This window comes from Streptomyces sp. NBC_00259, from assembly GCF_036181745.1.
Classification (GTDB): domain Bacteria; phylum Actinomycetota; class Actinomycetes; order Streptomycetales; family Streptomycetaceae; genus Streptomyces; species Streptomyces pratisoli.
Map to the genome: position 1 here is coordinate 1 of NZ_CP108080.1, position 57671 is coordinate 57671.

Consider the following 57671-nt stretch of genomic DNA (forward strand, 5'->3'; position numbering starts at 1 on the left):
TGTTGCGCTCCGCCCGCGGGAGCGCTGGCGGGCCGCTGCGCGGCCCGCTCACTTCCCCTGCTTCGCAGGGGAAGTGACGCTTCGTCCGCTGCGCTTCCGAAGCGATAGGACTTCGTTCTACGCTTGGGTCTTCGCTTCGCTCTGGCCCAAGCCGGCGGGTCCGCTGCGCTCCCCCGCCTCAACGGTCCTTCCGGCTGCGCCTCCAGGACCGCCTGGGCCCGCTGTCGCGGGCCTGGCTGACTGGAGGGTGGTGCCGGTCTGGGTTTGCGGGAGCTGTTTCGAAGTGATGCAGCATGTACAGTTTGCAGAAGATAGGGATACCCCTTTGGGTGCCCTGTGTGGAAGGCAGGGGATCCCTGTGGGTAATGCGAGGGCATATCCGGTCTACCGGAGCGAGGACGGGGATGTGGCGGCGGTAATCACCGTGGCCGTGTCTCTGGTCGGGTGTGGGGAGCTGTGGGAGGGGGCGAGTGTCGACCTGGATGCCGAGTTGCTTCGGGTCGAGGACGTCGTGAGGGCCCGCGAGGTGTTCCCGCAGGGCTGGTTCTCGGGAGGCGGCGAGCACTTCCGTGGGGTCGACCTTCCGGATGACGCCGCGGTGCTGGCTCATCTGCTGCCGATGATGCTCTCGGTCGAGGAGCCGGTGGAGGGTGATCTGCTGGACAGAGCGCCGGAGGTGCTGCGTCAGGCAGGGTGGGGACAGATCGCGTGGATGGCACTCAGTTGGCCGGCTGTGCCCGAACTCGGCCTCGGTCCGGAGCATGCGCGGACCGGAGTACAAGCGTGCTTCGGGACCGACGCCAACCACGAGCCGACCCCGAGCCACACCATGTACGTCCACGTCCGGCCCGGGGAGGACGAACGGGCGCAGCACCTCGCCCGTCAGATCGGACACGACGTCATAGGGCCTGGGGAGCACGGCTGGTGAAGAGCGACTGAATCAAGGAACTAGGTCTGAGCGGTAGGGCGGCCCGTCCGCAGTGTGCTGAGGGCGGGCTGGAGAGGGGTGGGTGTCGGTGACGGAGAACGCCGGGGTCTCGTACGAGGACTGCTCGATCTATGTGGATGTCACGGACAGCTCGACGGTCATCGCCTGGCTGAAGGAGCGTCTCGGCCCCGAAGAGGAGGGCCGCGGCCTGATGGTGGGGGCGCTGCGGGTGAGCGGCGTCTGCAATGACTACTCCACGGGCAGGAAGGCGCATCCTTCCGAGTTCCTCGAGTGGTCGACCGTGCTGGAATGCGAAGCGCCCGCGGGAGTGGAGTCCGGTGCGGTGGTGGCCGCGGTCACGGACGTGCTCGAGACGCTGTGGCGTGGAGGGTGGAAGGCTGTAGCGGCGTGTGACTTCGAGGACGAACTGCCGGCCCACGGGGGCAGGGATCGCTACCCCCTGCCGTCCCCCTCGGGGAGCCTGCCGCATGCAAGAACGGGCCGATGGCGAAGCCTGCTGGTGCGGGGCGGGAAGAGGAAAAGGAAATCGGTGTGATTCAGCTCCGAGAACACCAGGCTGACCAAAAGGCGGCTTTTCGTAACTGGGTCGGATTTCCTGCAAGATCCTTTGTGCCTCCGGAGGGGGCTCGTGCCATGGGGGTGTCCGCGACCGGGTCCGGTAAGACGATCACCACCGCTGCGTGCGCTCTGGAGTACTTCCCGCAGGGGCGGATCCTCGTCATGGTGCCCACGCTTGACCTGATCGTGCAGAGTGCCCAGTCCTGGCGGCGGGTCGGGCACCGGGCGCCGATGGTCGCGGTCTGCTCGGTGGACAAGGACGAGGTCCTGGAGCAGCTCGGAGTGCGCACCACCACCAACCCGATCCAGCTCGCCCTGTGGGCCGGGACCGGTCCGGTGGTCGTGTTCGCCACGTACGCCTCCCTCGTGGACCGCGAGGACCCCGCCGACGTCACTGGTCGCCGGACTGTCCCTGGGCCGTTGGAATCGGCTCTGGCGGGCGGGGAGCGGCTGTACGGGCAGCGGATGGCTCCGTTTGACCTGGCCATTCTGGACGAGGGGCACATGACCGCGGGGGACATGGGCCGGCCGTGGGCGGCGATCCACGACAACAGCCGGATCCCTGTCGACTTCCGGCTCTACCTGACCGCGACCCCGCGGATCCTGGCCGCGCCTAAGCCGCAGCGGGGCCGGGACGGGCGGGAGGTGGTGATCGCTTCCATGGAGGACGACTCCAGCACCTACGGCACCCGGATTTTCGATCTCGGTCTGGCGGAGGCTGTGGAACGCTCAATCCTCGCGGGGTTCGAGATCGACGTGCTGGAGATCCGCGACCCTGACCCGATCTTGGGCCTGTCCGAGGACGCCCTGCGTGGCCGGCGCATGGCCCTGCTCCAGGCCGCGCTGCTGGAGCACGCGGCGCAGCAGAACCTGCACACCACCATGGTGTTCCACCAGCGGGTCGAAGAAGCCGCAGCGTTCGCCGAACAGATACCGCGCACCGCCGCCGAGCTGTACACCGCCGAAGCCTCCGCGGCGGCCCTGGCCGGTGCCGAGGAACTGCCCGCGTCATCGATCGACGCAGAGCTGTACGAGCTGGAGGAGAGCCGTCACATGCCTCCGGACCGGGTATGGGCGGACTGGCTGTGCGGCGACCATCCCATCGCGCACCGGCGGAAGGTGATCCACCGGTTCGCCAACGGCATCAACGCCCAGAACCGGCGCGTACACCGGGCGTTCCTCTCCTCCGTACGCGCCCTCGGGGTCGGGGTCGACATCACCGGACTACGCGGAGTCGAGGCCGTGTGCATCGTCGGCTCGCGCAGCTCCCAGGTCGACGTCGTCCAGAACATCGGACGCGCCCTGCGACCCAACCCCGACGGCACAACCAAAACCGCCCGGATCATCATCCCCGTCTTCCTCCAGCCCGGGGAAGACCCGAAGGACATGGTCGCCTCGGCCAGCTACCAGCCCCTCGTCGACATCCTCCAAGCCCTACGCTCCCACTCGGAACGCATGGTCGACCAGCTCGCCTCCCGCGCCCTCACCCGCGGCGCCGAACGCCGCCGCACCCACGTCCGACCCGCCCCTGCGGCCGGCCCGGAGAACGAGGACATGCCCGAGGAGACCAGCGAGGCGCAGCAGGAGGTCGACCGGGTCACCTCGATCGTGGTCAACTTCGCCTCCCCCCGCGACGCCGCCGACATCGCCGCCCTCACCCGCTGCCGCGTCATCCGCCCCCAATCCCTCATCTGGCTGGAGGGATATCAGGCCCTGCTCCGCTGGCGAGCCGAGAACGAGATCACGGGCTTGTACGCCGTTCCCTATGACGTCGAGACCGAGGTCGGGACGACGAAGGCGTTTCCGCTTGGCCGATGGGTGCATCAGCAGCGGAAATCACTACGGGCCGGTGAACTCGACCCCCACCGCAAAGACCTCCTCGACGAGGCCGGGATGGTCTGGGAACCCGGCGACGAAGCCTGGGAAACCAAACTCGCCGCACTCCGCGCCTACCACCGGACCACCGGACACCTCGCACCCCGCCAAGACGCCACCTGGGGCGAAGGCGACAGCGAACAGCTGGCCATCGGACAACTCCTCGCTAACCTCCGCCGCAAAGACGGCCTCGGCAAAGACCCCGAGCGAGCGGAACAGCGCGCGCAGCAACTGGCCGCGATCGACCCCGACTGGAACTGCCCCTGGCCCCTCGACTGGCAACGCCACCACCGCGTACTCACCGACCTCGCCGCCGACGAACCCCACGGCCGCCTGCCCCACATCGCACCCGGCGTCACGTTCGACGGCGACGACATCGGACGATGGATCACGCGGCAAAGAGAGGCGAGTGCCTGGGCGCAGCTCTCCGGCGGACAGCAGGAGCGACTGACCAAACTGGGCGTACAGCCCGCTGAAGCACCCTCTCCCGCCCCGGCGGCTGCGCGGTCGACGAAGGGCCAGGGCAAGGCACAGCAGGCATTCCAACGCGGCCTCGCGGCCCTCGCACAGTGGGTCGAACGGGAAGGCCAACGGCCTGTGCCGAGGGGGCACGCCGAGGAGATCTCAATCGACGGCGAGACTGAGCCAGTGGTCGTCAAGCTCGGCGTATGGGTCTCCAACACGAAAACCCGCCGCGACAAACTCGCCCAGGAACAGCTCAATGCCCTCCGGGAGCTCGGCATGGAGTGGGCATAACCGCCGTGGATGCCGTTCAGCGAGCCGTGTTCTCGGTGCGGATCATCCGGCGCAGGCTGGTCCGGGCAGCAATCAGGTCTTCTTCGAGGGCGGTGATGCGTGCGCGGGACGCGGCGTTCTCTGAGGAAGCCTCCTGTAGCTGGCGAGTGAGGTCCTGATTCAGAGCGGTCAGTTCGTCCGCTCTGGTCGCTGCGTCGGAGGCGTGGATGACATCGAGCTGCTGACCGAGTTGGTGGCGCAGGGCTGCCTGGAGCCGGTCACGTTCGTCGCGGAGGTCTTTGATTTCTTGCCGGGCGATTTCGAGTTCGGTGCGCAGGCTAAGCGGGGAGGGCGGGCTTCCCGTGGCAGATGGTGGGGTGCTGTGGGCTTGGCGTAGTTGGGCCGCTTCGATGTGCTCGCGTACGCCGGGGGCATAGGTGAGCCAGGTGGAGACGCGGGCGGCGCGGGCGACTGCGGCGAAGGTGAGCGGCTTTCCCTGTTTCTCGAGTGTGGCAAGAACGGTGAGGACACGGGCTCGTTTGTCGAGGCTGTGACGGCGTCTGGCTTCGGCGAGGGGGGCGGGGTTGCCGCGGGGATTCATCGCGGGTCTTTCGGTCGGGCAGGAGTGAGGGGCAGGAGGGTGTGGTTGTGGCCTGCTCGTGCTTTGCGCAGCACGGTGCTGGCTTCTTCGATCTGGGCGCGTTCGGAGGCGGGGAGGGACGCCAGGTGTGTGTTCATGCGGCCGATGACGCGCTGGTAGGCGGTGATTTGTGCCGTGAGGGCGGTGGTGACGAACTCGGCTGCGCCCATGGCGAGTGCGGTTTCGCGGTCTGCTCGCAGTTCGTTGATGTGGTGCTCGATGGCTGGCAGGTAGGAGGGGTCGGGGCGGTAGAAGCCGCAGCCGGCGCATTGGAAGCGGATGAGGCAGGCCTGGCCGCCGGCTTTGACGTTTGACGGCTCGGTGCAGCCGCCGTAGGGGACGGCGACGGTGCGCATCTCGTAGGCGGTGCTCGAGCTGGGGCTGGGGTGGCCGTGCTGGTCGAGGACGTGTGTGCTGAGTTTGGCTACGGCTTCGCTCTTCCGTTTGAGGGAGACGGTGTAGTAGCGCTGGGTCATGGCGATGGATTTGTGGTCCATCAGCTCGCGTAGCACGTCGACGGGGGTGCCGGCGTCTGCGTGGCGCTGGGCGTAGGAGTGGCGGAAGGCGTAGGGGTAGACCAGGGACCGGTCGAAGAGCAGGCGTTGTCCTTTGGAGTCGGTGCCTTCGGCGTGGAGCTGGGGCAGGGCGTCTGCCCAGAGCCTGAGGGCGTCGCTGAGGTAGGTGCTGGAGATGTGGGGGGCGTCGCTCAGGGGGGTGAGGGAGGGAAAGAGGTATCGGTCTCCCTTGGCGGGGAGGTGCAGCTGGTCGCGGCAGGCTTGCCAGGTTCGGATGGCGTCGGCGGTGGAGGTTGTGATCGGCAGACGTCGGCGGTGGCGTTTTCTCTTGTGGTTGTCCCAGATCAGGGTGGGCTGGCCGTTGTGGGTTTCCAGGCAGTCACGGGTCAGGGAGACGATCTCGAGGGGGCGGCGCCCGGTGTCGCGCAGGACGATGTACATCGTGCGGTACAGCAGCTGCCGGGCGTCTGGGGCGATGTCGCGGCAGCCGTAGGTGTTTCCGGTGCCCAGGGTGTCGAGGTGGGCGTCCAGTTGCCGGATGACGGATTCGGGGATGGCCTTGCCGATGAAGTCCTCATTGGGCTCCTCCACGGAGATGACGTGCTCGACGGGCACGCGGGTGAAGGTGCCGGCCAGGTCGTCGAGGGTGCCGCAGCGGCGTCCGTATGCGATGAGCTGGAAGAACATTCCCAGCAGGCTGCGTCGGAAGGAGGAGGAGTAGGAGGTGCCGTCTTGTTTGCGTGCGGCTCGGAAAGCGTCGACGACCAAGGTGGCATCGGCGAACGTCAGGGCGGCAGGCACATCGCCGGCGTCGGCGCGCTGGGCGAGAGCCGTAGAGGCGATGGTCGTCGCGTGGAACGTGCGCTTGAAGTCTTCCGTGGTGGGTCGGGCGGTGGTCACCCAATGACGCAGCGCCTGGCGCAGCCAGGGCTGGCGGACTGTGCGGAGATCGACGCGGCCGGGAAGCTGTCGGCGCTTGCCGGAGGCGCTGTGGCGCAGCCCGAGGACGCGCAGATCGATGATGTCCTGGTCGATGAGGGTGATCCCGGAGAACTCGCTGTATCCGGCGCGGGCGGCGGACTGCAGGTTCTCCAGTGTACGGACGGCAGCCTGGTGCGGCTTGGTGAGCCGGGCCGTGTTGGTGGCGTCCAGCAGGGTGTCGGCCGTGGTGAGGTGGCTGATCACGCCGCGGATCCAGTGAGGTTCCAGGGCACGTACCCACTGGTCCATCTGCTGCACGGCGTAGAGCGCTTCCCAGCGCAGCAGCTGGGGCAATGGGGCGAGGTGGAACTGGTGCGCCAGCAGATACAGGGGCTGGTGCGGTGCCCATTGGGCGGCAGGCATGGGGGTGGTGCTGGAGCGGCATTCCGCTCTCCAGGCGCGCCAGTGGTAGTTGCACAGCCCACTGGAGTTCATCGCCCAGCCGGAGCAGTGGGTCACCATGCAGTCCGGGTTTTCGGTGAACGGTGTGGCCCTGCTGCGAAGCCACCGCTCGAGCGTGCCTCTGGACGTGTGGTACTTCCATGATCCGTGGTGGGCGGCGCACAGGCCTCCCGATACCTGAGGGCGTACGCACCGTACGCCGTCCCGGGTGAGCGTGCACGGCCCGACGACTGTCAACGGCAGGGATCTGGAACGAGCAGGGATGAAAGTGGCGGCGAACTCTTCCCGCGGCAGACCGCTCTTTCTGCGCTGGTCCGAGCAGTAGGTACAGAACGTCTCCTGAGCGCGCACGATCACGTCGCAGCGGCGGGTGCGGCACCGGGAGGACGAGGTGCGCGGATTGTCGAGGTCTCCGGTGAACAGCCATCTGGCGCTGTCCCACTCCCCCGGCCGCCACGCGGGATCGATGTGGGCACGCAGCCACGTCTCCCACGACTTCGTGGCCTTCGTCGGTGCGGAACGTGCGACGGCAGGCGCACCAGCCGTGCTCACTGGTCCTCCCTCCATGCCTGGGCCCGGTCGACAGCCGCCCGGGTTTCGGACTCATCGACGTGGCGGTAGCGGTCCATGGACAGCGGCGAGGCGTGACCCAGCAGCTTTTGCACCACGTCCCGGTCTACTCCCTCACGTAGCCAGTGGGTGGCCGCGGAGTGGCGCAGCATGTGCGGGCGAGCCGGGTGCCCGGCGCGGCGGGCCAGACGGTCGAAGACGTTCTTGGCGTTCGGGTAGGTCATGGCCCGCCCCAGCGGGGGCCGGAAGAGGTTCACGAACACCATGCCTGTCTCGGCCGCCTCGGCCACCGGATTCCGTTCATGCTGGTAGTCGGTGTAGAAGGCGACGATGTCAGGGGTGACGGGGAGGCAGCGGGAGTGTCTGGACTTGGCCAGGGCCCGGTTCGGGTTGTCGGTGCGGCGCCGCACATGAAGGTGCGGACCTTCCACGGGGCATCCCAGGGAGCGTGACGAGGCCAGGAAGTGCAGATCCTCCTGGCGCAGGCCCAGGGCCTCTCCGATCCGCAGGCCGGTCGCGGCGAGCAGCGCGATGAGGAAACGGTCCCGTGCCCGGGGCGTATCCGCGATCATGCGGCGGATCTGCTGCGGGGAGAGGTCCTCGTAGCCGGGCTCGCTGACCTGGAAACGAAAAGCCGACACCTGGACCTGGCGCCACTGGCCGCGCTCGCCAGCGTCGTAACCGGCCGGCAAGAACCGCAGGAACTTCGGCTCCGACAGCAAGCCGGCCGTCTGCGCGGGAACCCAGCCGTGGAGAGCGCCGAAGCGCAGGAAGTCCGTGACCGCCGTCATCACCGCGTTCGCCGTACCCTGCGAACGGTAGCGGGGCGCAGCCGTGGTCGGACAGCGGCGGCTGCGGGCCGGCAGCGGCGTGGTGACCAGCCACTGCTGCAGCCCGGACAGCGCCATGAAACTCGGACGCGACCACTCGATACGGCGCTGGGTGCAGTAGTTCAGATAGAGAGCGAGACGGCCCGCATAGACCCGTTCCGTGTTCGGCGAGCGGCCCTTACTACGCAACCCCGCCAAAAACGCACACGCCTCGGCATGCAGGTCATAGGTCCGTGTATCGGCCACCACCCACCGCTCCACACCAGACGACGGAGACATCGAACGCTCAGCTGCATAGGTCTGCTCCACCCACCAAACAGACCAGACCCCACCGAGGGGCGGTGTCCGTTCCAGACAGCTGCCACACGACCAGGTGGCAACCACACCGAACACACCCCACAGGCCCGCGCACCTATGGATAATCCCTGTCCTGTAGTCGACGCCCTGACACTGGCCGGGCCCCAGCGCCGAGCAGTAACAGCGCCCGCCACGGGCGGGCGCCGTGCTCTCGCCTGCAGGTAGTAGGACAAAGCATCCTTGGTTCACAGCACCGCGAGGACGAAGGTCAGCAGCGCCAGGGACAGGGTGGCACTGCCCGCAAAGGCCACGGCACCGCGCAGCAGAGCGGTGGCATAGGTGGCTCCGTCGATGCGAGCGAGCAGACCGGCCGCTGCTCCTACGAGCGTGCAGAAGAGACCGACGACGGCCAGAAGCAGGGCCAGCAGGATCAGGTGAATGGATGAGGTGTTCATGCCTTCTTCCCAGGACAAACGACGACGGGGACATCGGCGAATTTCGCGGTTCTGGTGTTCACCGGGGTTCAGGGCGAACAAAGATGAACGAAGACGGTCGCCTGGGAGACGGAGAAGCAGGACATGGGGGACGTGTACGAGGATCCGCTGGCGGAACTCGCGCTACGGCTACGCACCCTCAGGGCGCAGCGGGGTCTGCAGATGGGTGGGCTGCAGCAGCGGACCGGGCTAGGGCGGACAACGATTAGCCAGGCGCTGAACGGCCAAGTGGTGCCCTCCGAGGCCACGCTGATGGCCCTGGCGAAGGCGATGGGCACGGGTGTGGAGCCATTGCTGGCCCTTCGCGAAGCCGCTGCCCGAGTACCGCAGGTGTACCAGGGCTCTCCAAGGAGAGTCACCCGCAGGCCGGTGGGGCCCAAAGTGCAGCCCTCGTTCGAGGAGCGGTACCTCAGCTACGTGACGGAACGGCATTCCCAGCTGACCGTCGTAGGGCTGGACCTGAGCCGGCCGGAACGTGCGCGCTGGCCGCTGGACGCGGCGTACTTGAGCTTGGAACTGGCGGAGCGGGCGGAAGATTGGCCTGCAGGCAGTGAGGAATCGAACCGGCCATCCGTCGTGGTGAAGCGTGCCGAACACGCGTTGGCCGACTGCCGACGCGTGCTTCTGCGAGGGCTCGCCGGCAGCGGAAAGACAACGCTGCTGCAGTGGCTGGCTGTCGCTACGGCGCGCGATGAGCTGCCGGCAGAACTGGCGGACTGGAGGGGGCAGATTCCGTTCACCCTGCCGCTGCGGACGCTGGTGAGGCGTGGGCCCCTTCCAGAGCCGCAGGATTTCCTCTCTGCGGTCGGCACCCCCCTGGCCGCCTCACAACCTGAAGGCTGGGCCGATGCCGTACTCGCCAGGGGGGAAGCACTCGTCCTGGTCGACGGAATCGACGAGGTTCCTCAAGAGCACCGAGGCGCCACCCGGGACTGGCTCGAGCGGCTCTTGGCGGCCTACGGGGACGCACGCTTCGTGGTCACCACGCGTCCGTCCGCTGTACCCGAAGGCTGGCTGGCTTCGTCGCGCTTCACCGAACTGTCAGTACAACCTATGAGTGCCGCTGACATTGGACTCTTCGTCGGCCGGTGGCATACCGCCGCCCGGCACAGTGCAGCAATCGACGCCGAACGGTCACAGCTGCATGATCTCGAAGCAGCGCTCCAGGTGACAGTGCGTGCTCAGCGTGACCTGGCGCAGTTGTCCAGCACACCCCTGATGTGCGCGTTGATCTGCGCGCTGCACCGGGACCGCCGCGGTCACCTGCCCCACAGCCGCATGGAGTTGTATGAGGCAGCACTGTCGATGCTTCTAGTGCGCCGTGACCTTGAACGCAGTATCGATGTCCCGGAAGGCATTCAGCTCACCGAACACCAGAGCGTCCAGTTGCTGCAGCGCCTGGCCTACTGGCTAATCCGCAACCGCCAGACCGAGATGGAACGGACTACCGCGACAGCCCTGGTCGACGACGCTCTGCCAGCTATGCCGACTGTGGCCGAGCAGGGCACAGCCGACCAGGTCCTGACGCATCTGGTCGGCCGCAGCGGGCTGCTGCGCAAGCCCACCATGGACACCATCGACTTCGTCCACCGCACCTTCCAGGACTATCTCGGGGCAAAAGCCGCCATCGAGGCCCACGACTTTCCGCTGCTGGTCAACAATGCCCATGACGACCAGTGGGAGGACGTCATACGCATGGCCGTCGCCCACGCCAGGCCTGTTGAAAGCGCAGATCTGCTACGCCGCCTCATTGAACGCGGTGATGCTGAGAACGAGCACCGGCCCAGGCTGCACCTCCTGGCGGCCGCCAGCATGCACTACGCCACCGAAGTCGCCCCTGACACGCGCCATAAGGTCACGGCGCGCGCCGCAGCCCTGATGCCGCCCCGCACTATCCAGGAAGCAAACACCCTGTCCGCGCTGGGTCCCGGCATTCTGGACCTACTGCCACCCACCGCCGACGGACTGCCCGAAGACGAGATCATTGCCGTGTTCCGCACTGCCGCAGCCATGGGCGGCGACCAAGCTTATGCGTACCTGCAACATTTCGTCCCGACTGTCGCCCCCTCGGTGCCGCGCCACGAACTGATGCTGGGCTGGACCAACTTTGAGGCAGCCGATTACGCCCGCGACATCCTCCGCCTTGTCCGGGATCGCCTGCATCTCACCGTCGGGACTCGTGCGCAGTTTGACGCTCTCCCGCTGCTGACACCGATCGAACTCATCTCGTTCGAGCTGGCACTCACCCCGTCAGAGATCCTCGAGCATCTTTCCCCGGAACACACCACATCCCTATCCCTCCGGCGCATGGAGGAGCCCTCGCTGCACAGTCTGTCGTTCGTTCGGTCTCTGGCCGCGCTGCGCTCGTTGGCTCTTGGCCCCTCAACACCCGTCGACGGCCTACACCATCTCGCCGGACTGCCCCTGCAGGAGCTGAACCTGCTGGACCTGCCTGAGAGTTTCTCCTTCCAGGCGCTCAACAATCTCCCACAGCTGCGTGAACTGCTGCTCTATACCGTCCTGCCGTGGAGAACGCTGCATACCCTGCCCGCCTCGCCAACTCTCACAAGGCTTTGGCTCGGCGGCCAGATAGAGGCCTCCATCACCGGCATCACCCAGTGGGCCATGCTCGAAGACGTTGTCGTCAACCATGTCATGGACGCAGTGGAATGGGCCGAGCTCGCGGAGCTGCCTCAGCTGACCAGCCTTCAGGTCACCGACGCCGACTTCGCAAACGCCCCCCTCATGGCCACCGTCAATCGTCTCGGGCTCTCTGTGTCTCGGTCCGACATCCCCCTCGACCTGATCCCGGACCGGTTTCCGAATCTTGAGCAGCTAAGGATCAACGCTCTCGCAGACGTTGCCTACGATCTAGCCCTTCTCCAGTCCCTTATGAACGTGGAGATCCGCCTCTACAACGCCGATCGCATCTCGCTCACCGGTCTGGAGGGGTTCGCTCCGGAACGATTCACGCTCTTCCCCCGTCCACGGCCCAACCAGACGTGACCGTCAGCCGCCGCCGAACGCCACTACGCCACCGCGCAGCGGGCAGCCGCCAGTGCCGACGATCCCGTGGTCGGAGCGAACGCCCTGGCGTTCCGGACCCCTTCCACAACTTGAGAAAGGGGGGCGGCGAAGAGGAGTAGGCGAGGCTACTAGCGTCCTCCCCCGCTCACCGAGCTGCTGCCGAAGCTGCGCCCGTACCGGGAGGCCCCGGTCGGGTGGCCGGTGCACTGCGCGAGGGAGGACCGAGGAGTCCTAGCGTGGCCCTTCCCGGCAGTCAGCGCTGGGGCGTTCGCGCCCCTACGCGCTGAAGTGTCCGCCGGCCGCTGGGGTGGACTGGGCTGCGGTGGCCGAGGGTGAGGACTCGGCGGCGGGCTCCGGCTCCGGCTCATCGACCACCGGCGCGACGTCGACGGCCGTGAGTACAGCCTCCGCCTCGGCGACTACGGCCTCCTCCGTCGCGGGCGCGGCCTCGGAGGTCACGACCGTGGCCTGGGAAGCGGCGACGGCGCGGCGGTCGCGGTAGTCCTTCAAGACCTTCCACCCAGCCACCGGCACGCCGACGGCAAGGGCACCGAGAATGAAGGCTCGCCGCTGGCCTAGCCGCCGCCCGAGCTGGACGTAGGCCGCCCGTAGGGCATCAGGGCCTCCTAGCTTGCGTGCCTCCGCGCTGAGTTCCGAGTAGTCCCACACCGCGCTCCCCCTCACCTTTCGCTGCTGTCCAGTAACGGCCTGATCATCCCAGGGCCAAGCTGACTCGGGGGCGGATCAGGACAACCGGCCTACCGGACCCTGGATCTGAGGGCGGGGCGTTGTCGAAGCTGCGACCGCACTCTCACCGGCGGCCCCCGCTCCCTGGCACACGCGGGCGTAGCGCAGCGCGGCGAGGGTGTAAGGCAGGTGGTGTTCGGCGGCGTCGCGTAGCCCCACCGCCTGGTCGTCGTCGACCGGGGCCGCCGGCGACGTCGCCGCTGGGTCGGCGGCCGGAGCCGGGGCCGGGTCGGGCGCCGCCGTGGTCGGCGTGGTGCTCCAGGCGTCGGCAAGCGAGTCCGCGGGCACGGCAGCGGGCTGAGTGTCGGACGTGGGCGGCTTCTGCATCCGCACCGGGCTGGCCTGCGCGGGAAGGGCTGCGGGGTTCGGGCCGTCGGCGGCCTTCTTGCCGCTGGTGGCCCACTCGCGGGCTTCGGTCTCGGTGAAGAACAGCACGTGGGTCTCGCCGGCCGAAGGCCGCACCTGGCGCGGCTGGCACCACCACGTCACCCTCGTCACCGCCGTTCAGGCATTCCTCACCCTCAGGCGGCTCGACCCAAAAGTCCGCACACCGGCCTGACCCTCTACCAGGTCCTCGACGTTCTCCAGGACCTGCTGAGGTGCTGGACCGGTACCTGCACCACCTGCGGACGCCCCCTGCCCCGCCCCCGGAGCAGCCACAGACAGCCCACAACCTAACGAAGCACTACTAGGCTCCACGGCCCCTTGGACGGGACGTCCTTCACCTGCTCGCACCAGGTGCCGTCGGTCTCCTCGATCAGGAACTCAATCCCGGCGCCCGTCCGGCCCGGAGGCTCCAGACGGATCCTCGACGCCCGCCCCCGCAGGAGATCTGCCACCCGCAGCGCGGTCCACCAGTCCTCGTACCGGTTTCCCGCCTTATCCGCAGCCCCACCCGACAGCCCCATCCAACATCACTTCCCCAGGACACGACAGCAGGCTTCTCATCGCCAGCAAACCCCAGCAACCCGCGACGTTATCGCCGCCGACAGACACCCGCACGCGCCAGACCGCAGGTGTCAAAAGCATGACTTAACAGCAGGTCACCCCCACAACAAACATCCCTGCCACCCACACAACGTCTAGATAATCGATACCGCGGCGTGTGATGCGGTGGTGTTCGTGGATGCGCGGGGCTCGACGCCCGATGTGGTGCAGGCGGTGGGCCGGGCGCTGCGGATGCAGCCCGGGGAAGGCAAGGTCGCCTCGCTGGTGGTGCCGGTGTTCCTGGAGCCGGGTGAGGAGCCAGACGAGATGCTGGCCTCGCGGTCGTACACGCATCTGGTGAAGGTGCTGACCGCGCTGCGGGCGCACGACGCCGAGGCCGTCGAGCAGCTCGCCGTCCCCCAGTCCCCCAGTCGGCAGGCTGCCTCAGCTGCGGGCGGGACGGCGGGTGGGGTGGTCAGCGGGGCGGCGCAGGGGCTCCTGCGGTTCTCCACGGCCCGGGATCCGGTGCAGTTGGCGGCGTTCATCAGGGCGCGCGTGCTGCGGCCCGAGGGCGAGTACTGGCGGCGGGGCCTGCGGGCCGCGATCGCTTACGCCGGCGATCACGGGCACCTGCGGGTCCCCTACGGGTATACCGCTCCCGATGATTTCGCGCTGGGGGTGTGGATCGCCAAGCAGCGCGTCGCCTACCGCCAGGGCACCCTGGCCGAGGAACGGGTGAAGGAGCTGGATGCGGCCGGGATGGTGTGGTCCCATCTCGAGGTGGCCTTCTCCGAGGGTCTGGCCGCCGCGCGCGGCTGGGCAGGGGAACACGGGCACCTCCTCGCCCCCACCGAGGCAACCTGGCAGGGCTATCCCGTGGGGATCTGGCTGCGTGACCAGCGCGCCGCCGCGCGACGAGAACGAGCGGCGCAGAACAGGCCTGACGGGGGCCGGACATCGGGGAAGCCCAACAGTGCTCGGCGGTGGCGGGAACTGGAGAAGATCGATCCCGCGTGGTGCCCGGCCTGGGACATCGCCTGGCAGCGGTGCTTCCACCTCGCTCGCGCCCATGTCAACGGCGGCCGGGAACTATCCACTGTGCCTGGGGAGATCGTCGTCCAGGGCGAGGACCTCGGGCGGTGGGCCAGCGTCCAGCGCACCGCGGCCGTATGGGACGGCTTGCTGCCCGCCCAGCAGTGGCTGCTCACGCAGGTGCTGCACCTGACGCCGGACCAGGAGCAGCCTGAGGCCGGACCTGCGCCAGGCCGGCAGAGCGCCGTGGGCAGGACGCGGGCGCAGATGTGGGCCGACAACCTTGCCGCTGCCCGCCAATATCATCAGCGGGAAGGAAACTTGAACGTCTCTCGCCAGCACGTGGAAAGCGTGGGCGGCGAGGACCGTGCGCTAGGCGTGTTCATCGCCAACTGCCGGGCCCGCAAGCAACGCCTGGCCCCTGAGCGGGTGCAGGAGCTCAGTGCCGTCGGGATGAAGTGGGCTTGAGGAATCGCGTGCGGAGGCCCCCGAGGTGCGCGGCTGCGGGCCCGCACCTCCACCCGCTTGGACGGTGTCGGTGTACGAGCTCACGTACAGGCTCAAGTACAGAGGTTGGTGTGCTCCAACTGGCTTCTATGCCGGGGGTGGCGGAGCCGTCCGATAGGGAAATGCGAGGACAAGGTCCGAGTGGTCAAGAGCGCCTGCGGCGGCGCTTTTGCGGTGACGACGTCGGCGAAGACTCTGACTTCGGCTCGTCAAGGTGAACGCCCTCGAAGCCTCGGCCGGGTTTGGTCGGTGGGTGGTATCTCGTGGTGTGGGAGATGTGCGGATGGGGGCTGACCGCCGCGGGGCGCCAGCACCGTGAGCTGGTGCGAATGCAAGCGACTGAGCTGTTCGAGCAGGGCAAGCCGTTGGAGGTGGGCCGGCGCCTGCGGGTGAGCGCGAAGTCGGCTTACGACCCAGTCCGCGATTGAGGTCGAGGCGTGCTGGCCTGGCGGTTCGGCTGGTGGTTGATCAGTAGGCCGTCTGTCGGGCGAGAACCAGTTCGGTGCTCGGCTTGCGGCGGGTTGGCCGACGGGCGGAGCGGTCCGAGACCAGTGCGGCGATCGCGCGATGAGTCTCGACATAGTCCTCACGTCGGCCGGTGTAACGCTGGAGGGCCGCCACTGCCGCAGTTCGGCATGGGTGTGCTCGGCGCAGATCCGATCCGAGGACTGCCGTCGGCGCATCTCCCGCCATGCGTACTGATCGCCGAGCGGTGCGTCGTCCTTCGGCTTTCGCGGCGGGGCGCTGGCCTGGTCAGGGAATTCGTTGGCAAGACCCCGGTAGCCCTCGTCGACTTCGGCTCCCACTTCCGGGCGGAGCTGGAACTGCTCGGCGATGCCCTCGGTGCGCAGCGCGGTCTGGTCGTGCATGCGGCCAGGCCGGTCCGCCCCGGACCACAGCAGGCGGCCCTGGCCGTCGCTGACGGTAGTGGTCTTGATGGTGTTCTGCTACTTCTTGCCCGAGACGAAGGCCCGTCGTCCGGGATGGTTGGCCTTGGGCCGGCGGACTTGGGCATCGGCTCCGTCGATCCTCAGCCGGATTCCCTCGGCTTTGGCGTAGGAGAACACGTCCGCCAAGGTGCGCAGCCGCACCCCGGGGCGGTCGGGGACAGCGAAGCCGCGCGCCGCCAGGAGCGGGCGGATCTCGCCGATGGCGCGGGAGACCGTTGGGCGGGTCGTGCCGTACAGCTCGGCAAGCGCGGCGTGCGGGAGCCCCGTGCGCAGGTGGACCAGGGTGACCAGCACCCGGTCGGCGAAGGCCAGGTCGTGCTTTGGGCCAGCACCGGCCCCCGCCGCCGCGCAGCACCTCGCCGCTCACGCAGTGCCGACTCGCACCGCGCCAGCCATGGGTCTGCCAACTCCTCGATCAAATCGCCGAGATGTGCACGGGAGACACCGCAGAGGCAGGATGGGACAAGGCCGTGCGGGCCCACTTCTTGGTCACACTCGAAGAACCCGTGCGGCCGCTGTCACGTCACGGCCGTAGAAGACAACCTCGCGGACCGAGGCGGGCCCTCACACCGTTGCGGGTCAGGCTTTCGCAGGAGTGCTCGCCATCGCCCCCGGCTCGCGCATCATGAAGGCGTCGTGTGCAGTCTGGTACCCGCGTCCGAGCCTACGCCGGGACGCTGGTGCACACCTGTGGGGTCAGCCGCTCAGTCGTACGTCTGTACGAAGGCGGCTGACCGGTGCTCACGACGTCGATCGGTCCTGGGCTTCCACGACAAATCCGTGGCGCTCGTAGAGCCGACGGGCAGCACTGCCCTGTAAGACGTTCAAGCCCACGGTCATGCCCTGCGCGTCCGTTCGCTCCAGTACCGTGCACAACACAGCGGATCCGACCTCTCGGCCCTGACAGTGCGGAGCAAGGTAGAAGTGCTCCAGCCACTGCCTGCCTTCGGCGGGCCGGACCGTGACGCAACCTGCCAGTTCACCGTCGATCATGATGATCGACGTGTGCTGCGGGGAGAAGGAGTCCCGCAGCCGCTGCCGTACCCGATGCTCGTCGTAGCGCCCAAGGCGTTCCAAGTCCGCACGCATGACCGTGGCCAGCAACTCTGCGATCACCTCGATGTCCGCTGCCACCGCAGAACGCAGCACCCAGCCCGCGACGGGCGCCAACGTGGTCCGCGCAGACACCGCCATGTCCGATCGCGTACCGCTCCTCATCACCCCAGCATCCATGGCCTACATGCGCCCTCTTCGACGCCTGGCTCGCTCTTGCCCCTGCCCCGCAGGCTGGCCTTCAAGCCAAGGGTGGTTGGAGGGAAGAGAGGCAGAGGCTGCCGTGCCCGTAACGCTCGCGCGAGACCTGGAACGGCAGCACATCAATGCGACTGCGGGCCATGATGACCGCGCATTGGTTAGGCGAGTGCGGTGATCATGTCTTCGGCCATGCGGGCGCTGGAGGCGGGGTTCTGGCCGGTGAAGAGGTTGCCGTCCTGCACGTTGTACTGCTGGTAGGCCGGGCCACCGGAGTGGGCCGCGCCCAGTTCCCGCAGTCGGCTGGCGAGCAGCCAGGGCGCGCCTTCGGCGGTCCCGAACAGCTGCTCCTCCTCGTCGGTGAACGCGGCCATCTCACGACCGGCGAAGATCCACCTGCCGTCCTCGTCCACGGCGCTGAGCAGCGCGGCCGGGCCGTGGCAGACGGCTCCGATGAGCTTTCCAGCCTTGTCCGCCTCGATGAGGAGACGGCCGAGGTCGGAGTCTTCGAAGAGGTCCACGACCGGGCCGTGGCCGCCGGGCAGGACGATCGCGACGTAGTCGTCGATGTCGACCTCGTCGAGCTTGAGCAGCGGACCGAAGTCCCGCAGCGCCTTCTCGGCGTGCGCCACGTAGTGCGCGCAGTCCTCACCGGCGATCGCCGGGTCGGCGCTGTGCTGGTCGAGCGGCTGCAGCACACCTCCCGGGGAGGCGAAATCGACCGTGTAGCCGGCCTCGACGAACTTCTCGTGCGGAGCGGCCAGCTCCTCGGCCCAGTAGCCCGTCGGGTAGCGCGAACCATCGGTACGCACCCAGACATCGGCGGCCGACATGACGATCAGGATCTTGCTCATGAGCAGTTCCTCCGTGTTGTGTGGGTGGTCAGGCGGTGGCGGGGAAGTCGGTGGCGGGCGCGGACTGCGCGGTGGCGTCCAGGTTCGCCTGCAGGGCCTGCACCTTGGAGGTGGCGTAAGCGTGGGAGTCCGAGCCGAGGACCTGACGCAGCGGGCCCTCACCGACCACGACCCGGTCGATGATCGCCGCAGCACCCTTGACCGGGTCGCCGAGCTGGCTGCCCTGGAGGTTGAGGTGGTTGTCGACCATCTCGCGGATGCCCGGGTAGTGGTCCGTGGTGGCGGCCGGCAGCGCCAGGGAGTCCTGGGTGAGGAAGTCCGTGCGGAAGTAGCCGGGCTCCACGATGGTCACGTTGATCCCGAAGTCCGCCACCTCCGCGGCCAGGGCCTCGCTCAGGCCCTCCAGCGCGTACTTGCCCGCGCAGTACAGCGCCCAGCCCGGAACGGAGACCAGCCCCAGGACCGACGACACGTTCACCACATGCCCGCCGCGCTGCTCACGCAGGATCGGCAGCGTGGCACGCAGCACGTTCCACACCCCGGCGACCTGCACATCCAGCATGTCACGCACATCACGGTCGGTGGTCTCCTCCACCGCGGCCAGGAACCCGTAGCCCGCGTTGTTCACCACCACGTCCAGACCACCGAACCGCTCGGTGGTCTTCACCACGGCCTGCTTCACCTGCGCCTCATCACGCAGATCCACCGTCAGCGGCAGAAGACGCGACGTGTCCACACCCTCACCGAGCGCCCCGAGCAGCCGCTCGGACGAACGCGTCGTCGCCGCGACACTGTCCCCACGCTCCAGCAGCTGCCGGACCAGGTCCAGCCCCAGACCACGAGAGGTACCAGTCACGAACCAGATCGCAGATCGGTCAGTCGGAAAAGCCATGATTGTTTTCCTTATACGGTCGGCGGAGCGGAATGGGTGGCCTGCAGGAAATGCCTACTAGGCACGTATCCAGATTGCCCCGTGATTGGGACTGGTGGAGGCAAATACCATGCCCTGCGAAACCGTGTATCAAGGAAGCTAGTACGCATAGGGCCAGCTACGAGCGTTCAGCATCGTTGACACTGAAGGTGTGACTCTCAACAACAATGAACTCGCTGACTTCCTGAGAAGGGCCCGCGGTCAGGTCGACCCCTCACGAGCCGGCCTCCCCCCGGACGGGCGCGTTCGGCGCGTTCCCGGTCTACGCCGAGAAGAGGTCGCGCGCTTGGCTGGAGTGTCGACCGACTATTACACCCGCCTCGAGCAGGGGCGCCCCATCACCCCCTCGTCTGCCGTGGTCGAGGCCCTGGGCCGCGCTCTCGACCTCGACGCCGCAGGACGGGCCCACCTCAAGGACCTGATCGGGGTAACCGCGACGCCGGCCCGACGCCATACGCGAGGTGTTCAGCGCGTACGACCAGGCCTCTACCAGCTCATCGATGCCCTCGACGGTGAACCGGCTCTCGTCCTGGGCCGCCGCACCGACATCCTCGCCACGAACCGGATGGCGCGTTCACTGTTCGCCGACTTCGAGCAACTGCCGCCCGAGGAGCGCAACTACGCCCGCTGGATGTTCCTCGACGATCACGCCCGCGCCCTGTTCGTGGACTGGGAGGACCAGGCACGCGCCGCAGTCGAGGGCCTGCGACTCGAAATGGGCCGCAACCCCGACGACCAGGCCACCACAGCCCTCGTCGAAGAGCTACGAGAACACAGTCCAGAGTTCGACGGGTGGTGGCAACAGCACCGCGTCCACCAGCGGACCCACGGCTCCAAACGCCTCCGCCACCCCTTGGTCGGCGAACTGACCGTCGAATACGAAACCCTTGCCCTGCCCGGAGACCCCGACACCACCCTCTTCATCTACACCACCGAGCCCAATTCAGACTCAAGAGATGGTCTCGATCTGTTGGCGAGCTGGACTTTCACCGACTCTGCCGACTACCAGTCCAACTCTGAGACGTCTGATTGAGACGGCGGCGCCCAACGTCACAGGCCCGAGGTCGGCGGACTGGCAGACCAGAACCTGTCATGCCTCGCTCGTGCCCATTAACTGACGGTTTCAAAATGATCTGCAGCTGCGGTCGAGGAAGACCATGCTGTGAGAGCGCACTGAGCCTCGCAAGCGAACGGAGCCCGCATCGATGGCAAGACCCCCTGGCGCATTTCATTCGATCACGTTCGCGGCCTGGCGTGACCGTCTTCCTGGGCAGCACCGCGCCTCCGATCGGTACTACGTCACGCTGGCGGAACTCCTTGTGCGCCTCGGGAGCTTTGGGCTCGGCCTCACTTGGAAGGTGCGGATCGACGACGCTCGACTGGTCACCAGGTTTGCCGAGATTGAGAAGGCTTCCTCCGGTGCCGGGATCGGCACCCTGGAGCTACTGGCCCTGGTCGCGCCGGACCTTCAGTTTGTTGACGCGGACTTCGCGGGGTACGCAGGCAATGAGCTGAAGGTGGTGCTGCGGGAGTTCGACAGCACAAGTTGGGACCTCTGCACCGCGGATGCCTCGGTAGTCCGGGAGATCCGCCAGCACTTCCCGGACGCGGTACCGACTCCTGAGGACGTTCTCCAGGAGATCCCCTGGCCGACCAACCGGCGAGAGATCTGATCCAACGCTCTCACTGATCGTTTCTGGGCGTTGAACTGTGGGTCTTGCGCTCGGCGATCTTGGTCTGCAGGGTGTCCGGGTGCGCGCTGATCTTGTTCCGGACGACCTGTGGGAGCGGGTGGCCATGTTGCTGCCGCATTCTCCCGAACGACGCCACCGCCATCCCGGGCGACTTCGCGTTCCGGACAGGGCGGCTCTCGCCGGCATCATGTACGTGCTGCGGACCGGCGTTGCCTGGCGTGACGTTCCGGCCGAGGTCGTGGGCTGCTCCGGCGTGACGGCTTGGCGCCGGCTGCGGGACTGGACCGAAGCGGCCGAGGGCGTCTGGCCGCGCCTTCACTCCGCCCTGCTGACCGAACTACGCCGCGCGGACTCGCTAGACCTGGACGACTGCGCCGTGGACAGCTCGCGCGTCCGCGCGCTCAAAGGGGGGATCACGTCGGCCCCTCGCCCGTCGACCGTGCCCGTCCCGGCTCCAAGCACCATCTGGTCGTCGACCGCCACGGAACCCCGCTCGCTGTCACGCTCACCAGCGGCAACCGGCACGATGCTCGACGCGATCCCGTCGATTCGGGGTCTGCGGGGACGCCCCCGCCACAAGCCCCGGCGCCTGTACGCAGACCGCGGCTACGACTTCGACAAGTACCGCCGCCTGCTGCGGCAGCGCGGCATCAAGCCGTTGATCGCGCGACGCGGCGTCGCCCACGGTTCCGGACTGGGCAAGGTTCGCTGGGTGGTCGAGCGCGCGTTCGCCTGGCTGCACCAGTTCAAGCGACTCCGCATCCGCTACGAGCGACGTGCCGACCTCCACCAGGGTCTCCTCGAACTCGCATGCAGCATCATCTGCCTCCGACGGCTCCAGGCGGCATTCTGAAACGATCAGTAAGACGTCCAGCCCATGCTGGTCGAACCACGCTTCAGCGCCCCAGACAAACACATTTGGGATGATGCCCGTGATCATGGCTCTCGCTGTCGGTCCTTGGTGGCCGGCAGGGCCGGGCTGGAGTGCTGGGCAGTGTGTCCTGAATCCCGACCCGCGCGAAATCCGTTGCGCCGGGCCGATCAGAGCCTGGGCCATTCTTGGGTTCGATCTGTGCATAGTTCGCCGACTAGAGAGGGTCAGTGGGCGGCGTTGATGGCTGCGGCCACGTCGTCGTTGCCATGGCCTTTTGAGATTGCTTGGGCCCACCGTTTCAGCAGTGCTTCGGTGAGGGGGAGTTCGATCCTTTCGAGGCCGGCGGCTTCGAGTGCGAGCCTGGCGTCCTTGTTTGCGTGGTGCAGCGGGAAGCCGGCGGTGAAGTCGTTGTTGACCATGGCCCGGCCCTTGGCCAGTGCGTAGGCGGATCCCAGCGGGGTTGCCGCGATGGTCTTCAGCAGGAGGTCTGGGTCAAGTCCGAGTGCTGTGGTGAGGCTGATGGTCTCGGCCATGCCCTCGGTCAGGACGGCAAGCCAGTTGTTGAGTACCAGTTTGAGCCGGCTGCCGTCGCCGGGACGGTCCAGCCACAGGGTGTGCCGCCCGATGGCGTCGAACAGCGGTTGCACCTGGGGGCGCAAGGTTGGGCCGCCGGAGGCGAGGACGAGCAGCTCTCCGCGCTCGGCGGGTTCCGAACTGCCGGAGACGGGAGCGTCCACGAAGCCGACGTGCTCGTCAGCAAGCCGTGCCAGACGCTGGGTTGCGCTGAGCCCGACAGTGCTCATCTGAACCCACACCGCATCTGAGGGGAGGGTGGTCAGGGCGCCTGCGGGACCGGTCATCGCCGCTTCCACAGCGGCGCCGTCGGCAAGCATGGTGAGTGTGACGTCGGTGCCCGAGGCGGCCTCTGCCGGTGTGGATGCCACAAAGGCACCGTGGCCGGCGAGCGCTTCGGCCTTCTCCCTTGTTCGGTTCCACACCCGTACCTCGAAGCCCGCGCGCAGAAGGTTGCGTGCCATAGGGGCTCCCATCACACCGCAGCCAAGGACCGCAACCCGGCCCTTCTCAGTCTTCGCTTGCTCAGTCATCACACACTCTTCTTGGTAGCAAGGGCCAGCCTCGTGCGACGGCTGCCTCCCGGGAGGCAAAGTCGTCCGGGTGTGCCTGCGGCCGGGAACGGCAGCAGGCACACCCGACACCTCCTGACACACGAAGGCCGACCAACCGATGTGACCGTTTCGGGATTGGGACTGGGTTGGCCGCAATCCTTCAAGTCGCGAGTCAGGAGGCGGTCAGTCTCCGAGAAGGGCCGGCGACATGTCATCGTCATGCCGCCGGCCATTCCGCTGGATCGGGAGTCTGCGGTGCCGGGAATCCCGGCGTCGCGTCCCCCGGTCTGCTGACTACTCGCCGAGTTCGAAGGCCGGCGGGTTCTGGGCTGCGGCCCAGTTCTTCTCGCCGATCCGCTCGCGCAGGTGGTTGGCGGTGTCCTCGCCGAGACGGCGGGCGCGGTCGAAGTCCAGGCCGACGAGGCGTCCGTTGTGCTTCATGACGCGGCCGTTGATGAGGACCGTGTCGACCTCACCACGCTGGGCGTGGAAGACGAGCTGGGCCACCGGGTTGTTCAGCGGCACCATGGACGGCGAGTCGGCCCGCACGAGCACCAGGTCCGCCAGCTTGCCCGGAGTGACCGAGCCGAGCTGACTGCCCAGACCGAGCGCGTCGGCGCCGCCCTGGGTGGCGAAGTGGAACACGTCCTCGGTGCGCAGGTTGTTGTTGATGACCGACTTGTCGTCGGCGTGCGCCCTCACGTGATCGATACCGCGGTCGGCGTTGAGGGTGGCACGCATGGCGGCGAACATGTCCGCGCTCCACCACACCTGGGTGTCGCTGGAGAGAGAGATCGGGATGTTGTGGGCGTGGATCTTACCGGTGGGCGGGTAGCCCTGGCCCGCGTTGAGCTCGCTCTCAGCCGCGATGGAGACGTTGCCGCCCGTCTCGGCGATCAGACGGTAGGAATCCTCCGACATCGTGCCGCAGTGCACGTACGTGTTCGTCGGCAGCAGGAACCCGTTGTCCCGCAGATTCAGGATCTGGGGGTCACCCATCCAGTTCCGCACACCGGAGTGCATCGTCACCGACAGGTCGTGCTCACGCGCGAACTCCCACGCGGGCCGCTCGGGGAACGCCCGCTCCAGGCCCGTGCCGTCCCAGGCGAGCTGAAGGGTCACGAGCTGGTTCCGGGAGGAGAAGTGCTCGCGCTGCAGCCGCGCGACGTCACCCTTGTTGATCCACTCGTGCGGCAGCGTGAAGGAGTACCCGTACGCCAGCCGCGCCCGGCCGCCGGAGTCGAACAGGCCCTCGGCAGCGGCCTCGGCGTATTCGTAGTTCTTCAGATCCTGGGACCAGTCCACGCTGGTGGTGACACCGGCGTTGATCGCCTCGGCCATGGACAGCAGGTTGCTGGAGTACAGGTCCTGCGGCCGCCAGAACGGGGCCCACTGCTGGTAGATCCAGCTGAAGTAGTTCGCGATGGTCCACTCAGCGCCGAGCCCGCGCAGCACCGTCTGCCACATGTGCCGGTGAGTGTCGATCATGCCGGGCATGACGATCGCGCCGCGCCCGTCGATCACCGCGGCATCGCGGGGTGCGGACAGGTTGCGCCCCACACCGCGAATGGTCTGCCCCACGACGAGGACATCGCTGTTTCGAAGCGTGCCCAGCTTGGGGTCGCCGGTGACGACGGTGGCGTTGCGGATCACGACCGGGCGGCCGGCCGTGAAAGAGATGGGAGCCTTCGGAGCCTCGGGACGGGCCACGGCGGTGGTCGTCAGGATGCCACCGGCGAGGGCGGCACCCGCTGCCGCGCCGACCAGCGCGGACCGCCGGGACAGCCCGGTGCGCGCCGCGTGCTTGGGGCCGTTCGTCGACTCGTGATTGTCGTTGCTGTCTATCTGCACGTCGGATCCTTCGTTACTCATCAGCGTTTCCTTCGACGTCATGCCAGGGTGAGTTGGCACCCTTAGCTAGGCGACGCGCCTTCGATTCGGCCGGGCGCAGGGTGGGCGGACAGCGCCCGGTGGGAGGGCTGTGGGCTTTCCTGGGCGGGCATAATCGTTGTGCCGGTCGCCGGCCACGCATCTAGAAGACCACCCCAGGGCTTCTGCTTCAGGGCCCGAGCAGACCCTAAGGTGACAGGTACCGAGGTGGCAGGTACTAGCAGGACCACCCAGCGCCCCCAACAGTGCTTATAGGTGCTACACACTGTTCGAAATGGGCTGCACTAACGACATCACCGACTGTCTGTTGCCCTGCCTGCCCGAAGCACCTCGAGCCAGGCGGTGAGCAACGACGGAACAAGCGAGGCCGGCCAATAGCACTCGCACCGGGTCTCAGGCTATGAAGAGCTGTTCGACGGCCACGCTCGGATAGCGATTGCTCCGCTCGCGGACGATTCACTACTGATGTCCTGCGCCAGTAGTTAATCCTTAGTAGTTGCGTGACTTCTATTGCTGGTGCGTCAGCTCCTCGTCGGGGCAAGCTGGAGCCGTTGCTGCTCTCTGTTGATGAGCAGGCGGTGTTGGAGCGGTGGACGCGTAGGGCGACATCGACCCAGGCGCTGGCCCTGCGTGCGCGGATTGTGCTGGCGTGCGCGGGGCCGGAGGCGTCGGCGATCGTGGCGGTCACCCAGGAGCTGCGGGCGACCGCGGACACGGTCCGCAAGTGGCGGCGGCGTTTCCTCGCCGAGCGGCTGGACGGGCTGGCCGATGAGCCCCGGCCGGGCCGGCCACCCAACATCAGCGTCGATCAGGTGGAAGCAGTCATGGTCACCACGCTGGAACAGTTACCGAGAAACGCCACCCACTGGTCGCGGTCATCGATGGCGCAGCACAGTGGCTTGTCGACGTCGACCGTGGGCCGGATCTGGCGGCAGTTCCAGCTCAAGCCGCATCTGGCGGACACCTTCAAGCTGTCGACCGACCGCTGTTCGCGGAGAAGGATCAAGGCTTGGCTGGTCAAACACCCGCGGTTCGAGCTGCACTCCACCCCGACCGGCTCCTCGTGGATCAACAGGTCGAGCGGTGGTTCGGCTACCTCGCCCACCAGATGATCCGTCGCGGCGCACACAAGAACATCCACGCCCTGGAAGCCGACGTCCGGGCACGGGTCAGGGACTGAAACAAAGACCCCAAACCGTTCATCTGGACCAAGACCGCAGAAGAGATCCCCGACTCACTCGCCCGCTTCTGCCGATGGATCTCCGGCGCAGGACACTAGCAACACAGCCGCAGCTAGACCTTGACCACGAGCTTCTGGGCGGAGACGCCCTTCTTGAGTCGGTCGAGAGCGACCGGGATGTGATCGAGGCCCTCACCCACCACAACCGCCTCCGGTGCGGCACGGAACACCTTCGCTTTGAGGGCAGCCGGCAGATAGTCCACGTAGATGCCCGGCCCGACCTCGTTGTCCTTGAGCGTGCCGCCCCAGATCGCGCTCACGTGCACGCCGTGGCGTCGACGGGTAAGCATCTGAAGGCGGGTCATCAGAGCGGGCTGGGCGGACGCAATGCGCTTCGCGCCTGTCGCTCGTGCCGCGACAGCCAGCGACTTCGGGACTGAGCCGTTGCCTATCGCCAGCGTACCGGCAAGTGGACTGTCGCCGACGGCTTTCATCACCCGCGCAGCCGCGTCGCTGCCGTGGTAGTCGACCGCCTCGGCCGCGCCCAGCGAGCGTACGTAGTCGAAGTTGTGCGGCGAGCAGGTGGTGACGACCCGGAACCCGGCGCCGCGGGCTAGCTGGATGGCGTTGCTGCCGACGCTGGTCGAGCCGCCCCAGACCAGCACGGTCTCGGCGCGGTCGGATGGGCTGATCGTGGGCAGCGGAAGCCCCAGGTGGTCCCGCTGGCAGAGGCCGGTGGCCGCGGTCGACAGGGTCAGCGGCAGCACCGCGGCCTGCTCGAACTCCAGGTCGTCGGGGATCGGCGAGACCATCGTGTTCATCAGGACCGCGTAGTGCTGGAAGGCACCCTCGGCGGCCAGGTTGCGGTTGCACTCCAGGCCGGTCGCCATGCCGAGCACGCGGTCCCCCGGACGCAGGCGGGTCTCCCCTGGCCCGACTTCGACGACCTCGCCGGCCACGTCGCTGCCGATGACGGCCGGGAAGGTCAGCCAGGGCAGGATCACGCGGTAGGCGAGACCGGGGATGCCGTCGACCGGGTTGACCGCGACCGCGCGGACCCGCACCACGACCTGGCCTGGGCCGGGCGGGGTGTAGGGCGCCGGGCCGACCTCGAAGGCAGCACCTCGTTTGGGCAGCCAAAGGGCATAATTCTGCGGCATGGCAGACTCATTTCACCGTGATGGGACTTGATCTCATCAACCTTGTTGGGCCTGGTCAGGCTCGTATGAGGATGGGTATGTCGCGGTGGCAGGTGGCCGAGGACAAGGAGAGTCTGCAGTGCCGGACGATTTGGTAGAGGCTCAAGCCTGCGCTGTGTCTTTTGGGTCGTGTGCCAGTCGTTGCAAGGTGCAGAAGGCGTGGGCGGCCAAGACGAGGGGGGAAACGCCCCTGAGTGAGTCGAGGTGGAGGCCGGTAAGGTAACCCGTGGCCCGGGGACTGCTTGATGGCCAGCGGCAGGCCGCGGCCGTCCCCCACGAGGTGGGACTCGGACATCAGCCCGCCGCGAAAGTTCGCATCTCGCCGATGCCTCCTTGATATTGCGCGTATGAAGGCGCCGCTAGGCATGGAATGACCCGTCTCCCGGTCCGGGGGATGATCCGGGAGACGGGCGTCTCATTTCCTCCAGTGCCGCACCACGTCCGAGGACGTCTCGAGCTCGTCGTAAGCGCGCAACATCAGTAGATCACTTGGCGGAGTCCCAAGTGATCAAAGACCTGGCCCTGCCAGTACCTGGTAGGCCCCTTGCCGTTCGGCCTCAGATCTGCTGCCCGACTCAAAGCCAGGGGCACCCCGAAGCCTCCGGACGCCTGTGTCGAGAGCTGGGAGAGTAGATACTGAGATTGAACTCGTGATGTCGCATGGTGGCTCAGGTGGGTCGGATGGTCAGACCGGTCTCGGCGAGGCAGCCGTCTATGAGGTGGCTGCGGTACTGGATGTGCCGTAAGCCGCGTCGGATGCGCTGGACGAGGTGTTCGGGGGTACTGAAGGCGACGTTGGAGAGCCAGCCGCGCCGCAGCAGTGACCAGATCCCTTCGACGGGGTTGAGGTCGGGTGCGTAGGGCGCCAGGTAGTAGATGGTCAGCCAGTCCCGGTCTTCGGCGAACTTCCGCAGGCCGGCGGCCTTGTGGACGTTGAGGATGCCCCTATGTTGCGTCAAGCGGCAGAAGACGAGGCAGCAAGGGCAGCGGCGGCTGGATCTGACGGTAGATCTCGCGAGCGACGTAGCGTTTGAGGCAGCGGATGATCTCGCGTTTCGACATGCCCTGTTTCGTGCGTCGTTCGAGGTAGAGACGGGTGCGGGCATCACGGCGGATGCGTGTTACGACGATGCGGTAGAGGGCGGCGTTGGCCTGCCGGTTGCCCCCGCGGTTCAGCCTGCGACGCTGGGTCTTTCCAGGAAGACTGCTCGACAGGGCTGACGCCGCACAGAGCTGCGAACGATGCCTCGCTGGCCAGTCGTTCCGGGTTGTCGCCGGCGGCGATCAGCAGGGCAGCGGCACTGTCGGGCCCGACGCCGATGATGTCCAGGAGCTGCGGGTGGCAGCGACCGACGGCTTTGGTGACCCGGCGGGCGAGTTCCTTCACCTCGGCGGTCAGCTGCTGGATGCGCCGGGCCAGGAGCCGGAGCGTGAAGACGGCCGCGTCGCCTGCGTCTGGTAGATCGGCGCACCTGGCGATCAGGGCCGTGTTGCTGAGCTTGGACAGTGCCTCGCGCAGCGCGGGATCGACACCGAGCAGCACGGCCTTGAGCTGGTTCTTCGCCTGCGTGCGGGCCTTGACGGCCGACTCCTTCGCCAGTCGCAGCACGCGCATGTCGGCCGCCGGGCCCTCGCCGGTCTTGGGCGTGACGTCAGCCCGTCCGGACAGGACCGCGCGGGCGGCGGCCTCCGCATCGACGGCGTCGGTTGGCTTTATCGAGCAGAGTAGCGGCTCTGGGCCACTTTCTGTGGTTGCGTACGCAGGGTGACTGTTGATCTTCGTGTGATGCCGGTTGAGTTCGCCCGAAAATCGCCCGGCTGGAATGCGGTGTGGTCGACAGTCCTTCGCCGTGAACGAAGTGCTGCCGCAGCTGGATGAGCTGTTGTTTTCCTCAGTCGAAGGCGTGTCCGTGGAGTCGGTCGAGGTGACCGACACGGTCGTCCGGGTCGAGGCCCGGACGACCGCCGAGCGGGCCGCCTGCCCGGGGTGCGGATATTGGTCGGTTCGAATACACGGCTCCTACCTGCGGTTTCCTCGCGACCTGCCGACGGCGGGCAAGTTCGTCGTGGTGTCGTTACGGGTGCGGCGATTCGTCTGTGGGGAGGATTCCTGCCCGCGCAAGACCTTCGCCGAGCAAGTACCAGGGCTCACCCGCAGGTTCGGGCGAAGGACCGAGCGGCTGCGATCGGCGCTGGTGTCGGTCGGACTCGCGCTCGCAGGCCGAGCCGGCGCCCGAATGACGGACGCCTTCAAGGTCCCGGTCAGCAGGAACACCCTACTGAGGCTGATCGCCTCGCTTCCGGACCCCGTCGCTGCCGCACCCCGTGTGGTCGGCGTGGACGAATACGCGCAGCGCAAGGGCCGTATCTACGGAACTGTGCTCGTCGACGTCGAAACACGTCGTCCCATCGACCTCCTGCCTGACCGGGAGGCGGACACGCTCGCGGCCTGGCTCGCCGAGCGGCCCGGCATCGAGATCGTCTGCCGCGACCGAGCCCCCTTCTTCGCCGACGGTGCCACCCGCGGTGCCCCGCAGGCCATCCAGGTCGCCGATCGGTGGCATCTCTGGCACAACCTGGGTGAAGCCGCCGAGAAGTGCGTCTACCGGCACCGCGGCTGCTTACGTCCTGTTCCGGCTCCGGATGAACCGCAGGAGGAGGAGCCGGCCACGTTGTCGCCCTGGCCGACAGGGCACCGGTTCGCCGAACGCACCCGCGTAAAGCACGCCACCATCCACGCCCTCCTGGCGGCCGGGCACAGCAAGCGATCCGTCGCCCGGCAACTCGGCATGACCCTAAACACCATCCTGCGCTTCTCCCGCGCCACGACCCCGGAGGAGATGTTCACTGGCCAGTGGCAGAGCCGTGCGACCAAGCTCGACGCCTACAAGCCCTACCTCGATCAGCGCTGGCAGGAAGGCTGCACCAACGCCTGGAAACTGTGGGAGGAGATCAAGGAACAAGGCTATCCCCGCGGTTACGGCAGCGTCCGCGATTACGTCAGCAGAAGTCTTCGCGGCAAGCCCCAACCGGTCGGCCCCCGGCCGCCATCGGCTCGCGCCGTCACTCGCTGGATCCTCACCCACCCCGACGCCCTACCCGAAGGCGACCGGCTCCAGCTCAAAGCCGTCCTCACCAACTGCCCCGAACTGACAGCACTCGCCCAACACGTGTGCTCCTTCGGCCACATGCTCACCAACCTGCAGGGCGACCAGCTGCCGAAATGGATCGAAGCGGCCACCGCCACCACCGATCTGCCCAGCCTTCGTCACTTCGCCCAGCACCTCGAACGTGACCTCGACGCCGTCATCGCCGGCCTCTCACTCCCGTGGAACTCAGGCGTCGTCGAAGGCCATGTCAACCGGATCAAGATGCTCAAGCGCCAGATGTTCGGCCGCGCCGGATTCAGCCTCCTACGCAAGCGAGTCCTCCTCGCTCCGTGATCGCGTTGTCGGTGCTTGATGCGAGGATCCCGGCGAAACGACGAAAGGAAATCAGCATGGGCACCTGGGACACCGGCCCCTTCGACAACGACACAGCTGCAGATTTCGCCAACATGCTGGACGATGCCGAGCCGGAAAAGCGTGAGGCCTTGGTCCGAGGCGTCCTCATCCGCACCATCGACGCAACTGGCTTCCTCGCGGAAGCGGAAGAGGCGGTAGCTGCCGCCGCACTGATCGCAGCGCAATGCCCTGGAGGTGAACCTGTCGACACCCCCTATGGCCCTGAAACACCCATGCCCATGTTTGCCACTGACCTTCGGGCCCTCGCTGACGAAGCCCTCGCCCGCATCGCAAGCGACGAGGCTGGGCCAGCCTCAAACTGGGTTCACCCCGAGGAGTGGAAGCAATGGCGCACGATGCTCAACCGCCTGCGCGCAGTGCTTGACCCGGCGCCGCCTGCCATCGCTCTCTTCGATGTCGAGCCATAACGCAGCGTCACTCGTCACAAGAAGTGGACCAGAGCCGCTAGACATCAACGAAGCCAGTCGGTCTTGCCGCGCTTGCGGCGCAGGGCGCGGTCGGGCTGATTGACCTCGACGACCTGGACGTTCTCCCGGCTCAGGAAACGTGCCGGGGCCGCTCCGTAGGATCCGGTGCACTCCACACCGGCTCGGCGCAGGGCACCGAAAGAGCGTGCCCAGGCCAGGAGTTGGCGGTATCCGACGGCGGTGGTCGGGAACTGCTGGTGGGCCAGGAGCGCCCCGAGCACGGTGACCACGGCGGCGACATGCACGTCCTTGTGGGTGTCCACCCCAGGATCACGTCCTCGGCCAGCGGTTCCTTCGGCTGTGCGGGCAGAGTCGGCTGGGACATGGTGGTGATGGTCACGCGGCTCCTCGATCGGCACGGGGCTGTGGCCGACGTCGGGCCGGTGGGCGGTCAGAACTGTGACGGTGCCTTGTGCGGCAAGGCCCCTATCGGGACACGCCCGCCGGTCCGGCGGCAGCAAGCACCGCCCGGGACCATAGGCCGACAGATCCTGAACAGGGCAGACTGGGCCAGTTGTCCCACGGGTCAGACCCTGGCCCCGGACGGCGCCCATGAGTCTCACAGTTGTCCCAGACGAGCACGATCGGGCCGCCGAGCTGCTGGTGGGCGGCGATCAGCAGGTCCCGGTAGTCGCGCCAGGAGAAGCTCTTGCGTCCGTCGCGGCGGCCGTCGTCCCGGCGAGGCCGGTAGATCAGCCGGGACCGGTGGCCAGGCTTGTAGCAGGTCAGCGCGGCGATGGATATCCGTCTGCGGGAACGGCCCCGCACCCGCACCACCGGGGTCCGGCCACGCTGTGACCAGGTCTTCGCCTGCGGCGGCGTCATGGAGAATCCGGCTTCGTCCTCGAAGACGAGCCAGGCTCCACGAGCCGCCGCGAGCCTTCCGCGCAGGGCCACACCTCCTTCACCCACCCGGCCACCGCCTCGTCGTCCCGCTCCATGGCGCGTCGGGCCGGGACCTGACAGGACCAGCCGTTGCGTACCAGCAGTTTCCGCACGCCCTGGATGGTGTACGTCAGATGGAAGCGCCGGCCGATCACCGTCTTGATCCGCGCGAGCGTCCATCACTGGTCCTCCCAGCCGTGCGCGGCAGGCCCCTTGGCCAGCTCCGCCTCCAGCTGGGCGAACTGCTTCCCGCTCAGCCTCGGCAGCGACGCCGGCCCCTGTGACCGCAAAGCCCGCGGGCCGCCCTCGTCCCACATCTGCCGCCATCGCTGCACGGAGCGGACGCTGACCCGCAGGTCCTTGGCGATCACCGAGCTCGCCTCGCCCCAGGCGAACCTCTCGGCCGCCTTCAGCCGTAACTCCTCGCGGGAACTGCTGCCGTTCGACCGTCAGCCCGCCCCCTTGTGGATATCGCATGCCCCGGCGATGCCGCAGGGACGACGAGCCGTCAGCCCCTGCGACACCACGAGTTCAACCTCAATAGTTACTCTCGGAGAGCGAGCAGTTACTGCCTGCCCAGTCGGCCAACGACCGGAAACGCGGCGAGTTCGTGAGGGTTCTTGGAAGACATCATTCGTGCCTACCACGCGCCTTGGACCTGGTGGCTCTCGACCATGATCAGTGGGAACTCCTCACCGGTGGCGTGGACAGTGAGCGTTGCGGCGAGCCTTCCGACGACCCCGGCCCTCGAGCACAGAGGCATCGGTGATGGCAACGTCGGCGTAGCCCATCATCACGCCCAGGATCGACCGAACGAACGCCTCACGGTCCTTACGCCGCCTTAGGGAAGCTGGCTGGGCTCGTCGGTGATCACCTCGGGGGCAAGCCTGCCGGGACACCCAGCACTTCGCCCCTGCTCAGCGCGTCGTAGGGCCCCACCACGACGTCTACCGGGCTCTGCCCTACCGTCTCCAATCGCCGACGCGACGCAGTCGGGCGTTGCTTAGAGGTTCACGAGTTGCGGCGTCACCGTACAAGGCCAGGCGCCAGTCAGCTGCTAAGAGACGGCAGTCCCGCTTGCGGGTCGTTGCTGTTCTGCCGGGTCAGCTTGGAGCACAGAATCGCGGTTCCGCTCACGCGTCGCGTGCAAGGACGCGAGAAGTTGTAGGCGCTCGAAGTCTGCGGTGTCGGGCTGAGCAGTATAAACAAGAAGAAAGGGGCCCGGGTCGCCAGGCAATGGATAGTTGTCCCAGGCCAACGTGATCTCGCCGACCTCAGGATGACGGAACTGCTTGCTTCCGTGAACAGATGACCTGACATCGTGACGGGCCCACATGCGCCGGAAGTCGGCGCTGTGGATGCTCTGCTCACCGATGATGGCCGCGGCGCGCGGGTGCTCAGGGTCTCTTGCTACAGCTGCCCGCAGAATCCCGACGTACTGGAGTGCAGAGGTCTCCCAGTTCGGGCAGCGCTGACGGGCCTCAGGATCGCGGAAGATCAGCGTGAGCATATTCCGCTCGGCAGGCGCAAGTGTTGCCGGGTCGCCGAAGAGTGCTTCAGCGAGCGTGTTCCACGCCAGGACATCCAGATGCTGACTCAGTACCAGCGCTGGGGTGCACATAGCGTGCAGCAGATGCCGTGTGCTATCCGGCACGCGTTCCGGGCTTCGCCGAGCGCGAGCCGAGGCGTGGCGCCGTGCCGCCCGCGCAAGATTGAAGAGGTGCTGGTGCTCATTCTCATCGAGATCGAGCGCCGCGGCCACAGCATCGAGTACATCATCGGACGGCCGTACTTGACGTCCCTGCTCCATGCGTTGGTAGTAGTCCGTGCTGATTCCCGCCAGCAGCGCGATCTCCTCGCGACGCAGGCCAGCCACTTTGCGCCGGCCGCCTGGCTCCAGGCCAACATCCTGAGGACGCACCCGGTTGCGCCGGGCACGGAGGAACTCACCCAACTCTCGTGCTGAGGGGTCTTGTGTGGTCATGCCGCCAGTATGGTTGCGGGCCGGCCGCCAAAGGTAGGTCCGAGATTCCCAGGCGCCCTGATACGACGGAAACGACCCTGCTGCCGCCTAGTGTCGCTGCCGAACGTACTCGCAATCTTCGAGGAGTATCACCTTGGCTGCATGGAGCGCCGAACAAATCCCTGGCCAGGACGGCAAGGTCGCTGTGGTGACGGGTGCGAACTCAGGGCTCGGTCTGATCACTGCGAGGGAACTCGCCCGGCACGGTGCACAAGTCGTACTTGCCGTACGCGACACCGATGCAGGCCAACGCGCCGTCACAACGATCCGCAAGGCAGTCCCGGAAGCCAAGGTCCAGGTGCGCAAGCTGGACCTGGCGTCTCTCTCCTCGGTCGGCGCATGTGCCAAGACGCTGACCAAACAGTTCCCAGCCATCGATCTACTGATCAACAACGCCGGTGTCGTAAGGCTTGGTCCGCCGCTGACCACGGCAGACGGCTTTGAACTACATATTGGCACCAACATGCTCGGGCATTTTGCGCTCACCGGCTTGCTGCTGGACGCACTGAGCCGCGCTGATGCGCCCCGGGTGGTCAGCTTGAGCTCGGTCACCCACAAAGACGTGCATCTGGACTTCGAGGACCTGATGTCGCACCAGGACTACGACGCCAGCCGCGCTTACCGCCGCTCGAAGCTCGCGACCACCGTCTTCGGCCTCGAACTCGACAGGCGACTACGCGCTGCCGACTCGCCTGTCGCCAGCGTCATTGCCCATCCAGGTCTGTCGAACACCAACTTGACTCCCCGCGCGTGGGAAGGCCGTGGGAAGTTGGGACACCTGGTCGCACAGGGCTTTCTTCTCATCACTCAGTCGCCCGAGAAGGGAGCGCTGCCTCAGCTTTTTGCCGCTACGAACCCAAGCGTGCGCAGCGGACAGTTCTTCGGCCCGTCGGGCTTCCGGGAGGCGCGTGGGAATGTCGCCGAGGTCAAGCCAAGCGCCGAGGCCGTCGATGCGTCCGTCGGAGAGCGCTTGTGGTCCGCTGCCCAATCTCTGACCAAAACCTTCTATCTCTGAGAGGTGCACAGACTTCCGCGTCTTCGCTGACCGCGCGAACACACCACCCTGGCGAAGATCGCTGCCGGGTTCGGGATCAGCGAGTCCACCCGGCCACGCTTACACCCGCACTGGCTCCTCGAACGACGACGGCCCGAAGGCGATCAGCAGGAGGACCGCCCCCGCCATCTACTGCCGACGTCGAGCAAAACTTCACCTTGGTCAGCCAGGAGACCCTGAAGGTCAGCGGCAGCGCGACACCAGGGACAGAAGGGGCGCCCTGTTGGTTTCGTATCCTGCCATGCTCGGCGATCTGACGGCTCAGGGCTGTCTGCGTCATGTAGAGGCGCGCCGCAGCTCGGACGAAGCTGGCCTCTTCGGCCACGGCGACGGGGTAGCGCAGCCGCCGGATGTCGAGATCCATGATAGGTATGCCTCCCTGCCCATGCCAGTCCGACATCGCGGAGGGGCATATGGGCATTGCGGTGTCGGAAGCCGCGGGCCCACCGTGGAACGGTCGGTGGAACGCCCCCCCGACGCCGTGGTCAAGCGGGGGACTCGACCTCCATCGCGTGCCCGTATGCGTGCTGTGTCGGCGACGACGGAACGGGCGATGGTGCTGGGTCGGACGCTGAAGCCGCTGGCCCATGAGGATGCTCCACATCCATCCGGCGCTGACCGAAGACGTGGAACAAGCGTCTTCTGGCTCGGTGAATCAACTATCAACTGGAGGTAAGTAATGGCAAAGATTGAGCTGCCGACGTGGCTTGAGGAATACGTCGACGCAGTCAACAAGCACGCCCCGGCCGACGTCGTCGCGATGATGAGCGAGGACGTCGTAGTGGTCGACACGGCTTTCGGAGGGTCTTACACCGGCAGGGGGGCCGTGGAACAGCTGTTGTCGGGTATGGATGCCGGCCTTTCCAGCGATTATCGATTCACCGTCAAGAAGTTCATCATCTCCGGTGACTCCTACGCGTTCGAGTGGGACTTCTCCGGAACGAACGACAGGGCGAATCCGGCCATGGGACTTCCCGGAACAGGCCAAGAGTTCACTGTCCCAGGGCTAACCATCGGGGAAAGGCGCAACGGCATGATTTCGGAGAACCGGGACTACTGGAACGTAGCGGCGCTCTTGATGCAGCTCGGCGTCATGCCCGCACCGGGCGGCGAGCCGGAGTGATCTGCCCGGTGCCCACACACTGAGCGGCTGCCTCCCGGGACGACAACGGTCTGTTCGTCCAGGGCGGTGAAGATGTCCTCAATTGGTCGCTCGGCCATCCGTGACGCAGTCGCACTCGATGGACGCCAACACAGTGCTAATCATCTAGCCGTCGGTGACAGCCGCAGCAGGACTTCGTGGTCCGCAGCTGCACCGGCACCGGTTCCAAATGAACGGGTACGAGCTGCTGGCAGGTTCTGGGAAGGCAGGTACTGGCAGTACCACCCAGCGCCCGTCACAGCATCCGGCGCTGCTTCACACTGGACGCATGGACCGTAGTAGCGAGATCGCCGACTTCCTGCGTTCCCGCCGTGCCCGGATCTCACCCGACCAGGCAGGGCTCGGGAACGACGGCCGCACCCGCCGGGTGCCCGGACTACGCCGCGACGAAGTCGCCCGCCTGGCCGGGATGAGCACCGAGTACTACACCCGCCTCGAACAGGGCCGCGCCGGAACCCCCTCCCCCGAGGTCGTCGAAGCGCTTGCACGCGCCCTGCGACTCGACGCCGCCGAACGCGAACACTTCGCCGACCTGCTCGCACGCCCCACACCCACCCGCCGCACCCCGACCGGCCCACAACGCGTTCGCCCAGGCCTGTACCTCCTGCTCCAAACCCTGGAACACGTCCCCGCCTTCATCATCGGCCGACGCACCGACATCCTCGCCGCCAACCGTCTGGCCTGCGAAGTCCTCACCGACTTCGACGCCCTCCCCGCCACCCAACGCAACCTCGCCCGCTTCTACCTCCTGGACCCCGACGCACGAGACCGCGTCGGAGACTGGGAACAGATCGCCGCCGAAACCGTCGCCATGCTCCGCCTCGAAGCCGGCCGCCACCCACACGACCGAAGGCTCTCCGACCTCGTCGGCGAACTCACCCTGCGCTCCCCCGAATTCAGCACCTGGTGGAACGACCACCGCGTCCTGCGCCGCACCCACGGCACCAAGCACTACCACCACCCCGTAGTCGGCGACCTCCACTTCGCCTACGAATGCCTCCAAGCACCCGGCGACACCGACCAGACCCTCTGCGTCTACAACCCCCAACCCGAAACCACCACCACCGAAGCACTCCAACTCCTCAGCAGCTGGACCGCCCCCCAAGCCCCCACCACCCCCACACCCACACCCACCACAAACCCAACCTGACGCCAGGTTGCTGTTGTTGGTGACCATCTCTCGCACATTACAGACAAGCGACAAGGTGGCCCGCCGGGCCCAGACAACTCCTCTGAAGGGCGTGTCGCCCTCCAGCATGCGCGACACACCACACTCCTCATTCTTCTACCGTGAAATCCTTGCCCCGTGGCCGCATCGGACGGACAGGAGGAAGCGGCGGCACAAGGAGCCGAAAATGTCAGTCAAATCGAAGGTCATGAGACCCCGCCGCGACACAGTGCTGCTCGATGGATCGACTGGCATCGGCATGCCCCGGCCCCAGACTCCTACACATTGGGTATGGCTTGCATCGTGGCCAGTGGCTACGATGTTCATCCTCTCCAACTCGGCGACACCTCTGTATGTTTCATGGCAGCGCGACATAGGTTTCTCTCAGAGCACGCTGACCTGGATCTTCGCCGTATATATAGTTGGCCTTCTCGCTTCCTTGCTCGTTTCTGGTCCACTTTCCGACCGAATAGGTCGCAAGCCCGTTTTGCTACCGGCCCTTGCGCTATCTCTCATCAGTTGTGCAATATTCCTTTCTGCATCATCCGTAACCGCCCTCATAATGGCCCGCTTGCTCACCGGAATATCCGTGGGAGCCATCGTGTCGTGCGGCATGGCTGCCGTGGCAGACATCGCCGGTCCGCACCGTAAGAAGCTTGCCGCTTTGCTTTCCTCCTCAGCCATGGTATTCGGCTCGGGAGTTGGACCGCTATTTTCCGGAATTGTCGCGGAAGTGATGGCCGCCCCGATCATTCCTGTTTTCAGTGTCGTACTGGCTTTGATTCTCGTCTCTTTCGCCCTGGTGGGCAAAATGCCCCTCCACTCCCGCCGCCAGGCTGGTCCACTGGTGCGCGTACCGGGCGTTCCCCGAAAAGCCTTCGTGCACCTGATACTGGCAATTGCCGTTTTCGCCCCCGGGCTTTCAGGGACGTCCTTCTTCCTCTCCCTGGGCCCTTCTCTGCTATACGAGATCACCGGTAACGTCAGTACGGCAATAGCTGGCATTCTGGTCTTCCTCACCTTCGCATCGGCTACGGGCGTCCAGTTCGCGGCGCAGCGATTCAGCCCGGGGAGGCTCCTCGCGATCGGAGTAGCCAGCACCGCCATGGGAATGGTCATGCTCTTTTCAGCTGTCACTATTTCGTCATCTGTAATGATTTTCGTGGCCGCTACATTTATCGGCGCTGGCCAGGGGGCCGGACAACTTGCCGGGTTCACCTTGTTGAACCTGATCATCCCGTCTACTCGACTGGCGGAGGCGAACTCCGCCCTCAGCGTGGGCGCATACGTTCCGGCAGCGACGCTTTCACTGATCGCCGGCCGTGTAAGCGATGCCACCAGTATCGAAACGAGCGCGATTACCTTGTCAGTAATACTCATAATTATCGCGGCGTTCAGCGCTGCCGCTATTTTCCTCTTCAGGCGGCGCATCAAACAATAGCGCTGGACATCTCGGCATGAAGTGCGAGTCACGATCGGACGGGTCCGACAATGCGGGAGGGCCAACTCAATGCCGCTACCGCTCTACCCCACAGAAGCCCTTCACAGCAGCCGCCCATCCATCCTTGGTGGCTGCCTGCACCTTCCCGATCTGCTGCTACGGGTCAACCCGCGGCAGCCCCACCCGTGACAGCTTCAGCAGATCCGACAGTTTCACAGTGGCAACCCGTGTTGCTTACGGCACATCACTGTCGGCCTTGCCACCGTCGACAGAAGCAACTGCGAGGCGTGTAGTCTGCAGCGGCAATTACACGTCCAGTTGAGCTCTCTCAGTCCGATGAGAAGAGCCCCTACAACGGCTAACACATAAGCTGGATTAGCCCTGCTGGTCGTGTGAGGTGCGGGAGTTGAGCGTTCGGTCGGGTGTGGGAACATCGCCTTAGACGTCATTCCTTATGGCGTGATCGTTCGTTGAGCCGCGCATGAGTTGAGCGGCTGGTGCCGGACGAGTTGTGGGTGGTGTTCCGGCGGGTGGTGCCGCCGACGGAAGTGATACGTCCGCAGGACGGTGGCCGACGTCGGGCAGATGATAGGGAGGCGCTGGCCGCGATCATCTTCGTGGCGACGTCGGGCTGCACGTGGCGGCAACTGCCGCCGGTGTTCGGCCCGAACTGGCAGACGGTCTACCGCAGGTTCGCCCAGTGGAGCCGGGACCGGGTCTGGGCGAGGCTTTACCGCGTGATCCTCGACGAACTCGGGGCGCGAGGCGAGCTGGACTGGTCGCGGTACGCGATCGACTCCGTCAGTCAGCTGGCCGCAAAAGGGGGGCCACTGACCGGACCGAATCCGACCGACCGCGGCAAGTTGGGATCGAAGATCCACCTGATCACTGACAGGAACGGGCTACCGCTGTCCCTGGGCATCTCCGGCGCGAACATGCACGACAGCCAGGGCTTGGAACCGCTCGTGCGGGGCATCCCGCCCATCCGGTCCCGCCGGGGCCCCCGGCGCCGACGGCCAGCCAAGCTGCACGCTGACAAAGGCTACGACTACGACCACCTGCGCCGGTGGCTGTGCGAGCGCGGAATCCGCCACCGCATCGCCCGCAAGGGCGTCGAGTGCTCACAGCGGCTGGGCCGGCATCGCTGGGTGGTCGAGCGAACCGTGTCCTGGCTGGCCGGCTGCCGAAGGCTCCACGCCGCTACGAACGCAAGGCCGAACACTTTCTCGCCTTCGTCGGCATTACAGCAGCCCTCATCGGCTACCGCCGAATAGCCAGGGCAAGCAACTGACGCCCCGGCTGTCACACCCATCCGCCATGCTCTCCGACATGAACGAAAACGCCTTCTGGCGGCTCATCGAGGCGTGCAGACCCTCCATCACCGACCCCGAGGGCGATGAGCTCGCCGCTGCCTTGATAGCCCGCCTGACGAACGGCCCTGTATCTGACGTGGTCGGCTTCGCCGAGCAGCTCTCCTGGGCCCTGTACAGGCTGGACCGCAAGGAATACAGCGATGACCTGTCGAGCGATCAGTTTCTCTACACCCGGGCTGCGGTCGTCGCAGCTGGCCGTGACGAGTACGAGAGCGTACTTCGAGACCCAGAGCGGTTCATGCCATACGCCAACGACCTCGTCTGGGCCGAGGCCCTGCTCTACGTACCCGACAACGCATACAAGCACCTCACCGGCGACGAATGGGACCGCAGCACCCGCTACAGCTACGAGTCGTACTCCAAGACAGCCGGATGGGCCGGCGAATAGGCCCGACGGTCGCTCCTACCTCACCATCTCCACAGCCGGCGCCTGGTCCGTGACTACGAGCGACGCACCGACCCAGCGAGAGCGTCATTGGTCAATGACGCATCGACGGCATCCGCCACACCCACAACATCTCGGCCAGCAACAGACCGAGACTTCCGCGACAGCCGCCAACTCACGCCGAGCCAGCAGAAACCGCACATGAGGTTCGGAAAGAGAACGACCTCTTAGCCGTGTCACCAACTTACCGAAGCAGCTTGGGTTCAACTGGTTGAATAGAGATGTGCACGGCTTTAACCTCGCGCCACACCGGCCGACCGTGACCGTTTCACTCGGGAGAGGACTGGGAGAACCTCATTGCCTGGGATTATTCGTGCCACTCACGAGAGCGCGGGCGGATTAGGTGCGTGGCTGGTCACCCGCGCCCGACAGAGTCTGTGCCTCGTGAGTGAAAGTAGGCTCGGGCTTGGCTGTTTTCTCAAACGATGGGCCCTGACGACTTTCGGTATCACTGAGTGGCTCTTCGAAATCAAAGGCTGTAGCGATCTCTCGCAGATCAGACTCTTCATCGGCCTTGAGAAGGGCCTGTTCAACCAGTGCCTTTGGGTGAAGGTCGCGAAGGTGCAGATCAGTGAATTCCGGGCCGAGTTCTCTGCGTATGTCGGCTTGGGCGTTGCTGGAGAACGATCGGATCTTGCGGATGAGTCCTGACAATTCCGAGACGGCCTTGGGGAGTTTTTCCGGCCCGAGAACGACAATCGCGATTATGAGTACGGCGAGTACCTCGAGCAGGCCCATACCGAAGAACATTGTGCCTCCTGGGCGGGTGCAGAGTCACGGGTTGGTCAGGCTCAACTGCCGTGGCCTGATTCGTGGAGGGTGGGAAGCGGTGAAGGCTCGTCGGGGCTGAGGTTCGCCGCCTCCTTGCGGGCGCGGCGGCGGTCGTTGACCCAGGCGACGGCGCAGGCAGTCAGATAGAGGACGACGATGGGGCCGGCAAGTGCCACCATGCTTAGCGGGTCGCTGCTGGGCGTGGCGATGGCAGAAAAGACGGTGATGCCGATGACCATATGCTGCCACCAGCCCGCCATGCGGGCGGCGCTGACGACGCCGGCCAGGTTGAGCATGACCAGGACGAGAGGAAGTTCGAAGGACAGCCCGAAGACGACGACCATGCGGGTGGCCAGGTCGAGGAAGTCGTCGATGGGCAGGATGTTGGTTGCCTGGTTCGGGGTGAAGGAGATCAGCACCTGTGCCGTGGTGGGCAGGATGGTGTAGGCGAGGCCGGCTCCGACGAAAAACAAGGGGATGCCTGCGACGAGGAAGGCGAGGGTGTACTTCTTCTCATTACGGTGCAGGCCCGGTGCGAGATACCTCCAAAGCTGATAAAGCCAGATAGGGCTCGCACCTATAAGACCGGCGGTCAGTGACACCTTCAAGGCGAGAGTGAAAGGTGAGAGGAGGCCGTTGGTGGCGATGATGCCGCATCGTCCGGCGTTCGCCGTGCTGCCGCCGGCCAGGGTGGAGCAACCAGGCAGCGGGGCGATGACGAGTTCGATCAGCTGCTTGTAGAACATTCCGGCGACGAGCGTCGTCACAAAGACCGCACCGATTGCTTTCATCAGGCGGCTGCGTAGTTCGCGAAGGTGCTCCCCAAGGGTCATGTAACCCTGGGGAGCCTGTGATGCGGCTGAGAGCACGAGCAAACCTCAGTTCTTTCCTCGCAGGGGGCACCTAATGTCAGCGCGTGCTCGAGACGTCCTGGGGGTGGATTTCCGCTTCGGCCTCGTGTGGCTTGGGGGCGGCTGCAAGGTGGCGCGGCGCGGATGCCTGGGGGGCGGCACCTGCCTGCGCGGTGGAGGATGCTGCGGTCGTGGTCCCGTCATCTGGGTCGCGCATCGCCTTGGTTTCGCTCTTGAGGATGCGCATGGACTGGCCGAGTGAACGGGCCATGTCGGGGAGACGCTTGGCGCCGAAGATCAAGACAACAACGACGAGGATGAGCAGGATTTCCGGTGCTCCGAGTTTGCCGAACATGCGGGTTGCCTCTCGTGTCAGCAGGGCGGTAACGCCGTGCGGGGATGGGCTTATGCGCTGACGGGCGGCCACACTGCGCGCCTCGCCCTCGCGGAGAAGCCTCCCGCCGCGCTGGATCGAGTTGAGGTCCGGGGAGGTCACCGGCCCGTCGAGCAGGGCAGAGGCGGGGGCTCGTACGCCTACCGTAGGCGTTGCATCGGTCGGAGGTGATGCCCGGCAACGGAATCCGTCATTCATGTGTGGGTTTCCAATACTTGAGCGTGCCATCCCGTCGGCGGATGGCCCTCCACACGGGCTACGGACTGGCCGGGCTGGTTCGCCATACGCTCGCTTGTGGGCAAGGGCTCGACTGGTTCAGTCATCGGCTATAGCCCAGGGCAAGTCGCTGATGTGCGGCGTGCAGCCATGCATTCAGGTCTGTCAGCTGGAATAAGCCTTCGAGGCGACGAAGCCTGTTGGCAGCCGCTGCGTTCGCCGATCATGCGACTGTCGGTTTCCCCCTCTGTGTACCGATGGGAAGCGCCGCGCAAGTCGTCCGCGGGTGCCGGATCGGAATGCCCTGAGCGGGATCCTGTTCGTTCTGGACACCGGTGTATCCCCCTCTTCGGCCGGTGGCAGCGGCGCGCTGGTGAGCGCGGACGATGGTGGAGTCGATCTCTGGATCTGCTGCAAAGCCGGTGAACACACCGTCCAGGGCGTAGCGGCGGAAGCGGGTATAGAAACCGTCTTCCACGGGGCCATAGTGTTCCGGCAGGTCACGCCAGGAGATCCCGGTCCGGATCTTGTAGACCATCCCGTTGATGACCTGCCGGTCCGCCACCCGCGGCCGGCCCGTGGCGGCCCGCTGTATCAGCGGAGCGAGTAACTCGGGCTCGGAAGTGAGCCCTGCCCACTCAACTTCGTGCGACTGGGCCGCAAACGCGACGTGCTCACCGGGGGCCAGGACATCCGCTCGCTGTTGCGGACAGGCGGCCATCGCGACGATGTCTCAACTGCTGCCCCTACTGAGCAAGTCGGCACCTGCTTCGTCACATACCGCTACCTTCAACGCCTCTGCTAGTCTGCTGAGTCAGGAGTTCTGTTCAGATATGTAGGCTTGCCTCATGGCGCGGACGGGGCGGCCGAAGGCCGAGTTGAGACTGTCGGATGAGGAGCGGGCTGCACTCGAGGGGTGGGTGCGGCGTCGTTCCACGCCGCAGGCGTGGGCCTTGCGGTGTCGGATCATCCTGGCGTGTGCCGAGGGTGGCCTGTCGCAGTCGTCGGTGTCACGGATCTGGCGGGCGTTCGGACTGCAGCCGCATCGGTCGGAGACCTTCAAACTGTCAACCGATCCGTACTTCGTCGACAAGGTCCACGACGTCGTGGGGCTTTACCTGGACCCGCCCGAGCGGGCGTTGGTGTTCTGCGTGGATGAGAAATCGCAGATCCAGGCCCTGGACAGGTCCCAGCCCGTGCTGCCGATGATGCCCGGGGTTCCCGAGCGGGCGACCCACGACTACGTCCGCTCCGGGACCACCACACTGTTCGCGGCCCTGGAGGTCGCCACCGGCAAAGTCATCGGCTCGCTGCACCGCCGACACCGCGCCGAGGAGTTCAAGAAGTTCCTGGTCAAGCTCGACAAGGAAGTGCCCGCCGGCCTGGATGTCCACCTGATCTGCGACAACTACGCCACCCACAAGACACCCGCCATCAAGAAGTGGCTGCTGGCCCATCCCCGGTTCCACCTGCACTTCACACCGACGGGCTCATCCTGGCTCAACCTCGTCGAGCGATGGTTCGCCGAACTCACCAACAAGCAGATACGGCGAGGCGTCCACAGATCCGTCCAAGCCCTGGAGAAGGACATCCGCAACTGGATCGCAGCCTGGAACACCGACCCGAAGCCCTACGTCTGGACCAAGACAGCCGACGAGATCCTCGAACGCCTTGCCTCATATCTGAACAGAATTCCCGACTCAGAAGACTAGGGCCTCTCAGTCTCACGGGTTATGTGAACCAGCGTCGGGCTTGTCCTGCAAGAACGCGTCCGAACTGGAGTTCAGGGAAGTGAGCGCCTGCACCAAGGGTCCTGCCGTCCTCAAGTTCGCGGAACAGTCGTTCACGGACTCGTTGCGCGAGTTCAGGATCGACGTCTCCGATCGCTTGCCAGGCGGGTTCATCGAGCTGCACTGGGCAGATGACCGCGTCGCCGAGGAGCAGTGCCCGGTGGCTCCCGGCGGACACGATTACGCAGAGATGTCCAGGAGTGTGTCCCGGTGTCATGGTGAGAGTGATGCCAGGCGCGATGGTGGTGTCGCTGCTGACAGGTCGGAGATCAGCGCCACGGTCGGAGGCAGTGCGGAACCCCTGTCGGATATGGTCAAACATCCACACCTCGGGGTCTGCGACGAAGTGGTCCCAGTCATGGGCGCCGAACCAGATGGTGGCGTGCGCGAAGACCGGAAGGGCGTCATGGTCGAAGAGCCAGCCGCAATGGTCGGCGTGCAGATGGGTGCATACAACGTCGGAAACGTCCGGCGGCGTGATACCGACTGCGCGGAGTCCGAGCAGAAGTTGGCCGCCGACAAGGAATCGGCGTGCCCCGTCGTCGCGCATCTCCGGTCCCATACCGGCGTCGACAAGGATGGTTCGGTCCCCAGTGCGTACGAGGAAGCAGCCGATGGGCAGCCAGGCCAACCCATGGCGGGAGAAGAGGTCCTCGTGGCCCTCAAGACGGGCGTGGGCTCCGAAGTAGGCAGGCGAGGCCCGAAAGGTCCCGTCGGCGATGGGGTGAATATCAATGTTGCCGATCAGCATTGAGGCCCCCGGAGGTGTGGTTACGGAGCGACGGGGTGCAAGGGTGGGATCTCACCGTCGCTGAGCGGGTGCCGCGGATTCCCGATGGGCACACAGGAACGAACAGGGCGATCGCAGCAAGGAAGAGGCCATGGCTTGGCTTCCGGGTCCGCTTGAAAGCAGTTGGGCGATGCCTGGTGTCGCAGCGGCGAGTGTGCCGTTGGCGTGGCGACGCTGGGCACCAGGAACTGTACGTACGCAGCGACGGCCGGTGGCCCGTCAGCGAGCGGGACGAGGCGGCGGCCGAGCCGAATCGGACCGGGGGCAGTGGAGCAGCGGCGTAGGCATGAAGACACGGCCCCAGGGGGCGTGGATCTCTTCCTGAGGAACGCAAGGACCATAGTGGCCGCCCCGGCACTACGACGCTGTCCGCCTAACAGTGTTGCGGAGAGTGCCCAGACCGGTGACAGCACACTCAACAACATCACCCGGGACAAGGAACCGCGGCGGGTGGAAGCCGATGCCGACGCCGGCGGGGGTGCCGGTGGCAATGATGTCGCCGGGCAACAAAGTGATTCCCGCAGAGATCACTCTGATCAGTTCCGGGATGTCAAAGATCAGGTCGGCAATCGCAGCGTGCTGACGAGGCTCCTCGTTCACGGTGCTGGAGACCACCAGCTTCGCAGGGTCGCCAACCTGATCGGCGGTGACCGCCCACGGTCCCATCGGCGCGAACGTATCCAGGGACTTTCCGAGCAGCCACTGCTTGTGGTCCCGCTGCAGGTCCCGGGCGGTGACGTCGTTGACGATCGTGTAGCCCCATACGTGCTCAAAGGCTCGCTCACGAGGGATCGCCTTGCCGCCACGGCCGACGATTACGGCGAGCTCGGCTTCGTAATCCAGCTCGGAAGTGACCTCGGAGTGGGCATCGATGTCGTCGTAAGGCCCGATCACCGCTGTGGTGGCCTTTGAGAAGACGACCGGTGCGATCGGGAGGTCTTCGGACCGGTCAGGGCTGTCGTAGCCGGATCGACCAAATTCCCGGACATGTTCGCGATAGTTCTTGCCGACCGCGAACAGATTGCGACGGGGCCGCGTGATCGGCGCGAGCAGCCGTGGCGCGGTCACCACAGGCAGGTCGGAGGCTGCGGCGATCGCTGGTTCGAGGTGCTCCCACTCGTCGATGACATCGAGCAGCGTGCGCTGCCCGACCACACCGCTTAGGTCGTGCACGGTCACATCATCGTCCCCGACGCACCCGACCGATGCAGATGCACGCTCTCCGCCCACGAACGTCACCAGCTTCATCGAACGCCTTCCCAAGCGCAGACTGCGAACAATGCGAAATGTGATTAGGAATTGGTCCTCGGGTCAGGTTAGCTCTTCCCTTTTCGACTGTCACCTCAATGGCAATAGCGGTTGGGAACCCACCGATTGAAGGCGTCATGCGGAACCAGGAGCAGCAGGTTACAATTCGGGCCGACGGTAAAGGCGGTGCTGAGACGCTTCGAGCCCGACAGTTGGCCGACGCGAGCGCTCATCACCCTCGAGACCACACGCGTGCGGGCCGACCTGTGGGATCGGATGGACCCCCACTCGACCTCATGCCAGACACGGTCACGACGGGCGCCTCGTCCTAGTTGTCCCGGTCGGTGTCGTGCACGACACCGACCGGGACAACAGCCAGGGCCACGACCGCTTCAGCGCCGAGGCCTGTAGCGACGGGATCGCCCACTCACAGGCAGCGATTACCGTGGCCCTCAGCGGTCCTCGCCCACGGATTCAGGTGATCTCGTTGGTGCGATGGTTTGATACGTGGCGACGGATTTTGCTCGCCGGCGTTTCTATCACCGCGCCGTGTAAAGGGAGACCCGCCCCCTGGTTCGAGGGACGACCAGGAGGCGGGCGTTTCATTCGGCCCGGCCTCGTCCTAGCCGGGCGTGTCCATTCTCCGGCCAGGACGGGTCTCACCAGTAGATCACCTTGTAGACCCCCCGTTGGGCTGGTTACAGGCCCTGCCAGTACCTGGTTAGCCCTTGCCTTTTGGTCTCGGTTGCTGTTGCGGTCGTGGTCTCGCCGGGTGTCTGTACACCGTTGGCCGCACGAGCAACAGATCGGCATTCTCCTTGGACGATGCTCGTATAGCCGCAGGTATGCCCTTGGGTTCAGAGGGTCGGGGCCTGAGTCAAGTAATACCCCGCGGCGGGCGACCGTCGCGCCCAGGCGATCCACCGTTCTTCGTCGGCACATTACCCCCTGGTGTCGACCAGCACTCAGGCCAGTTCCGCTCACGACCCCCGATTGGCGTGAGAATGCGATTGGCGTTCCGACTTCAGGCGCCGACATCCACTCTGCTGGTGGCTCTATCGACCCACATTGCCACCGTGTGACGCCGAGCCTGGGCATAGGCTCGAGGTGTGATTCCGTATTGACGTTTGAACTCGTTAATGAAGTGCGACAGGCTCGTATAGCCCACTTGTCTAGCAACCTCGCTGACGTTCATGTCCCCCTGCAACAGCAAAGAACTTGCCCGGTTCAGCCGCGTCCGCTTCACAAACTGATAGGGCCCCATCCCTGTTGCTTCACCAAAGAGATTCGTTAGAGTGGATGGACTCATACCTGCCCTATTCGCAATGTCCGCAACGGTCAACGGCTCCGATATTCGTTCACGGATATACTGGATTGCCTCCGAAATGGGTTGTCCGTCACGTTCGACCGATGCTGCATGGAGCATGCATGCCCCCTGCTCGGCTTGAATCAACCGGTAAATGATCTCTTGCAGGTGAATAGGAGCAAGCACACGACGGTCCATTTCCGCGGAGAGTGATCGGAAAGTGCAGAAAGGCAGAAAGGGTATTGTCATCCACCTGCGATACATGTACCGCCTGCGACGAAGGCTGTTTACATTCCCCCTTGATCTTCGCCATGTGCTGATCGGATATTCTAGATGAGACTGCTCGCACGATAGCCGGATCGATCTGCAGCACGAAAGAGAGGTAGGGATTCTCAACGCTCGCTTCGACGATATCCGACTCGAAGCGCAGCCCGCGAGCGATAAGCGAATAGCTCAACGCATTGAATTGATACTCGTCACCATTGGCAATCACTCGCTTTCGCCCCTGAAGCACGCAATACAGAGCCAGCGACTGGGATTCGGACCACTGTGAATTCTGGGGCAGGGTGAAGCGATAGGTCGTCAGTCCAGGCCATTGCGACACATTGGGGCCGACCTCGGCTGTTCGTGCCAGCAGCTCAGCGGCAAGAGCACTGGCTGCGCGATGCCTCTCCATTGGGAGACCAAACGACGACACCATTCTCCCTTTCCCGATCGCACATGCTCATGCACGTGCTTCTTTTCGACGCTCTTCCTTACGTTGAGCGGCGGGCACCGCCTCGACGGCTGGGCTCTGCTCGCGTCGCGCACACCCATCGCCCCGCGACCCTGCCATGAATTCCGGGCAATTTTCACCTCGGCGTCATTTGCCATGGCCGAAAGATTGGCCGCCGGGCATCACCGGTCATGGCGTCCCGCCACGAGAATGGGGTCGATTGTCGAATGTGACATCCTCAATGCTCACGCTGCCGCTACCGATACCCCTTGGGTAACCGATTTGAAATAGGACCAAACAATCTTGCCGAACGGCTTTCGTTTTTCTATCCCCCAGTCATCGGCCAATTCTTCCACGATCATAAGTCCCCGACCTGAAGTCGCCTCATCGTTCGGGCGGCTAGTGTTAGGCTGGCCTGCGCCAGCGTCATGGACCTCCAAACGAATTCCCGCGGGGTCTGCCGCCAACCTGACCATGAATCCACGACCAGGCCCGTCCGCATGAGTCAGTGCGTTGCTTGCCAATTCTGACAGGCAGAGCCGAATGTCTTCCGCGATGTCGAGCCTGTCCCAGGCCCTCAGAGTTTCGGAAGCGAAATCCCGTGCGTGCCGTACTGACTCAAACTGATGAGAGAAGTATTTCCGTTCCGCTTTATGCAGCGTGTCGTACATAACGATCCTCACAGCATTCCCCTTCGGCTGCGCCGTGTAGGCACGCATCTGCCTTGGGGTAGGTCGGGTATCGAAGCGCGGCCGTCAGTCACTGGTCGCACATCCAGAGCACCATCTCTGAACTGCGTTTTCTGGGCTTGAGCAGGCCCGGGTGAGGCAGGTTCTGGGAAGGCAGGTACTGGCAGTACCACCCAGCGCCCGTCACAGCATCCGGCGCTGCTTCACACTGGACGCATGGACCGTAGTAGCGAGATCGCCGACTTCCTGCGTTCCCGCCGTGCCCGGATCTCACCCGACCAGGCAGGGCTCGGGAACGACGGCCGCACCCGCCGGGTGCCCGGACTACGCCGCGACGAAGTCGCCCGCCTGGCCGGGATGAGCACCGAGTACTACACCCGCCTCGAACAGGGCCGCGCCGGAACCCCCTCCCCCGAGGTCGTCGAAGCGCTTGCACGCGCCCTGCGACTCGACGCCGCCGAACGCGAACACTTCGCCGACCTGCTCGCACGCCCCACACCCACCCGCCGCACCCCGACCGGCCCACAACGCGTTCGCCCAGGCCTGTACCTCCTGCTCCAAACCCTGGAACACGTCCCCGCCTTCATCATCGGCCGACGCACCGACATCCTCGCCGCCAACCGTCTGGCCTGCGAAGTCCTCACCGACTTCGACGCCCTCCCCGCCACCCAACGCAACCTCGCCCGCTTCTACCTCCTGGACCCCGACGCACGAGACCGCGTCGGAGACTGGGAACAGATCGCCGCCGAAACCGTCGCCATGCTCCGCCTCGAAGCCGGCCGCCACCCACACGACCGAAGGCTCTCCGACCTCGTCGGCGAACTCACCCTGCGCTCCCCCGAATTCAGCACCTGGTGGAACGACCACCGCGTCCTGCGCCGCACCCACGGCACCAAGCACTACCACCACCCCGTAGTCGGCGACCTCCACTTCGCCTACGAATGCCTCCAAGCACCCGGCGACACCGACCAGACCCTCTGCGTCTACAACCCCCAACCCGAAACCACCACCACCGAAGCACTCCAACTCCTCAGCAGCTGGACCGCCCCCCAAGCCCCCACCACCCCCACACCCACACCCACCACAAACCCAACCTGAGGTAGGCAAGCGGGCCAGGTGTGTTGGCGGACTGGCGAAGCCGATCGTGCGGGCGACCCGTCGGTGAGCTGAACGGTTTTGACGGCGGACGCGCGAGAAGCGCACGTGCTGTGGGCCAGTGCACGGGCGGCACCGCTGGAACTGTCGGCTTGGATGCTCATTGGTCTGCTCGTGGGGAAGAGGAAGTCTCGTCCGTGGATCGTTTCGGATGAACTGTGCTCGTTGATCGGGCGGTTACTTCCGGAGCCGCGGCCGAAGCTGGTTGCGGGACGGCCACGGGTGCCCGACCGGCAGGCTTTGTGCGGGATCTCGTTCGTGCTGCACACCGTCATCCAGTGGGAGTACCTGCCCCAGGAGCTGGGCTTCGGCTCCGGCATGACGTGCTGGCGGCGCTTGCCGCGTGGAACGAGGCCGGCGTGTGGGATCGGCTGCACGCTGTTCTTCTGACGAAGCTGCGGGCAGCGAAGCAACTGGACTGGTCCCGGACGGTGATCGACTCCAGCTGTCTCGTTGCCCAACGCGTCCCTCGCGTCGTTGACCGGTAGAACGCGTAGCTGACGCTGTCGCCGGAATGGCCGCGTGCGCGGCACGGCAACGATGTCGCGGCGCAAGCGGGTGTCGACGAGCCGGCTACCCGCGCTTGTGCGGCCCGGCCAAGCGAAGCGATCGAGGTTGCGAAGTCGTGCAGGCTGATCGTGGAGCATCTCAATCAAGATCGGGCTGTGTCGCAGTCCCGGAGCTGGATGGTCCTGTTACCGAAGTCGGGTCGAGGCGGAAGCCATGGACCGTTTCTCGCGCCACAACTGGTTCCCCATGTGGCCGGGCTGGCCCTAGCCGAACTTGCGGTATCACCGCCTCTGAGGGCACGAGTACGGCGATCGTCTCTCCGCCGCACTCGTGCGGGTTGATCAGTTGCTTGCGCGTCGGTGAATGACGGAGTTGGTCATGGCCTGGGCACTGCCGAGGTAGGCGGAAGGGTCACTCAGCTGCCGGATTCGGTGTTCGCCGAGTCTCGCGACGATGTCCGGAGTCCTGAGCAACTCATCGGCCAGGTCAGCTCCGCTTTCCGCGGCCCGGGCACATGCGTCGTAGACAATGTGGTGGGCGCGTTGACGGCCGAGGTCAGGTGCGAGGGCCATCATGACTGCCTCGGCGAGGATGAGCCCTCCGGTGAGGCCGAGATTCCCGCGCATTCGGACGGTGTCGATGTGCAGGTTCCCCACTGCGTGGGTTGCCTGAGCGAGGGAGGAGGACAGCAGGAGGAAGGCTTCAGGGATGACGGCCCATTCGATGTGCCAGGGGCCGGTGGCGCGTTCGAAGTCCTGCATTGCCGCATCCAGCATCGCGGAGGATTTATCCCGCAGAAGTTTCGCGGCAGCGATCATGAGTTCGCTGGAGATGGGGTTGCGCTTCTGCGGCATGGTGGAGCTCGCGCCGCGTCCCTTGACGTATGGCTCGGCCAGTTCTCCGAACTCGGTCGAGCACATCATGGCGACGTCCATGCCGATCTTCCCGACGGACGCGCCGATCGCAGCGAGGAGTCCCACGATTTCGGTGAGCCCGTCCCGCGCGACGTGCCAGGTGATCTCGGGGTCCCGCAGGCCGAGTTCCGCGGCGAGCTCTGCGCGTACGTGCAGAGCTTCGGATCCGGATCCGAGAGAGGCCAAGGTGCCGACAGCTCCTCCGAATTGGACCATCAGGTCGCGTCGTCGCACCTCGGTGAGCCGCTCGGCGTGCCGATCCAGTGCCGAGAGCCATACGGCGACGCGGTATCCGAAGGTGACGGGCAGGGCGTGCTGGAGGTGAGTGCGGCCGGCGGTGACTGTGTCGATGTGTGCGGAGGCCAGTTGCCGCAGTTCGTCCCGGAGACGGTCGAGGGTGTCGGCGATCAGTTTCAGGCCCTGGGCACACTGCAGTACGGTCGCCGTGTCCATGATGTCTTGGGTAGTGGCACCCCAGTGCAGGTACCCGCCAGCGTCGCCGCACTGCGCGGCGAGTTGGGTGACGATTGGAAGGATCGGGTATCCGACGTTGTCGGTGTCGTGACGCAGCTGCTCACGGTCGAGCTGCGCAGGGTCGCAGAGCGTGGCGATGGTATCCGCAGCAGCCTGCGGAATGATGCCGACGCGGGCCTGTGCCTGCGCCAGTGCTACTTCGACACGGACAACCGTCTCTACGTACGTCTCATCGCTGAAGACGCCACGCATCTCGGATGTTCCGAACATGTCCCGGAACAGCATGGAGTCGAAGACGGTGCTGCTCATCCGGCGTTCTCCAATGCCTGCTGCTGGCCGGGCGAGGTTCGCTCCGAGGGAGGTGCCATGTTGATGGCGATGTACTTCTGTTCCAGATACTCGTCGATCCCGGTGTTTCCGCCTTCACGACCGACACCGGACTGCTTCATGCCACCGAACGGGGCGCTGGGGTCGGACACGTAGCCGCGGTTGAGACCTACCATGCCGGTTTCGAGCCGCTCGCTCATGCGTAGGGCCCGGTTCAGGTCTTGTGTGTAGAGGTAGCTGACCAGGCCGAATTCGGTGTCGTTGGCCGCGCTGAGAGCTTCTTCCTCCGTGGTGAACGTCTGGATCGCGGCGACCGGGCCGAAGATCTCCTCGCGGGTGATCCGCGCGCCGGCGGGGATGTCGGTGAGAACGGTCGGGGGGTAGAAGTAGCCCGGACCCTCCGGTACGAGAGCGCCTGCCTGTACGCGGGCGCCGGCGGCGACCGTTTCGTCGACGAGGTCGGCGACGCGGCGGCGCTGGATTTCGTCGATCAACGGTCCGAGGTCGGCGGCGGGGTCTGTTCCCGCCCCGAGGGCGAGCGTGCCCATTCGTTCGACCAGCTTCCGGGTGAACTCCTCGACGACGTCGGCGTGGACGTGGAAGCGGTTGGCGGCGATACATGCCTCGCCGATGTTGCGGAGCTTGGCGGTCATCGCGCCGTCGACTGCGGCGTCGAGGTCTGCGTCCTCGCAGACGATGAACGGGGCGTTGCCCCCGAGTTCCATCGAGGTCCGCAGTACGGTGCCGGCCGCTTGTGAAAGCAGGAGGCGGCCGACAGGGGTGGAGCCGGTGAAGGACAGCTTGCGCAGCCTGTGGTCCCGCAGAAGGGGTTCGGTGACCGCAGCGGCCTGACTGGTGGGGATGATGTTGAGGACGCCGTCGGGCAAGCCGGCCTCGGTGAGTACACCGGCTAGCGCAGCTGTCGTGAGCGGTGTCTGTGCCGCAGGCTTGACGATCATGGTGCAGCCGGCTGCCACGGCCGGTCCGATCTTGCGGGCCGGCATCGCCAACGGGGCGTTCCACGGGGTGATCAGCAGGCAGGGGCCCACCGGCTGGCGGGTAACCAGGACGCGGGCTGTGCCATCCTCGCTGACCTTCCAGCTACCGTCGATACGGACGGCTTCCTCACCGAACCAGCGTAGGTAGTTCGCACCGTACAAGACCTCTGACCGTGACTCGGCCAGCGACTTGCCCATCTCCAGGGTGATGAGCAGCGCGAACTCTTCCATGCGCTCGATCAGCAGATCATGTGCGCGACGCAGAATCTCGCCCCGGTGACGCGGAGGAACTGCCGCCCACTGGGCCTGTGCGGCGCTGGCGGCGTCGAGGGCTGCGAGCGCGTCCTCCGGGACAGCGTCGGACACCTCGCACAACATCTCGCCGGTGGCGGGGTTCTCCACCGGGAATGTTGTGCCCCCGGCAGCCAGCCGCCACTGGCCGCCGATGAGCACCCCCTTCTCCACCTGGCCTATGCCGTCGTACTTGGACGTGGTCATGTCCACGGACTCTTTCCTTGTGGTTGATCATGGCAGGGGAGACAGGCGGGGCCCGCTGCGGCGCCGCTTCTCTTCTCTGTCAGGGATGAAAGAAGCGGCACCTGCAGCGGGCCGGCCCAGGGGGAGCAGTACGCGCCACCGCACTGACGAGTACTGCTGTGATGGCTTTTAGGCGAGTGCGGTGATCATGTCTTCGGCCATGCGGGCGCTGGAGGCGGGGTTCTGGCCGGTGAAGAGGTTGCCGTCCTGCACGTTGTACTGCTGGTAGGCCGGGCCACCGGAGTGGGCCGCGCCCAGTTCCCGCAGTCGGCTGGCGAGCAGCCAGGGCGCGCCTTCGGCGGTCCCGAACAGCTGCTCCTCCTCGTCGGTGAACGCGGCCATCTCACGACCGGCGAAGATCCACCTGCCGTCCTCGTCCACGGCGCTGAGCAGCGCGGCCGGGCCGTGGCAGACGGCTCCGATGAGCTTTCCAGCCTTGTCCGCCTCGATGAGGAGACGGCCGAGGTCGGAGTCTTCGAAGAGGTCCACGACCGGGCCGTGGCCGCCGGGCAGGACGATCGCGACGTAGTCGTCGATGTCGACCTCGTCGAGCTTGAGCAGCGGACCGAAGTCCCGCAGCGCCTTCTCGGCGTGCGCCACGTAGTGCGCGCAGTCCTCACCGGCGATCGCCGGGTCGGCGCTGTGCTGGTCGAGCGGCTGCAGCACACCTCCCGGGGAGGCGAAATCGACCGTGTAGCCGGCCTCGACGAACTTCTCGTGCGGAGCGGCCAGCTCCTCGGCCCAGTAGCCCGTCGGGTAGCGCGAACCATCGGTACGCACCCAGACATCGGCGGCCGACATGACGATCAGGATCTTGCTCATGAGCAGTTCCTCCGTGTTGTGTGGGTGGTCAGGCGGTGGCGGGGAAGTCGGTGGCGGGCGCGGACTGCGCGGTGGCGTCCAGGTTCGCCTGCAGGGCCTGCACCTTGGAGGTGGCGTAAGCGTGGGAGTCCGAGCCGAGGACCTGACGCAGCGGGCCCTCACCGGCCACGACCCGGTCGATGATCGCCGCAGCACCCTTGACCGGGTCGCCGAGCTGGCTGCCCTGGAGGTTGAGGTGGTTGTCGACCATCTCGCGGATGCCCGGGTAGTGGTCCGTGGTGGCGGCCGGCAGCGCCAGGGAGTCCTGGGTGAGGAAGTCCGTGCGGAAGTAGCCGGGCTCCACGATGGTCACGTTGATCCCGAAGTCCGCCACCTCCGCGGCCAGGGCCTCGCTCAGGCCCTCCAGCGCGTACTTGCCCGCGCAGTACAGCGCCCAGCCCGGAACGGAGACCAGCCCCAGGACCGACGACACGTTCACCACATGCCCGCCGCGCTGCTCACGCAGGATCGGCAGCGTGGCACGCAGCACGTTCCACACCCCGGCGACCTGCACATCCAGCATGTCACGCACATCACGGTCGGTGGTCTCCTCCACCGCGGCCAGGAACCCGTAGCCCGCGTTGTTCACCACCACGTCCAGACCACCGAACCGCTCGGTGGTCTTCACCACCGCCTGCTTCACCTGCGCCTCATCACGCAGATCCACCGTCAGCGGCAGAAGACGCGACGTGTCCACACCCTCACCGAGCGCCCCGAGCAGCCGCTCGGACGAACGCGTCGTCGCCGCGACACTGTCCCCACGCTCCAGCAGCTGCCGGACCAGGTCCAGCCCCAGACCACGAGAGGTACCAGTCACGAACCAGATCGCAGATCGGTCAGTCGGAAAAGCCATGATCGTCCTTCACTAGTACGGATGCCTTCCCGAGCAGTCCTCCGGGCCGGCATGCATCCAGCGTGATTCACCACAGCCCGCCGTGGGTGCGCATATCGCGCCCTGCGCGAACAGGGACAGGGCAACCTAGGACTCGCAGGGCCAGTCAGGAACGCCCGGCATCAACGACACTGGTTCGTGTGGCTGAGACCAACCGTGAACTGGCTGATTTCCTCAGACGAGCCCGCAGCCAGAGCGACCCTTTGCGCGCCGGCCTCCCCCCGGACGGCCGCGTCCGCCGGGTGCCGGGCCTGCGCCGCGAGGAAGTGGCCCTCCTGGCCGGAGTGTCGACCGACTACTACACCCGCCTCGAACAAGGCAGGCGCATCACCCCCTCACCCGCCGTTGTCGAAGCCCTCGGCCACGCCCTCGGACTCGACGCCGCGGGACGCACACACCTACGGGACCTCATCGGAGTGACCGCAGCGCCGGCCCGACGACGCCCCCGCGGCGTCCAGCGTGTCCGCCCCGGCCTGTATCAGCTCCTCGACGCCCTCGACGGCGAACCCGCCCTCGTCCTGGGACGCCGCACCGACATCCTCGCCGCCAACCGGATGGCCAAGGCGCTGTTCACCGACTTCGAACAGCTGGCCCCACCGCACCGCAACTACGCACGCTGGATGTTCCTCGACGACGACGCCCGCTCCCTGTTCGTCGACTGGGAAGAGCAAGCGCGGGCCGCGGTCGAGAGCCTGCGACTCGACGTCGGCCGCGACCCCGACGACCAGGCCACGACCGCCCTCGTCGAAGAACTGCGTGAACACAGCCGCGAATTCGACCAGTGGTGGGAGCAGCACCGCGTCCACCAGCGCACTCACGGCTCCAAACGCCTCCGCCACCCCTTGGTCGGCGAACTGACCGTCGAATACGAAACCCTTGCCCTGCCCGGGGACCCCGACACAACGCTGTTCGTCTACACCACCGAGGCAGGATCGGCATCAAGAAGAGCTCTGGACCTCCTCGCGAGCTGGACCCTCACCGGCTCCAGCACCGAACCGGAGCGCCAACGCCAGTCCAATCCCGCCCAAGAACAGTGACCATGCCCACCAAAGATCCTCAACTCCCCCAGCGGTCATAGCCATCGTGCTGCCGGGAGCCGATCCGCGCGAGCCCGTCAGGTGGGGCTACCGAACCGGCGGACCCAAGCGGTGCCGTCGGCGCAAAGCAAAGTCGTCGATTCCGATCACGCGGGGCACCTGCCCGGCGGGCAACGGGATGCCCAACAGAGTTGTGTCCCTCGGGCCCGGCATGGGCTGGGAGCTGGGCTGCTGGGTGTGCGGCGGCGTGGACGTTGTCGGAGCGGGCTGCGGGCGGGGGCCGTGGGCGACGGCACGCTCTCGCATGCCGTCCTGGAGCTTGGCGGTCATCTTGACGACGGCCTCGACCACCAGCTGGGTCTGCTCCACCGTGGCGACGTCGGTCGCCTGCTCCTGGTCGCGGTCGGCCACGCCCCGGTCGTGCCTTGGGCGCGGCGGCGGGCCGGTGGGCACGGCGACGGTGTGCGGCAGGGAGCGGGAGCCCAGTCACCGTGAGCGGCGGACCGCGTGGACCCAGGCGGTCAGGGCGCCGGCCGAAGTCCGTCAGGGTCCCCTCGCATCCCGGCCAGACCATGTCCCGGTCCAGGACCAGGTCCTCCAGCTCATAGAGACGGAACT

General features: G+C 66.1%; 46 protein-coding genes and 10 pseudogenes. 23 read left to right on the top strand and 33 right to left on the bottom strand.

Features of this window, described 5'->3' with window-relative positions; all coding sequences use genetic code 11:
• Positions 1-406 precede the first annotated feature (406 nt).
• From OG766_RS00005 to OG766_RS00015, 3 genes are all read left to right on the top strand, one after another.
• Positions 407-928: a hypothetical protein gene (locus tag OG766_RS00005; protein WP_328724174.1), complete on the top strand. Its 522-nt coding sequence runs from the start codon at positions 407-409 to the stop codon at positions 926-928.
• An 88-nt stretch (positions 929-1016) separates the two neighbouring features.
• Positions 1017-1484: a hypothetical protein gene (locus OG766_RS00010; RefSeq protein ID WP_328724175.1), complete on the top strand. Its 468-nt coding sequence runs from the start codon at positions 1017-1019 to the stop codon at positions 1482-1484.
• Complete coding sequence (locus OG766_RS00015) at positions 1433-4138, top strand: DEAD/DEAH box helicase (RefSeq protein ID WP_328724176.1); 2706 nt, start codon at positions 1433-1435, stop codon at positions 4136-4138. Before OG766_RS00010 ends, OG766_RS00015 begins: the two co-directional genes overlap by 52 nt.
• Before the next feature lie 16 nt (positions 4139-4154).
• On the opposite strand, the gene OG766_RS00020 is transcribed toward OG766_RS00015, so the two are convergent.
• The 4 genes from OG766_RS00020 to OG766_RS00035 form a co-directional block, all read right to left on the bottom strand.
• Positions 4155-4718: a hypothetical protein gene (locus tag OG766_RS00020; protein ID WP_328724177.1), complete on the bottom strand. Its 564-nt coding sequence runs from the start codon at positions 4716-4718 to the stop codon at positions 4155-4157.
• Positions 4715-6715, bottom strand: coding sequence for a tyrosine-type recombinase/integrase (locus tag OG766_RS00025; protein WP_328724178.1), 2001 nt, complete (start codon positions 6713-6715; stop codon positions 4715-4717). Before OG766_RS00025 ends, OG766_RS00020 begins: the two co-directional genes overlap by 4 nt.
• Before the next feature lie 488 nt (positions 6716-7203).
• Positions 7204-8364, bottom strand: coding sequence for a tyrosine-type recombinase/integrase (locus OG766_RS00030; protein ID WP_328724179.1), 1161 nt, complete (start codon positions 8362-8364; stop codon positions 7204-7206).
• Between the two features lie 233 nt (positions 8365-8597).
• A complete protein-coding gene (locus OG766_RS00035; protein ID WP_164494633.1) occupies positions 8598-8807 on the bottom strand; it encodes a hypothetical protein in 210 nt (69 codons plus the stop codon).
• Positions 8808-8930: 123 nt separating this feature from the next.
• Here OG766_RS00035 and OG766_RS00040 point away from each other — a divergent pair, with 123 nt between their 5' ends.
• Entirely contained in the window at positions 8931-11852 is a 2922-nt protein-coding gene (locus OG766_RS00040; RefSeq protein ID WP_328724180.1) for an NACHT domain-containing protein, read from the top strand.
• A gap of 297 nt (positions 11853-12149) precedes the next feature.
• On the opposite strand, the gene OG766_RS00045 is transcribed toward OG766_RS00040, so the two are convergent.
• Both OG766_RS00045 and OG766_RS00050 read right to left on the bottom strand, forming a co-directional pair.
• Complete coding sequence (locus OG766_RS00045; RefSeq protein WP_328724181.1) at positions 12150-12383, bottom strand: hypothetical protein; 234 nt, start codon at positions 12381-12383, stop codon at positions 12150-12152.
• 234 nt (positions 12384-12617) lie between these two features.
• A complete protein-coding gene (locus tag OG766_RS00050; RefSeq protein WP_328727584.1) occupies positions 12618-13118 on the bottom strand; it encodes a hypothetical protein in 501 nt (166 codons plus the stop codon).
• Positions 13119-13736: 618 nt separating this feature from the next.
• Between OG766_RS00050 and OG766_RS00055 the strand changes: the two genes are divergently transcribed.
• Both OG766_RS00055 and OG766_RS36620 read left to right on the top strand, forming a co-directional pair.
• Positions 13737-15047 carry a helicase associated domain-containing protein gene (locus tag OG766_RS00055; protein WP_328724182.1) on the top strand — a complete coding sequence of 437 codons (1311 nt, stop codon included), beginning with the start codon at positions 13737-13739 and terminating at the stop codon, positions 15045-15047.
• 314 nt (positions 15048-15361) lie between these two features.
• Positions 15362-15496: pseudogene (locus tag OG766_RS36620) on the top strand (IS630 family transposase); the annotation flags it as partial.
• Between the two features lie 58 nt (positions 15497-15554).
• On the opposite strand, the pseudogene OG766_RS36625 reads toward OG766_RS36620, so the two are convergent.
• From OG766_RS36625 to OG766_RS00080, 4 genes and pseudogenes are all read right to left on the bottom strand, one after another.
• Positions 15555-16529: pseudogene (locus OG766_RS36625) on the bottom strand (transposase family protein).
• A gap of 248 nt (positions 16530-16777) precedes the next feature.
• On the bottom strand, positions 16778-17230 hold the full coding sequence (locus OG766_RS00070) for a GNAT family N-acetyltransferase (protein ID WP_328724184.1): 453 nt from the start codon (positions 17228-17230) through the stop codon (positions 16778-16780).
• A 218-nt stretch (positions 17231-17448) separates the two neighbouring features.
• Positions 17449-18141, bottom strand: a complete 693-nt coding sequence (locus OG766_RS00075; protein WP_328724185.1) for a type 1 glutamine amidotransferase domain-containing protein — start codon at positions 18139-18141, stop codon at positions 17449-17451.
• A gap of 28 nt (positions 18142-18169) precedes the next feature.
• Complete coding sequence (locus OG766_RS00080) at positions 18170-18997, bottom strand: SDR family oxidoreductase (protein WP_328724186.1); 828 nt, start codon at positions 18995-18997, stop codon at positions 18170-18172.
• A 226-nt stretch (positions 18998-19223) separates the two neighbouring features.
• On the opposite strand from OG766_RS00080, the gene OG766_RS00085 reads away from it, so the two are divergent.
• The 3 genes from OG766_RS00085 (at position 19224) to OG766_RS00095 (ending at position 21619) form a co-directional block, all read left to right on the top strand.
• Positions 19224-20105 (top strand): helix-turn-helix transcriptional regulator, encoded by an 882-nt coding sequence (locus OG766_RS00085; protein WP_328724187.1) that lies wholly within the window; start codon positions 19224-19226, stop codon positions 20103-20105.
• A 172-nt stretch (positions 20106-20277) separates the two neighbouring features.
• Positions 20278-20745, top strand: coding sequence for a hypothetical protein (locus OG766_RS00090; protein ID WP_328724188.1), 468 nt, complete (start codon positions 20278-20280; stop codon positions 20743-20745).
• 79 nt (positions 20746-20824) lie between these two features.
• On the top strand, positions 20825-21619 hold the full coding sequence (locus OG766_RS00095; RefSeq protein WP_328724189.1) for an IS5 family transposase: 795 nt from the start codon (positions 20825-20827) through the stop codon (positions 21617-21619).
• A 245-nt stretch (positions 21620-21864) separates the two neighbouring features.
• Here the strand turns inward: OG766_RS00095 and OG766_RS00100 are convergent, their stop codons facing one another.
• On the bottom strand, positions 21865-22746 hold the full coding sequence (locus OG766_RS00100) for an NAD(P)-dependent oxidoreductase (protein ID WP_328724190.1): 882 nt from the start codon (positions 22744-22746) through the stop codon (positions 21865-21867).
• 315 nt (positions 22747-23061) lie between these two features.
• Complete coding sequence (locus OG766_RS00105) at positions 23062-24639, bottom strand: amidohydrolase family protein (protein ID WP_328724191.1); 1578 nt, start codon at positions 24637-24639, stop codon at positions 23062-23064.
• Between the two features lie 560 nt (positions 24640-25199).
• On the opposite strand from OG766_RS00105, the pseudogene OG766_RS00110 reads away from it, so the two are divergent.
• Positions 25200-25936 (top strand): annotated as a pseudogene (locus tag OG766_RS00110) (helix-turn-helix domain-containing protein).
• A gap of 14 nt (positions 25937-25950) precedes the next feature.
• On the opposite strand, the gene OG766_RS00115 reads toward OG766_RS00110, so the two are convergent.
• From OG766_RS00115 to OG766_RS00125, 3 genes and pseudogenes are all read right to left on the bottom strand, one after another.
• On the bottom strand, positions 25951-26997 hold the full coding sequence (locus OG766_RS00115; RefSeq protein WP_328724192.1) for a zinc-binding alcohol dehydrogenase family protein: 1047 nt from the start codon (positions 26995-26997) through the stop codon (positions 25951-25953).
• Positions 26998-27704: 707 nt separating this feature from the next.
• Positions 27705-27974: pseudogene (locus tag OG766_RS00120) on the bottom strand (transposase); the annotation flags it as partial.
• 7 nt (positions 27975-27981) lie between these two features.
• A pseudogene (locus tag OG766_RS00125) lies at positions 27982-28744 on the bottom strand (transposase); the annotation flags it as partial.
• A gap of 142 nt (positions 28745-28886) precedes the next feature.
• On the opposite strand from OG766_RS00125, the gene OG766_RS00130 reads away from it, so the two are divergent.
• Both OG766_RS00130 and OG766_RS00135 read left to right on the top strand, forming a co-directional pair.
• Entirely contained in the window at positions 28887-30479 is a 1593-nt protein-coding gene (locus tag OG766_RS00130) for an ISL3 family transposase (protein ID WP_328724194.1), read from the top strand.
• A 56-nt stretch (positions 30480-30535) separates the two neighbouring features.
• Entirely contained in the window at positions 30536-30967 is a 432-nt protein-coding gene (locus OG766_RS00135) for a DUF4259 domain-containing protein (RefSeq protein ID WP_328724195.1), read from the top strand.
• A 56-nt stretch (positions 30968-31023) separates the two neighbouring features.
• Here the strand turns inward: OG766_RS00135 and OG766_RS00140 are convergent.
• From OG766_RS00140 to OG766_RS00160, 3 genes and pseudogenes are all read right to left on the bottom strand, one after another.
• Positions 31024-31352: pseudogene (locus OG766_RS00140) on the bottom strand (IS110 family transposase); the annotation flags it as partial.
• A gap of 227 nt (positions 31353-31579) precedes the next feature.
• Positions 31580-32389 (bottom strand): annotated as a pseudogene (locus OG766_RS36630) (winged helix-turn-helix domain-containing protein); the annotation flags it as partial.
• A 580-nt stretch (positions 32390-32969) separates the two neighbouring features.
• Positions 32970-33896 (bottom strand): helix-turn-helix transcriptional regulator, encoded by a 927-nt coding sequence (locus OG766_RS00160; RefSeq protein WP_328724200.1) that lies wholly within the window; start codon positions 33894-33896, stop codon positions 32970-32972.
• Positions 33897-34029: 133 nt separating this feature from the next.
• Between OG766_RS00160 and OG766_RS00165 the strand changes: the two genes are divergently transcribed.
• Complete coding sequence (locus tag OG766_RS00165) at positions 34030-34950, top strand: oxidoreductase (protein WP_328724201.1); 921 nt, start codon at positions 34030-34032, stop codon at positions 34948-34950.
• A 33-nt stretch (positions 34951-34983) separates the two neighbouring features.
• Positions 34984-35062, top strand: a pseudogene (locus OG766_RS36635) (IS5/IS1182 family transposase); the annotation flags it as partial.
• Positions 35063-35245: 183 nt separating this feature from the next.
• Here the strand turns inward: OG766_RS36635 and OG766_RS36640 are convergent.
• Positions 35246-35593, bottom strand: a pseudogene (locus tag OG766_RS36640) (helix-turn-helix domain-containing protein); the annotation flags it as partial.
• 75 nt (positions 35594-35668) lie between these two features.
• On the opposite strand from OG766_RS36640, the gene OG766_RS00175 reads away from it, so the two are divergent.
• The 5 genes from OG766_RS00175 to OG766_RS00195 all read left to right on the top strand — a co-directional run bounded on the left by OG766_RS00175 (position 35669) and on the right by OG766_RS00195 (position 40521).
• Positions 35669-36112 (top strand): ester cyclase, encoded by a 444-nt coding sequence (locus OG766_RS00175; protein WP_328724202.1) that lies wholly within the window; start codon positions 35669-35671, stop codon positions 36110-36112.
• 307 nt (positions 36113-36419) lie between these two features.
• Entirely contained in the window at positions 36420-37301 is an 882-nt protein-coding gene (locus OG766_RS00180) for a helix-turn-helix transcriptional regulator (RefSeq protein WP_328724203.1), read from the top strand.
• 337 nt (positions 37302-37638) lie between these two features.
• The gene (locus tag OG766_RS00185; protein WP_328724204.1) at positions 37639-38760 is read left to right on the top strand and encodes an MFS transporter; all 1122 of its coding nucleotides are present in this window, start codon (positions 37639-37641) and stop codon (positions 38758-38760) included.
• Between the two features lie 494 nt (positions 38761-39254).
• Positions 39255-40051 (top strand): IS5 family transposase gene (locus OG766_RS00190; protein WP_328727404.1). Its coding sequence is split into 2 segments (ribosomal slippage): positions 39255-39957 and positions 39957-40051, totalling 798 coding nucleotides; the frame shifts between segments, so codons are not numbered across the junction.
• A 38-nt stretch (positions 40052-40089) separates the two neighbouring features.
• Positions 40090-40521: a DUF4240 domain-containing protein gene (locus OG766_RS00195; RefSeq protein WP_328724205.1), complete on the top strand. Its 432-nt coding sequence runs from the start codon at positions 40090-40092 to the stop codon at positions 40519-40521.
• 396 nt (positions 40522-40917) lie between these two features.
• Here OG766_RS00195 and OG766_RS00200 read toward each other — a convergent pair whose 3' ends face one another.
• The 4 genes from OG766_RS00200 to OG766_RS00215 all read right to left on the bottom strand — a co-directional run bounded on the left by OG766_RS00200 (position 40918) and on the right by OG766_RS00215 (position 43531).
• Positions 40918-41328 (bottom strand): Sec-independent protein translocase TatB, encoded by a 411-nt coding sequence (locus tag OG766_RS00200; RefSeq protein ID WP_328724206.1) that lies wholly within the window; start codon positions 41326-41328, stop codon positions 40918-40920.
• 41 nt (positions 41329-41369) lie between these two features.
• On the bottom strand, positions 41370-42182 hold the full coding sequence (tatC, locus tag OG766_RS00205; RefSeq protein WP_328724207.1) for a twin-arginine translocase subunit TatC: 813 nt from the start codon (positions 42180-42182) through the stop codon (positions 41370-41372).
• 76 nt (positions 42183-42258) lie between these two features.
• Complete coding sequence (gene tatA / locus OG766_RS00210; protein WP_328724208.1) at positions 42259-42555, bottom strand: Sec-independent protein translocase subunit TatA; 297 nt, start codon at positions 42553-42555, stop codon at positions 42259-42261.
• Between the two features lie 478 nt (positions 42556-43033).
• Positions 43034-43531: a transposase gene (locus tag OG766_RS00215; protein ID WP_328724209.1), complete on the bottom strand. Its 498-nt coding sequence runs from the start codon at positions 43529-43531 to the stop codon at positions 43034-43036.
• A gap of 127 nt (positions 43532-43658) precedes the next feature.
• Here OG766_RS00215 and OG766_RS00220 point away from each other — a divergent pair, with 127 nt between their 5' ends.
• Positions 43659-44522 carry an IS630 family transposase gene (locus tag OG766_RS00220; RefSeq protein WP_328724210.1) on the top strand — a complete coding sequence of 288 codons (864 nt, stop codon included), beginning with the start codon at positions 43659-43661 and terminating at the stop codon, positions 44520-44522.
• A gap of 19 nt (positions 44523-44541) precedes the next feature.
• On the opposite strand, the gene OG766_RS36645 is transcribed toward OG766_RS00220, so the two are convergent.
• From OG766_RS36645 to OG766_RS00240, 5 genes are all read right to left on the bottom strand, one after another.
• Positions 44542-45351, bottom strand: coding sequence for an MBL fold metallo-hydrolase (locus OG766_RS36645; RefSeq protein WP_423247226.1), 810 nt, complete (start codon positions 45349-45351; stop codon positions 44542-44544).
• 396 nt (positions 45352-45747) lie between these two features.
• Positions 45748-46638: a fumarylacetoacetate hydrolase family protein gene (locus tag OG766_RS00230; protein ID WP_328724212.1), complete on the bottom strand. Its 891-nt coding sequence runs from the start codon at positions 46636-46638 to the stop codon at positions 45748-45750.
• A 1024-nt stretch (positions 46639-47662) separates the two neighbouring features.
• Positions 47663-48142 (bottom strand): helix-turn-helix domain-containing protein, encoded by a 480-nt coding sequence (locus OG766_RS00235; protein ID WP_328724213.1) that lies wholly within the window; start codon positions 48140-48142, stop codon positions 47663-47665.
• Positions 48036-48644, bottom strand: coding sequence for an AraC family transcriptional regulator (locus OG766_RS36650; RefSeq protein ID WP_443045433.1), 609 nt, complete (start codon positions 48642-48644; stop codon positions 48036-48038). Before OG766_RS36650 ends, OG766_RS00235 begins: the two co-directional genes overlap by 107 nt.
• A 260-nt stretch (positions 48645-48904) precedes the next feature.
• Positions 48905-49330, bottom strand: a complete 426-nt coding sequence (locus tag OG766_RS00240) for an ATP-binding protein (RefSeq protein ID WP_328724214.1) — start codon at positions 49328-49330, stop codon at positions 48905-48907.
• Positions 49331-49564: 234 nt separating this feature from the next.
• On the opposite strand from OG766_RS00240, the gene OG766_RS00245 reads away from it, so the two are divergent.
• Together OG766_RS00245 and OG766_RS00250 are read left to right on the top strand one after the other, a co-directional pair.
• Positions 49565-50446, top strand: a complete 882-nt coding sequence (locus tag OG766_RS00245) for a helix-turn-helix transcriptional regulator (RefSeq protein WP_328724203.1) — start codon at positions 49565-49567, stop codon at positions 50444-50446.
• Between the two features lie 153 nt (positions 50447-50599).
• Positions 50600-50946 (top strand): annotated as a pseudogene (locus OG766_RS00250) (transposase); the annotation flags it as partial.
• A gap of 408 nt (positions 50947-51354) precedes the next feature.
• Here the strand turns inward: OG766_RS00250 and OG766_RS00255 are convergent.
• The 4 genes from OG766_RS00255 to OG766_RS00270 form a co-directional block, all read right to left on the bottom strand.
• A complete protein-coding gene (locus OG766_RS00255; protein WP_328724215.1) occupies positions 51355-52710 on the bottom strand; it encodes a class-II fumarase/aspartase family protein in 1356 nt (451 codons plus the stop codon).
• On the bottom strand, positions 52707-54224 hold the full coding sequence (locus OG766_RS00260; protein ID WP_328727405.1) for an NAD-dependent succinate-semialdehyde dehydrogenase: 1518 nt from the start codon (positions 54222-54224) through the stop codon (positions 52707-52709). Before OG766_RS00260 ends, OG766_RS00255 begins: the two co-directional genes overlap by 4 nt.
• A 168-nt stretch (positions 54225-54392) precedes the next feature.
• Positions 54393-55085 carry a type 1 glutamine amidotransferase domain-containing protein gene (locus OG766_RS00265; protein WP_328724185.1) on the bottom strand — a complete coding sequence of 231 codons (693 nt, stop codon included), beginning with the start codon at positions 55083-55085 and terminating at the stop codon, positions 54393-54395.
• Between the two features lie 28 nt (positions 55086-55113).
• Entirely contained in the window at positions 55114-55941 is an 828-nt protein-coding gene (locus OG766_RS00270) for an SDR family oxidoreductase (protein ID WP_328724216.1), read from the bottom strand.
• A 215-nt stretch (positions 55942-56156) separates the two neighbouring features.
• On the opposite strand from OG766_RS00270, the gene OG766_RS00275 reads away from it, so the two are divergent.
• Positions 56157-57053, top strand: a complete 897-nt coding sequence (locus OG766_RS00275) for a helix-turn-helix transcriptional regulator (protein WP_328724217.1) — start codon at positions 56157-56159, stop codon at positions 57051-57053.
• An 87-nt stretch (positions 57054-57140) separates the two neighbouring features.
• On the opposite strand, the gene OG766_RS00280 is transcribed toward OG766_RS00275, so the two are convergent.
• Positions 57141-57464 carry a hypothetical protein gene (locus OG766_RS00280; RefSeq protein ID WP_328724218.1) on the bottom strand — a complete coding sequence of 108 codons (324 nt, stop codon included), beginning with the start codon at positions 57462-57464 and terminating at the stop codon, positions 57141-57143.
• Between the last annotated feature and the right edge of the window lie 207 nt (positions 57465-57671).

What these genes read in the sequence shown, in the direction of transcription:
- OG766_RS00195 (WP_328724205.1), top strand. Translation starts at nt 40,090, where the DNA reads ATGAACGAAAACGCCTTCTGGCGGCTCATCGAGGCGTGCAGACCCTCC.
- OG766_RS00105 (WP_328724191.1), bottom strand. Translation starts at nt 24,639, where the DNA reads ATGAGTAACGAAGGATCCGACGTGCAGATAGACAGCAACGACAATCAC.
- OG766_RS00235 (WP_328724213.1), bottom strand. Translation starts at nt 48,142, where the DNA reads ATGGACCGTCGTGTGCTTGCTCCTATTCACCTGCAAGAGATCATTTAC.
- OG766_RS00015 (WP_328724176.1), top strand. Translation starts at nt 1,433, where the DNA reads ATGGCGAAGCCTGCTGGTGCGGGGCGGGAAGAGGAAAAGGAAATCGGT.
- OG766_RS00090 (WP_328724188.1), top strand. Translation starts at nt 20,278, where the DNA reads ATGGCAAGACCCCCTGGCGCATTTCATTCGATCACGTTCGCGGCCTGG.
- OG766_RS00160 (WP_328724200.1), bottom strand. Translation starts at nt 33,896, where the DNA reads ATGACCACACAAGACCCCTCAGCACGAGAGTTGGGTGAGTTCCTCCGT.
- OG766_RS00245 (WP_328724203.1), top strand. Translation starts at nt 49,565, where the DNA reads ATGGACCGTAGTAGCGAGATCGCCGACTTCCTGCGTTCCCGCCGTGCC.
- OG766_RS00175 (WP_328724202.1), top strand. Translation starts at nt 35,669, where the DNA reads ATGGCAAAGATTGAGCTGCCGACGTGGCTTGAGGAATACGTCGACGCA.
- OG766_RS00100 (WP_328724190.1), bottom strand. Translation starts at nt 22,746, where the DNA reads ATGACTGAGCAAGCGAAGACTGAGAAGGGCCGGGTTGCGGTCCTTGGC.
- OG766_RS00040 (WP_328724180.1), top strand. Translation starts at nt 8,931, where the DNA reads ATGGGGGACGTGTACGAGGATCCGCTGGCGGAACTCGCGCTACGGCTA.
- OG766_RS00230 (WP_328724212.1), bottom strand. Translation starts at nt 46,638, where the DNA reads ATGAAGCTGGTGACGTTCGTGGGCGGAGAGCGTGCATCTGCATCGGTC.
- OG766_RS00200 (WP_328724206.1), bottom strand. Translation starts at nt 41,328, where the DNA reads ATGTTCTTCGGTATGGGCCTGCTCGAGGTACTCGCCGTACTCATAATC.
- OG766_RS00180 (WP_328724203.1), top strand. Translation starts at nt 36,420, where the DNA reads ATGGACCGTAGTAGCGAGATCGCCGACTTCCTGCGTTCCCGCCGTGCC.
- OG766_RS00035 (WP_164494633.1), bottom strand. Translation starts at nt 8,807, where the DNA reads ATGAACACCTCATCCATTCACCTGATCCTGCTGGCCCTGCTTCTGGCC.
- OG766_RS00025 (WP_328724178.1), bottom strand. Translation starts at nt 6,715, where the DNA reads ATGGTGACCCACTGCTCCGGCTGGGCGATGAACTCCAGTGGGCTGTGC.
- OG766_RS00215 (WP_328724209.1), bottom strand. Translation starts at nt 43,531, where the DNA reads ATGGCCGCCTGTCCGCAACAGCGAGCGGATGTCCTGGCCCCCGGTGAG.
- OG766_RS00185 (WP_328724204.1), top strand. Translation starts at nt 37,639, where the DNA reads ATGTTCATCCTCTCCAACTCGGCGACACCTCTGTATGTTTCATGGCAG.
- OG766_RS00115 (WP_328724192.1), bottom strand. Translation starts at nt 26,997, where the DNA reads ATGCCGCAGAATTATGCCCTTTGGCTGCCCAAACGAGGTGCTGCCTTC.
- OG766_RS00255 (WP_328724215.1), bottom strand. Translation starts at nt 52,710, where the DNA reads ATGAGCAGCACCGTCTTCGACTCCATGCTGTTCCGGGACATGTTCGGA.
- OG766_RS00220 (WP_328724210.1), top strand. Translation starts at nt 43,659, where the DNA reads ATGGCGCGGACGGGGCGGCCGAAGGCCGAGTTGAGACTGTCGGATGAG.
- OG766_RS36650 (WP_443045433.1), bottom strand. Translation starts at nt 48,644, where the DNA reads ATGGTGTCGTCGTTTGGTCTCCCAATGGAGAGGCATCGCGCAGCCAGT.
- OG766_RS00075 (WP_328724185.1), bottom strand. Translation starts at nt 18,141, where the DNA reads ATGAGCAAGATCCTGATCGTCATGTCGGCCGCCGATGTCTGGGTGCGT.
- OG766_RS00265 (WP_328724185.1), bottom strand. Translation starts at nt 55,085, where the DNA reads ATGAGCAAGATCCTGATCGTCATGTCGGCCGCCGATGTCTGGGTGCGT.
- OG766_RS00240 (WP_328724214.1), bottom strand. Translation starts at nt 49,330, where the DNA reads ATGTACGACACGCTGCATAAAGCGGAACGGAAATACTTCTCTCATCAG.
- OG766_RS36645 (WP_423247226.1), bottom strand. Translation starts at nt 45,351, where the DNA reads ATGCTGATCGGCAACATTGATATTCACCCCATCGCCGACGGGACCTTT.
- OG766_RS00020 (WP_328724177.1), bottom strand. Translation starts at nt 4,718, where the DNA reads ATGAATCCCCGCGGCAACCCCGCCCCCCTCGCCGAAGCCAGACGCCGT.
- tatC (WP_328724207.1), bottom strand. Translation starts at nt 42,182, where the DNA reads ATGACCCTTGGGGAGCACCTTCGCGAACTACGCAGCCGCCTGATGAAA.
- OG766_RS00070 (WP_328724184.1), bottom strand. Translation starts at nt 17,230, where the DNA reads ATGGCGGTGTCTGCGCGGACCACGTTGGCGCCCGTCGCGGGCTGGGTG.
- OG766_RS00135 (WP_328724195.1), top strand. Translation starts at nt 30,536, where the DNA reads ATGGGCACCTGGGACACCGGCCCCTTCGACAACGACACAGCTGCAGAT.
- tatA (WP_328724208.1), bottom strand. Translation starts at nt 42,555, where the DNA reads ATGTTCGGCAAACTCGGAGCACCGGAAATCCTGCTCATCCTCGTCGTT.
- OG766_RS00260 (WP_328727405.1), bottom strand. Translation starts at nt 54,224, where the DNA reads ATGACCACGTCCAAGTACGACGGCATAGGCCAGGTGGAGAAGGGGGTG.